The sequence below is a fragment of the Thiohalorhabdus sp. genome, assembly GCF_036628635.1.
Taxonomy (GTDB): domain Bacteria; phylum Pseudomonadota; class Gammaproteobacteria; order Thiohalorhabdales; family Thiohalorhabdaceae; genus Thiohalorhabdus.
The window spans coordinates 54,860-98,026 of record NZ_JAZKRM010000006.1 but is presented as its reverse complement, the minus strand read 5'-3'; the positions used below and the strand labels follow the sequence as shown (position 1 = coordinate 98,026).

At 65.4% G+C, this 43,167-nt stretch carries 41 protein-coding genes, 1 tRNA gene and 1 pseudogene; 11 read left to right on the top strand and 32 right to left on the bottom strand.

Going from position 1 to position 43,167, the window contains the following annotated elements:
• Positions 1-125: 125 nt before the first annotated feature.
• A pseudogene (locus V5A19_RS03815) lies at positions 126-1,406 on the bottom strand (IS3 family transposase).
• 60 nt (positions 1,407-1,466) lie between these two features.
• On the bottom strand, positions 1,467-1,913 hold the full coding sequence (locus V5A19_RS03810; RefSeq protein ID WP_332317988.1) for a hypothetical protein: 447 nt from the start codon (positions 1,911-1,913) through the stop codon (positions 1,467-1,469).
• Positions 1,914-2,025: 112 nt separating this feature from the next.
• Between V5A19_RS03810 and V5A19_RS03805 the strand changes: the two genes are divergently transcribed.
• Entirely contained in the window at positions 2,026-2,397 is a 372-nt protein-coding gene (locus V5A19_RS03805; protein ID WP_332317987.1) for a hypothetical protein, read from the top strand.
• A gap of 404 nt (positions 2,398-2,801) precedes the next feature.
• Here the strand turns inward: V5A19_RS03805 and V5A19_RS03800 are convergent, their stop codons facing one another.
• The 3 genes from V5A19_RS03800 to V5A19_RS03790 form a co-directional block, all read right to left on the bottom strand.
• Positions 2,802-3,089, bottom strand: a complete 288-nt coding sequence (locus tag V5A19_RS03800; protein WP_332317986.1) for a hypothetical protein — start codon at positions 3,087-3,089, stop codon at positions 2,802-2,804.
• Between the two features lie 35 nt (positions 3,090-3,124).
• Positions 3,125-3,502 carry a hypothetical protein gene (locus tag V5A19_RS03795; RefSeq protein ID WP_332317985.1) on the bottom strand — a complete coding sequence of 126 codons (378 nt, stop codon included), beginning with the start codon at positions 3,500-3,502 and terminating at the stop codon, positions 3,125-3,127.
• 86 nt (positions 3,503-3,588) lie between these two features.
• Entirely contained in the window at positions 3,589-4,386 is a 798-nt protein-coding gene (locus V5A19_RS03790) for a DUF3108 domain-containing protein (protein WP_332317984.1), read from the bottom strand.
• Positions 4,387-4,538: 152 nt separating this feature from the next.
• Between V5A19_RS03790 and V5A19_RS03785 the strand changes: the two genes are divergently transcribed.
• Positions 4,539-4,754, top strand: a complete 216-nt coding sequence (locus V5A19_RS03785) for a hypothetical protein (protein ID WP_332317983.1) — start codon at positions 4,539-4,541, stop codon at positions 4,752-4,754.
• Between the two features lie 101 nt (positions 4,755-4,855).
• Here V5A19_RS03785 and V5A19_RS03780 read toward each other — a convergent pair whose 3' ends face one another.
• The 3 genes from V5A19_RS03780 to V5A19_RS03770 form a co-directional block, all read right to left on the bottom strand.
• On the bottom strand, positions 4,856-5,266 hold the full coding sequence (locus V5A19_RS03780; RefSeq protein ID WP_332317982.1) for a hypothetical protein: 411 nt from the start codon (positions 5,264-5,266) through the stop codon (positions 4,856-4,858).
• 323 nt (positions 5,267-5,589) lie between these two features.
• A complete protein-coding gene (locus V5A19_RS03775; RefSeq protein WP_332317981.1) occupies positions 5,590-5,805 on the bottom strand; it encodes a hypothetical protein in 216 nt (71 codons plus the stop codon).
• Between the two features lie 54 nt (positions 5,806-5,859).
• A complete protein-coding gene (locus V5A19_RS03770) occupies positions 5,860-6,357 on the bottom strand; it encodes a TspO/MBR family protein (protein WP_332317980.1) in 498 nt (165 codons plus the stop codon).
• A gap of 89 nt (positions 6,358-6,446) precedes the next feature.
• Between V5A19_RS03770 and V5A19_RS03765 the strand changes: the two genes are divergently transcribed.
• On the top strand, positions 6,447-6,707 hold the full coding sequence (locus V5A19_RS03765) for a hypothetical protein (RefSeq protein ID WP_332317979.1): 261 nt from the start codon (positions 6,447-6,449) through the stop codon (positions 6,705-6,707).
• A gap of 435 nt (positions 6,708-7,142) precedes the next feature.
• Here the strand turns inward: V5A19_RS03765 and V5A19_RS03760 are convergent, their stop codons facing one another.
• Together V5A19_RS03760 and V5A19_RS03755 are read right to left on the bottom strand one after the other, a co-directional pair.
• The gene (locus V5A19_RS03760) at positions 7,143-8,936 is read right to left on the bottom strand and encodes an ABCB family ABC transporter ATP-binding protein/permease (protein ID WP_332327708.1); all 1,794 of its coding nucleotides are present in this window, start codon (positions 8,934-8,936) and stop codon (positions 7,143-7,145) included.
• 529 nt (positions 8,937-9,465) lie between these two features.
• The gene (locus tag V5A19_RS03755) at positions 9,466-9,714 is read right to left on the bottom strand and encodes a hypothetical protein (protein ID WP_332317977.1); all 249 of its coding nucleotides are present in this window, start codon (positions 9,712-9,714) and stop codon (positions 9,466-9,468) included.
• Positions 9,715-10,891: 1,177 nt separating this feature from the next.
• Between V5A19_RS03755 and V5A19_RS03750 the strand changes: the two genes are divergently transcribed.
• From V5A19_RS03750 to V5A19_RS03740, 3 genes are all read left to right on the top strand, one after another.
• Positions 10,892-11,611, top strand: coding sequence for a PEP-CTERM sorting domain-containing protein (locus V5A19_RS03750; RefSeq protein ID WP_332317976.1), 720 nt, complete (start codon positions 10,892-10,894; stop codon positions 11,609-11,611).
• 640 nt (positions 11,612-12,251) lie between these two features.
• A complete protein-coding gene (locus V5A19_RS03745) occupies positions 12,252-13,268 on the top strand; it encodes a sensor domain-containing diguanylate cyclase (protein WP_332317975.1) in 1,017 nt (338 codons plus the stop codon).
• A 781-nt stretch (positions 13,269-14,049) separates the two neighbouring features.
• Positions 14,050-14,286: a zinc ribbon domain-containing protein gene (locus V5A19_RS03740; protein ID WP_332317974.1), complete on the top strand. Its 237-nt coding sequence runs from the start codon at positions 14,050-14,052 to the stop codon at positions 14,284-14,286.
• A gap of 544 nt (positions 14,287-14,830) precedes the next feature.
• On the opposite strand, the gene V5A19_RS03735 is transcribed toward V5A19_RS03740, so the two are convergent.
• The 8 genes from V5A19_RS03735 to V5A19_RS03700 all read right to left on the bottom strand — a co-directional run bounded on the left by V5A19_RS03735 (position 14,831) and on the right by V5A19_RS03700 (position 20,964).
• Positions 14,831-15,538, bottom strand: a complete 708-nt coding sequence (locus tag V5A19_RS03735) for a DsbA family oxidoreductase (protein ID WP_332327707.1) — start codon at positions 15,536-15,538, stop codon at positions 14,831-14,833.
• Positions 15,539-17,302: 1,764 nt separating this feature from the next.
• Positions 17,303-17,638 carry a trypco2 family protein gene (locus V5A19_RS03730; protein WP_332317972.1) on the bottom strand — a complete coding sequence of 112 codons (336 nt, stop codon included), beginning with the start codon at positions 17,636-17,638 and terminating at the stop codon, positions 17,303-17,305.
• Between the two features lie 581 nt (positions 17,639-18,219).
• The gene (locus V5A19_RS03725; RefSeq protein WP_332317971.1) at positions 18,220-18,738 is read right to left on the bottom strand and encodes a hypothetical protein; all 519 of its coding nucleotides are present in this window, start codon (positions 18,736-18,738) and stop codon (positions 18,220-18,222) included.
• Between the two features lie 15 nt (positions 18,739-18,753).
• Positions 18,754-19,077, bottom strand: coding sequence for a hypothetical protein (locus tag V5A19_RS03720; RefSeq protein ID WP_332317970.1), 324 nt, complete (start codon positions 19,075-19,077; stop codon positions 18,754-18,756).
• A 1-nt stretch (position 19,078) separates the two neighbouring features.
• Positions 19,079-19,384 (bottom strand): hypothetical protein, encoded by a 306-nt coding sequence (locus V5A19_RS03715; RefSeq protein WP_332317969.1) that lies wholly within the window; start codon positions 19,382-19,384, stop codon positions 19,079-19,081.
• A 197-nt stretch (positions 19,385-19,581) separates the two neighbouring features.
• Positions 19,582-19,657 (bottom strand) — tRNA-Lys (locus tag V5A19_RS03710).
• Positions 19,658-20,017: 360 nt separating this feature from the next.
• Complete coding sequence (locus V5A19_RS03705; protein ID WP_332317968.1) at positions 20,018-20,443, bottom strand: hypothetical protein; 426 nt, start codon at positions 20,441-20,443, stop codon at positions 20,018-20,020.
• Positions 20,444-20,568: 125 nt separating this feature from the next.
• A complete protein-coding gene (locus tag V5A19_RS03700) occupies positions 20,569-20,964 on the bottom strand; it encodes a hypothetical protein (protein ID WP_332317967.1) in 396 nt (131 codons plus the stop codon).
• A 214-nt stretch (positions 20,965-21,178) separates the two neighbouring features.
• Between V5A19_RS03700 and V5A19_RS03695 the strand changes: the two genes are divergently transcribed.
• The 3 genes from V5A19_RS03695 (at position 21,179) to V5A19_RS03685 (ending at position 22,782) form a co-directional block, all read left to right on the top strand.
• Positions 21,179-21,820, top strand: a complete 642-nt coding sequence (locus V5A19_RS03695) for a class I SAM-dependent methyltransferase (protein ID WP_332317966.1) — start codon at positions 21,179-21,181, stop codon at positions 21,818-21,820.
• Positions 21,821-21,899: 79 nt separating this feature from the next.
• Positions 21,900-22,178, top strand: a complete 279-nt coding sequence (locus V5A19_RS03690) for a hypothetical protein (protein ID WP_332317965.1) — start codon at positions 21,900-21,902, stop codon at positions 22,176-22,178.
• A gap of 64 nt (positions 22,179-22,242) precedes the next feature.
• A complete protein-coding gene (locus tag V5A19_RS03685; RefSeq protein ID WP_332317964.1) occupies positions 22,243-22,782 on the top strand; it encodes a DUF2062 domain-containing protein in 540 nt (179 codons plus the stop codon).
• A 70-nt stretch (positions 22,783-22,852) separates the two neighbouring features.
• Here the strand turns inward: V5A19_RS03685 and V5A19_RS03680 are convergent, their stop codons facing one another.
• The 5 genes from V5A19_RS03680 to ppc all read right to left on the bottom strand — a co-directional run bounded on the left by V5A19_RS03680 (position 22,853) and on the right by ppc (position 31,954).
• The gene (locus tag V5A19_RS03680; protein ID WP_332317963.1) at positions 22,853-25,555 is read right to left on the bottom strand and encodes an AAA family ATPase; all 2,703 of its coding nucleotides are present in this window, start codon (positions 25,553-25,555) and stop codon (positions 22,853-22,855) included.
• Positions 25,555-26,793 carry a metallophosphoesterase family protein gene (locus V5A19_RS03675; RefSeq protein WP_332317962.1) on the bottom strand — a complete coding sequence of 413 codons (1,239 nt, stop codon included), beginning with the start codon at positions 26,791-26,793 and terminating at the stop codon, positions 25,555-25,557. The genes V5A19_RS03680 and V5A19_RS03675 overlap by 1 nt, the downstream gene beginning before the upstream one ends.
• Positions 26,794-26,799: 6 nt before the next feature.
• A complete protein-coding gene (locus tag V5A19_RS03670; protein ID WP_332327706.1) occupies positions 26,800-28,191 on the bottom strand; it encodes an FAD-binding oxidoreductase in 1,392 nt (463 codons plus the stop codon).
• A 346-nt stretch (positions 28,192-28,537) separates the two neighbouring features.
• A complete protein-coding gene (locus tag V5A19_RS03665) occupies positions 28,538-29,092 on the bottom strand; it encodes a cytochrome P460 family protein (protein WP_332317960.1) in 555 nt (184 codons plus the stop codon).
• Positions 29,093-29,107: 15 nt separating this feature from the next.
• Positions 29,108-31,954 (bottom strand): phosphoenolpyruvate carboxylase, encoded by a 2,847-nt coding sequence (gene ppc / locus V5A19_RS03660; protein ID WP_332317959.1) that lies wholly within the window; start codon positions 31,952-31,954, stop codon positions 29,108-29,110.
• A gap of 232 nt (positions 31,955-32,186) precedes the next feature.
• Here ppc and V5A19_RS03655 point away from each other — a divergent pair, with 232 nt between their 5' ends.
• Positions 32,187-32,537, top strand: coding sequence for a hypothetical protein (locus V5A19_RS03655; protein WP_332317958.1), 351 nt, complete (start codon positions 32,187-32,189; stop codon positions 32,535-32,537).
• Positions 32,538-32,671: 134 nt separating this feature from the next.
• Here V5A19_RS03655 and V5A19_RS03650 read toward each other — a convergent pair whose 3' ends face one another.
• The 3 genes from V5A19_RS03650 to V5A19_RS03640 are packed head-to-tail and all read right to left on the bottom strand — an operon-like array spanning position 32,672 to position 34,546.
• On the bottom strand, positions 32,672-33,067 hold the full coding sequence (locus tag V5A19_RS03650) for a hypothetical protein (RefSeq protein WP_332317957.1): 396 nt from the start codon (positions 33,065-33,067) through the stop codon (positions 32,672-32,674).
• A complete protein-coding gene (locus tag V5A19_RS03645) occupies positions 33,064-34,173 on the bottom strand; it encodes a lipoate--protein ligase family protein (protein WP_332317956.1) in 1,110 nt (369 codons plus the stop codon). The genes V5A19_RS03650 and V5A19_RS03645 overlap by 4 nt, the downstream gene beginning before the upstream one ends.
• Positions 34,130-34,546 (bottom strand): hypothetical protein, encoded by a 417-nt coding sequence (locus V5A19_RS03640; RefSeq protein ID WP_332317955.1) that lies wholly within the window; start codon positions 34,544-34,546, stop codon positions 34,130-34,132. The genes V5A19_RS03645 and V5A19_RS03640 overlap by 44 nt, the downstream gene beginning before the upstream one ends.
• Positions 34,547-34,916: 370 nt before the next feature.
• On the opposite strand from V5A19_RS03640, the gene V5A19_RS03635 reads away from it, so the two are divergent.
• Positions 34,917-35,495, top strand: coding sequence for an SRPBCC family protein (locus V5A19_RS03635; protein WP_332317954.1), 579 nt, complete (start codon positions 34,917-34,919; stop codon positions 35,493-35,495).
• Positions 35,496-35,601: 106 nt separating this feature from the next.
• On the opposite strand, the gene V5A19_RS03630 is transcribed toward V5A19_RS03635, so the two are convergent.
• The 6 genes from V5A19_RS03630 to V5A19_RS03605 all read right to left on the bottom strand — a co-directional run bounded on the left by V5A19_RS03630 (position 35,602) and on the right by V5A19_RS03605 (position 43,115).
• On the bottom strand, positions 35,602-36,534 hold the full coding sequence (locus V5A19_RS03630) for a hypothetical protein (protein ID WP_332317953.1): 933 nt from the start codon (positions 36,532-36,534) through the stop codon (positions 35,602-35,604).
• Between the two features lie 99 nt (positions 36,535-36,633).
• Positions 36,634-38,136: an OmpP1/FadL family transporter gene (locus V5A19_RS03625; protein ID WP_332317952.1), complete on the bottom strand. Its 1,503-nt coding sequence runs from the start codon at positions 38,134-38,136 to the stop codon at positions 36,634-36,636.
• Between the two features lie 355 nt (positions 38,137-38,491).
• Positions 38,492-39,652: a radical SAM protein gene (locus V5A19_RS03620; RefSeq protein WP_332317951.1), complete on the bottom strand. Its 1,161-nt coding sequence runs from the start codon at positions 39,650-39,652 to the stop codon at positions 38,492-38,494.
• A gap of 196 nt (positions 39,653-39,848) precedes the next feature.
• Entirely contained in the window at positions 39,849-40,943 is a 1,095-nt protein-coding gene (locus V5A19_RS03615; protein WP_332317950.1) for an NAD(P)/FAD-dependent oxidoreductase, read from the bottom strand.
• Between the two features lie 3 nt (positions 40,944-40,946).
• Positions 40,947-41,993 (bottom strand): lipoate--protein ligase family protein, encoded by a 1,047-nt coding sequence (locus tag V5A19_RS03610; RefSeq protein WP_443081409.1) that lies wholly within the window; start codon positions 41,991-41,993, stop codon positions 40,947-40,949.
• Positions 41,994-42,068: 75 nt separating this feature from the next.
• On the bottom strand, positions 42,069-43,115 hold the full coding sequence (locus V5A19_RS03605; RefSeq protein WP_332317947.1) for a radical SAM protein: 1,047 nt from the start codon (positions 43,113-43,115) through the stop codon (positions 42,069-42,071).
• Between the last annotated feature and the right edge of the window lie 52 nt (positions 43,116-43,167).

The following is a 43,167-nucleotide window of genomic DNA, read 5'->3' as shown; positions in this document are numbered from 1 at the left end:
TGGCCGATCGCCTTCAAACCAAGAAGCCGATTCCCGGAGTTCCGCGAAGAACCTTTTTTATGCCCGCTCTGCGGGGTCGGCCTGTACCGCCCTCGAATCCCTGGACACCAGTTCGCGCTATTGGCTCAGGCCGCTGCCGCTGGCTCAGCTAGCGCTGTCTCCCTGGCTTGCTCCGGGGTCCGGTAGTCATGACGCTGGAGGATCCAGTACCGGTTATAGCGCTGGGCGAAATCCAGCAGGGCCTGGCGCAGCTCCTCCACCGTGTCGAAGGTATGCACCCACAGCAGCTGCTCCTTCAGCGTCCGGATGAACCGCTCGGCGACGCCGTTGCCCTCGGGGGCATAGGCGAAGCTGGGGCTGGGGTTGATCCCCAGGAAGGCCAATTCCTGCTGGAACCGGTCGCTGATGTACTGCGGGCCGTTGTCATGGCGCAGGGTCAGCCCGCTCGCAATCCCCTTGTCCACGGCGCCGAAGTGGGCGCGGATCCCCTGGTAGATGGGCTCCAGGGCCTCGAAGCGGGTGCCGGGTCGGGCGGCGTGGATCCCCACACAATCCGGGGCGTAGTGATGGGCGCCTTCGGCGCCCCCGCGTGGTCTTTTGAAGCGGCGTAACTGAGCCGCGGTCCACGGGCCACGAAGATAGTGGCTTGGCCCTCCAGCCGGGTCCAGGCGCTGGTGGCGTCGGTGCCCCACATGACATTGGGCGCCGCCGGAATGATGGTCCCGTCGTGCACCCGCGGCCCTGCTCTCTACCGGCCCTGTGCGGCGCTTGAAGGCCGTATTCACGCATCAGGCGGCGGACTCGCTCCTTGCCCACGGCGTAGCCCCGCGCCCGCAAGCGGGCCCAGACCTTGCGGTAGCCCTCGCCGCGCAGCTCCTGCGCCTCCATCTCGGCCAGGATGGACCGGGTCACCGCCACCAGCTCGGCATCCGGAACCCCCGGCGGACGCCCGCGGCGCGGGCGTCCCTCCGAGGACGGAGCCTCGCCGTGGCGGGCATAGGACGTCGACCGGGCCACGCCCCACACTCGGCAGACCCGGGCCCGGCGATACGGACGCTGCGCGGAAATCGACCAGGCCCGACTCATCGCTTCGATTTCCGCGGCGGAAAAGGGACCTCGCCCTCCACCCGGGCCAGCCGGTGCTCCAGCAGCTCCTTGTCCATGAGCAGCTCGCCGACCTTGGACTGGAGCTGCTCCTTCTCCTTCTGCAGGGCCTCTACCTGCGGGTCCTTGGTGCGCCGCTTGAGCCCCTCCAGGCCGGTCTGGAGGAAGGTATCGCGCCATTCCGAGCGCATGGCCGCCGTGTGCCCCGTCTCCCGGGCCAGCTCGTCCAGGGACTCACCCTGCAAAAGCCGGAGCACCACTTCCTGCTTGCGCTTGGCCGTCCACCGCTTCACTTCCGTCATCTCTACCTCCTTGGATCGCACCTCTTCTTACCAAAGGGGTGTCCAAGGGATAAAGGGGGCTCACCAGGCCAGGCGCTGACCGGACACCTCAGACAGCAGCCGCAGCACTCGCCGGTTGGGCTGGAAATGGGCACCCCAGTTGAGCTCGGCTCCGTGGCGCTGATTAAGAAACCAAGCGATGGCCGAAGACCGCGATATCCCCGCGTGGCAGTGCGCCACTACCCGGTAGCCGGCGTCATCCTGCGCCAGGGAATCGGTCCAGAGGACCAGGCGCCGGGCCTGTTCGGCATCCATGGGCACCACCTCTTGCGGCAGGGTCCGGGGGAGGCCCCAGGCCACGGCATCGTCGTCCACATCGTGGAAGCTCAGGCGAAGCACCCCGGCGAAGCCTTCGGCCAAGGGCGCCACCACCTCCGGATCCGTAACCGACAGAACCGCCGTCGCCGGGTCTGCCGGCAAGCGCGCAGCCCCTTCCAGATCCAGCACACTCACCCGCTCAATGGCCACAATTGCCCTCCCCGATCCCGCCGGGGCAACGGCTGTTGAGGGGGCCGGTTCGCGGCATTGCCCGAGGGTGGTACATAATAAGGGTTTTTCCCTCGAAACGGAGAGAACGGCCATGACCCAACAGCGGGAGCCACTGCATATCGTCCCAGACCCCCTGGTCGGCGAGGAAAAATACCGTGTTTCCGGGGCACCTCTGCGGGGGCGGGAATGGTGGTTCGCCATCGATGCCGAAGGCAACAGCTCCATCCTCCTGCCCGAACCCGGAGCCCACGATGGCGAGGAGGACCATTTGGTGGTGGACCTTTCCCCCAATGAGGAGGCGACCCGCAACCGCATCCAGGAGGCCGACCTGCTGACCTTGGCTTACTGGTTCCGCGCCGCCGCAGTGGAATACCTCACCGGCCACGACATGGAAGAGATCCCGGAAGCGGAATGGAAAGCCATTACCGAAGGGACGCCCAACCCCGGCGGCCCCGTTCAGTGATTCGGGCCACCCCAACGGCGTCCGCGGCGAGCTGATCAGCCCGCAAGAGGGCCCTCGGCTGGGGGATAGGCCCGCACTTGGGGCGGGTCCACTCCGGGCACCGGTTGGGCCGCCAACAGGCAAAGCCGAGTCAGCCTCGGGTGTGGCGCTCTCCGCATCGGGCTCAAACCAGCGCCTCCGGGTCACGGCCCCTTATAGAGCCGAAAGGCGAGCCCCCTGTCGATCAGTAACGAAGCGGCCCCGAGACTTTCCCGCCATCGCCAGCAACCCCCCATTTGCCCTTTACGGATCGCCGCGCCTTCGTTGGCGCCTCCAGCGCTCTAACCGGCTGAACCCGGGGCTAGGACGCGGTGGGGAAGACAAGCCCTGGCGCCCTGCATGCGGCGGCGACGGGTGTCCAGCCATTAGTACCCTTGGGCGAAACGGGCGAGAAGCTGGGGGTCGTTCTCTTCCAAGTGCTGGCCGGCCGCCCTCACCAGGTCCTCGGCATGATGAGCGGCGTCCTCATGGACATGGTCAATGGTGCGCCCCTGTACCAGGCCCAAAACGGGAACCTGGGCCTGAACCCTGGCCTCGGAACCGCTGACGTCATCCCTGAACCCCATGTCCAGCCCGACCAGGACGTAATCCCCGGCAGCGTCGACAAGCTCGCTCTCATCGGCCAGATCCAGGCTCTCGAATTGGTACGCCATGCCGTTGTACTCCTGATGGTCGGAGGGGGCCGGGGCTACTGGTTGAAATCCACCTCCCGCACCTCGGCCCGGAATTGGTGATAGTTCTTGAGGGCGGTCGCCTGGATCCCCAGGCCCTGGGGCACCACAATCACGAAACGGGAGTCGTTGTAGCGGGCGTAGTGACTGAAGGCTTTCCACTGCAGCCGGGTCTCCTCCAGCTCCAGGGTATCCTCCGTCTCCACCTCGTAGATGTAATGGTGGTGGTTGGTGGCGCTTACGTCCGGCACATGGCCTTCGACGGGCTCGGGCGGATCGAAGCCTTCCAGCCCGCCGGCCCGCACCTCCCGGAATCCCTCATGGCGCAGGCCCTTGGCAATTCGTTCCACCATATGGTCGTGGCGCTCCTGGGAAGGGATCAAGCGTTGGGTCATAAAGCCTTCCCTAGCTTGCCGGTTGTGGCGATCCTTTATTGGCATTCAAGCACCGTCGGAGACGGCCGTCCACCTTCGCATTCCAGTCAGCGCGGCATGGTCACCTCCTTGTCGCAGAACATGCGCGCCGGCCGTTTAACCGAACCGTGGCCCCGGTAATCGGTCATTTCCAGGTGGAGCTTGCCAAAGGACAGGGCCAGCTTCATGCGCACCGGCACCCGCCTGTCGTCATCGGTCAAAAACAGCGCCCATTCGCCGCCTTCCTCGCGCTCGCCGTCTTCCATGGTGTAGGGTCGCACTTCCAGGACCTCGTGGCCCTTGAGCTCCCTGCGCCCTTTCACCGGCACCACCAGCGTCTCGATATCGGTGCCGTCGAGCAAAGGCAGACGGTAGGTCTCACCCACTTCCAGCGGCAGCCGGCGAACCGCGTAAATGATGGAGAGGGTATCCCGAATGCCTTCCGGGACCGTTTGGACCTTTTCCTTTTTACGCTTGCCTTCCTTGCGCTTTAGGATGCGGACCCGGTCCGGGGCGAGAAAATCGACGATGGTCTCCTTGCGCTCGCCCTGTTCGATCTGGGTCAGTCGGTGGTAGGACGGGCGCAGGCCGTAAGGGCCCCGCTCGACCTCGGTGTAAAGCTGGTCCCGCACCGAGTGAAAGACATCCACCAAGCCGGTGGAACAGATCTGGGCCCGCAAGGTGTAGCCGTCCCCGACCGCCCGCGCCCGAAACATTCCCTTGCCGGCGGGTACCACCCCCCAGCTAACCGAATATCGGGCCTCCTCGAAGTTGGGAATCTCCCCGGAAGGGGCGTTGCCGCTTGCCAGGGCAGAGGCAACGGCAAGGGTAAGAGCAGCGACGACCAGCCAGCGGGTAGGGCGCATGCGGTTTCCTGCGTGGTAGGCGACCATACCGAATCATTGAGATCGGCGGCTCGGGCAACGGTCCCGGGGTAGCTTTGAGGGCGCGAACTTTTTAAGGTAATGGGACCCCGCTGTCCCTGTATCTGTCATTCCACTCGAAGGGAGGATGTCCCATGGCGCAGACCCAGCACGGCGGTCCCTATTGCGGAAGGATCGGGCCCCTGATCGGCTTCATCGTAGTGGCGGCCCTGACCCAATACATCGGAGCCGGGCTAATCGGCCTCAATACCGGCGCAACGCTGGTCACCGCCCTGATCCTGGGCGCCATCGTGGTGCATATCATATGCACCCTCAAGCTCGACCGTATGCGCCGGACCATGGGCTCCTGACCCCGTTTGCCGCAGCCAAAGGCACCGAATCGGGCCCGGGTCGAGCACCCGGGCCTGTTTCGGGCGCGGTCCCCATGCAACAGAAGCCCTCTGCCGCCCGATCACGGCATCGGCAGACAGCCATCGGGAGCGGCACCTTCCATAAGGCAGGTGTATTCGTAGCGCGTAATGGAATTGCGGTTCTCCAGGATGCGCTCCACCTCGGCCCGGAGGTACGGGCTTTGCACCGCCTTGGCCCACAATTGCTCGTACTCGGCCTTTCGAATGGGCTGGAAGGCGGCCGGGATCATATCGTATTCCACGGCCGCTTCCAGCAAGGGCCCGACACAGGCCAAACCAGCCCATAGGGCGAGGAGCGCTCCGAGACCGTCCCCCGAGGCGGCCACCAGGGCGAATCCCCCGATGCCGGTAACCACCGCGGCACCCAGGATGACCACCTGGAAAAGGGCAAACCGGCGGCAGCGGCGGCGCTGCTCGCTGGCATCGGTCAAGGGCTTCTTGTCTCCGGCCATCAGCTCACCCCCATTAACTGGTTCATCCTCTCCCCGAAGGAAACGCTTAACGGCCAGTGTTTCAACCCGAAAGCACTTAGGGGCTCCTGTCATGAGCCCAGCGCTTCGGCCATAAGCCGGGACGGGCAGGGGCCTTGGCGTGACCAAGGGGCGCCTGACCCCTCTTCGAGTGGTCGGCCGTGGTCCCCGGGAGCTCCTTACCCCTACCCGTCCCGGGCTCTCAGTAGGTGGCTGAGGCGGTCCAGTAATCAGGTAAGGGGTTGGACACAGCCGGGCCTTACCGAGGTCCGCTCCTGCCTTGCGGGCCGCATTCCTCCCGCCTGCTAGAGCCGCCAGCTCGCCAGGTCGTGGTCCTGCTCCAGCCGCAGGCGGCGCCGCGCCCAGCCGACCGCCTCGGACAGGGATTCGCCCCGATTGATCATCTGGATCACTTCGGCAGCGACGGACAACCCCTCACGGGTGTGGCCGTCCACCTCCTCGCCCAGGCGCAACAGCTCACCGGGAACCGCCTCCAAACGCCTTTCGTAGCTCTCGCTCATCAATGCCTCCTGAACCCCTTGCGGAATCAATGCCAGCCAGTGCTCGGCGAAGGCTCAATTGAGCCACCATATGCCCCCATTGAGGCTCGCGGCGAAGGCTACCCATGCCAGGTAGGGAATCAAAGCCGCGCCCGCCCAGCGGTCCAATCCCCAGAAGCGGCGGACAGTGCCGACAATCGCGGCGAGCAGCAGCATGATCGCCACCAAGGCCCAGCCGGGCGCCCGCAGCCCGAAGAATACCACCGACCAAAGCGGATTCAGCACCAGCTGAACCCCGAACCAGTTCAGCGCTGCCAAGCGGCCGCGGGCGGGGGGTCCCCGCCAGATCCGCCAGGCCGCCACCGCCATGAGCAGGAACAGGGCCGTCCATACCGGGCCGAAGACCTCCTCGGGCGGCGTGAACCACGGCTTGGCGAGCTCCGGATACCAGGTCCCCACCGAGGTAGCGGTAACCGCGCCACCCAGCCCCGAAACCGCCAGGCAGACCGCCACAAAGCCCAACAGGCCGAGCAGGTCCCGCTTCCAAGAGCGCAGCGGCTGGCGTTGCTCCATGGAACCTCCGGAGTTCGAAAAGTCACCTAATTCCCGTTACCGTACTAGGTCAGGCGATGGCTAACGAGCCGACAGGGAGGAAGGAAACCGTGGCCGATCCGATACACAAGGCCGATCGGGAAGCCATTAGCATGGGCCTGCTTTCCGGCCTTATCACCGGATTGGGATCCGAATGGGATCGGGAAAGCGGCAGCTGGATGGTGATCGCCATTCGGGAATGGGGGGAATCGCGCTGGATGCTTTGTGACGAGATCCGCGAAGGCGAAGACACCGTCCTGCGCGCCGCCCGCTTTGACGGCGTCGCGGAGGCCCTCGAGGAGGCCGCCCGTCTGGTGCCGCCGGGGGCCTAGATTTGCCCTCTAGAGCAGCTACCTGTGAGATTTACCCAAACTACCAAAAAGGGGGAAGTTATGACGGGTGCCTCGTTCCTGTTTCTGGGTTTCGCTCTGGTTGCGGCGGTTGCCCACCTGATTCGTAACCGGGTCGGCCCCTGGTAACGCTCAGGCTTTATCCCCGACAAACTTCGGGCGTTGAGCCGCCCGTGGTTATTGCTTGCGGGCCCAATCCGATAAAAATTAGCCCTGCTTCCCTCGTCACCATTCGGGAAAAGGAGGCCATCATGGGCTACCTCGCTATGGCGTCGCCCTGGTAATCGGCCTGGCCGGCCTGATCCGCCTCCTAATGGTCGTCGGTCCCGCCGCCAGCGGCGGGACCGAACCACCCGCGGCAACCGGGCCGCGGGACTCCCGGTCCGGGGGCGATCCCTCCGCCCCGCCCGCTCCACGCTATTCCAGGGCTTCTTCCTCTTCCTGTTGAGTCCGCCACAACCGGGCGTACTCGCCGCCGGCGGCGACCAGCTCCCGATGGGTGCCGGATTCGATGATCTCGCCGTCCGCCATGACCAGGATGCGGTCGGCATCGACGATGGTGGAAAGGCGGTGGGCGATGGCCAGGGTGGTGTGGTCGGCAGCTGCCTCCCGCAACGCAGTCAGGATGCCCTGCTCGGCGTGCGTGTCGAGAGAGGACGTGGCCTCGTCGAAGACCATGATGGGGGCGTTCTTGAGCACCGCCCGGGCGATGGCCACACGCTGCTTCTCGCCGCCGGATAGCTTCAGACCGCGCTCCCCCACCAGGGTGTCGAAGCCATCCGGAAGGCTGGCGATGAACTCCTCCAGGTGGGCCACCCGTGCCGCCTCGGCGACCTCCTCGGGCGTCGCCCCCGCGCGGGCGTAGGCGATGTTGTAGTAGAGGGTATCGTTGAACAGGACGGTGTCCTGGGGAACGATGGCGATCTGTCGGCGCAGGCTGTCCTGGGTAACCTCCCGGATGGCCTGGCCGTCGACCCGGATGGTCCCGCCGCTAACATCGAAGAAGCGGAACAAAAGGCGCACCAGGGTCGACTTGCCCGCCCCGCTGGGCCCCACCACCGCCACCTTGGCTCCCGGCGGCACGGCGAAGCTGACATCCCGCAGGATGGGACGCTCCGGCTGGTAGGCGAAGTCCACGTTGTCGAAGCGCACCTCGCCCCGGTCCACCCGAAGCAGCTCGGCATCCGGGGCATCCGTAACCTCCGGGGCTTCCCGCAGCAGCCCCACCAGCCGGTCCATGTCGGCCAGGGCGTAGCGGGTCTGGCGATAGACCGTGCCCAGGAAGTTCAGGGGCATGAACAGCTGCAGCAGCAAGGCGTTCACCGCCACCAGGTCGCCCAGCGACAGCCAGCCCCCGCGCACCCCGTCAGCGGCCAGCACCAGCACCACGGTCACCCCTACCGCCACGATGGCACCTTGGCCCAGGTTGAGCAGCGACAGCGAGGTCTGCGAGCGCACCGCCATCTGCTCCCAGTCGGCCAGGGTGTCATCGGTGCGGTGGAGCTCGTGGCCCTCGTTGCCGAAGTACTTGACCGTCTCGTAGTTGACCAGGCTCTCCACCGCCTGGTTGTTGGCCTCGGATTCCAGGCGGTTGGCGGCCAGGCGCTCGCTCATCCGCCAGTTGGACAGGGCCACTGTGAAGCCGATATAGACGGCCACCGCCAACGCCACCGCAGCGGCGAAGACCCAGCTGTAGCTGCCCAGCAGGATCCCCAGCACCAGCAGGAACTCTACCGCTACCGGCAGGATGGAGAAGACCATGTAGTTGAGCAGGGTGGACAGGCTGGAAGCGCCCCGTTGCAGATCGCTGCTGATGGCGCCGGTCTTGCGCTCCAGGTGGAAGCGCAGCGACAGCTCGTGCAGGTGGGCCAGGGTGCGCACCGTGAGCCGACGCATGGCGCGGTAGCGAACGCGGGCGAAGAGGATGTCCCGGACCTGAGTGAACCCGGTACCGGCAAGGCGCAGGGCGCCGTAGGCGGCCAACAGGAACACCGGAATGCCCATGGCGGCGGTACCGTCGTCCAGGGCGTCCACCACCTCCTTGAGCACCAGGGGTACGGCAACGTTGGCCCCCTTGGCCGTAATCAGCGCCAAAAGGGCCAAAGCCACCCGCCCGCGGTAATCCCACAGGTAGTGGCGTAGGGCCCACAGGTTGCTAAGATCGCGCCGATTGCCCTGGGGCTCGTCGGAACGCTGGGAAGGCGGCGACATGAATGGCCTCGTTCGGAGCTGGCGGCAGAGGCGCAACCCTACCATGTAGCGCGGCATCCGGGCGCCCCAGCGGCACCCCCCAAAAACGCTAGAGGCCCCGCCTTTACCCGGCGGGGCCTTTCAGGGGGTAAGCGGGGGGATCACCGCTGGCCCGGAGCCCGGGCTATGGCATCCTCCAGATCGGGTCGGCGGCATCGCACGTACTTCAGGGTCACGTCCAGAATACCGCGCTGACTGGCCAGATCCACGACACTCGGGATCGGCTCGACGGTCAGGGTCCGGAAACCGCCGAAGTGCTCCTCCCACAGCGCGCTGCTCTAGGATTACCCTGTTCGGTCAGGCCGTTGCAAGCTTGCCGGAGCGGGGAAGGAACCGCCAGCACCCCGCTTTCCCGGAGCAGGCTGCAACCCCGGGCCAGGGGATTGGGGCCCACCTTGCGGACCGGGCTCCCCGGCAGGAACGGCGCGAGCGCCCACCCTCAACGAAGGGTTGGGCCCGGGCGCGGCAAGCCGGCGCCGGCCCAGAGCCCTCACCCCCCGTGCTGGACGCGGTCGGCGAGCTCGTGGATCCGGTCCTTGATGGCGTCCCGGTCGACCCCCTGGGGCACCGACCGGTCCGCCTGCTCCAGGGCTTCGGTAAACACATCCTCCATCATCCGGTGCTTGTCCGCCGCGGCCATGATCAGCTGGGTGGCCAGGCTGGCGAGCACGGCATCGTGGGCCGCCAGCTGCTGGCGCAGCTCGGCGATCTCGCTGTCCTTGTCGCTAGTTCCACTCATCCAAGGCTCCTGTGTCTCGACCATGTCGTTGCCCCTCCTACCTCCCAACCGATATCCGAGTAGGCCTATAGGGCACCGTAGGCGCCGTGGCGAGGCCCATTCAACGTTGCAACAAGTAGGGTTATACACCCTTTATCCAGTGCATGGGGTTTCTGGCCTCCGCGGCTGGGAGGGGATCAAAGTTGGCGTTCCTTGACCTTTGTGGGGACCGGCGCGGAAATGTCCAAACCCTTCGAGCGCGGCGCCAAGCCGGCTCACGGAGCCATTGGCGCCTTGCCACCGGACGCCCGAGAAACCCAAGCGTTGCCACAGGGCTCTGAGCCCTCCGGAACGCTGCGAGGCGGTGTCGCTTTTCTTAACAACACCCTTAACCCGTCTACCCGCAAGGCAAGAGCGGTTCCGGTATTACGGCCTCTTCCCCTTCGGGGGTGAGGGGATAAGCGGCCGTCGTACCCGGAGAGCGGGGCAATGAAGAGCAACCCGACCAGCTGATAAGTTATACTTGGTTTATCCCTTATAGCGTTCGCGGCAACCGGATACGCCACCCTGATCCTCGACCCGGGTAAGGGGAGCGAAGCCACCACCCATAACACTGCCCTGTCGGGCAGCGGCATCGCCGTTCGTTTCTAATCCGAGAGCCTGCTCGACCTGCGGCACAAGGCAAAGCCGTCCGAACAACCCACCGATGCGCCTATTACGCAGGTAGAGACCTTCCAGGGCCTACTCAGCGCCTTCTTCGTTGCTAGAGCTGGCGGAGCGGCTCCCGGCCATACGCTCGGCCCGGTAGTAAGGGTTCGGATCTCCTGCGCCGATGGTTCAACTCTTGAAGGGTCATTCGGTAGGGCCGGGAGCCGCCCTAATTCGCCCAGCTCGACCATCTGCTCGGGAAATTCATTGAAATACTGGGTTGGTCTATTGGCGTAGGGAATCACCTCTCCGGACCCCAGACTCGGGTGGCCAAGAACGCGGGTCAAATTAACTCCCCGGTGTCGGTATTTTTTACGTTACCTAGGGGACCTTTCTCGACCGGACCCCTTAACCCCCTGAAAAAGGGAAGGTTTATCAAAATGGCATCAGGCTTGCATAATCTGGCAAACGGGTTCAAAACCGACGCTGTTTTCAACCCATAGATTCCGGCCTCGGGGGGGCGGCCCGGTCAAGCACCGAGGAGACAATGATGAAGGGCTATTCCGCAATTGGAGCCATTGCATTGGGGCTGGCGTTTGCCCCGGCGGTGGAAGCCGTACCTTTTTACGGCGAACACGCCGACTACGAGGGCACGCGGTCAACGGATTCGAATGGCCTTGAGTTCATTGAGGGTGATCGAAATAACCCCCAATTACCCAATTGGGACTTAATCCTGGAGTGGTCCATCACGGATAACAATGACGGCACCCTGGATTACGAATACACCTTTTCCCCAGACTCTGGGCAAACCGATTCCATCTCCCATGATTCCATCTCCCATCTCACGTTGGATTTGTCCGACAATTGTGTGGATTCCGATGGCTTGTCGGACCCCGGTTGCGTCACCAACGCCCAGCTAGACGGCGACTCATTATCATCTGACGCTTTGGAATTTGGCGACATTGACGGAATCTCCAGCGCGGTCAAATTCGATGCTGGAGACGACTTGGCGGTGACCTATTCGTTTACCTCCAACCGGGCACCGGTTTGGGGCGATACCTTCATCAAGGAAGGGACCTGGGACGCCCAGAATGTCGGATTCGGTGACACCAACTTAGAAAGCGAAACCGCTTACGTGGCTCGCCCCAATGGGACGGCTCAAGTGCCCGCTCCGGGGACGCTCGCTTTGATGGCTTTCGGCCTATTGGGTCTTAGCTGGTTCAGCCGCAGAACCCGAAAGGGTAGGGCGTCTTCCTCCTCTGCTGCCTAGCAGGGGAGTGTGCTTCGAATTCACTGTAGCATGGGGCCCCTAAAGGCGGTTTGGGTGGTGCCCAGCGTGGTATTCACCTAGCGGCCTTCTGGATGTCGGGCCCCGTGGGGCCCGGGTACGGGAGTACCCGGCCCGTGGGCTTGGACAGGGGGGTTGAGCCGCTGAGCACGAGTGTCCCTTGGCCAGAGTTGCGCAGGGCAACGGCCCCAACGCCTAAGCGGGGGGCCTGCGAGGCTGCGCAGTTGGAACACCGGCTTGGCCTTCACGGCGCTCTACCCTCACTTTGAGCGCAACCTTGTTCGGCAATCCTCTGGACTGAATGCCGGTCCCGTCGGTGCTCATGCAGGCTTCGTCCGTCCCGACGATGCCATTCAGGTCCTGCCCCTAGGCCCCCCGGACCTGGGGTAAGGGTCAACCCCTATTGCCCCATCCCGCCAGATGGGCCGATCCTTCCCGTTAGGGGGGTGATCCACCAAGTCGCGAGCGAAAGGGATTGGTTCCCGGGGGAGGGCCCTCTCTGGCTGACCCCTCCACAGCCCCGGAACACCCGAAACCGGTTGGCGCTTGGTGGGGGAGACCACCAGGAACCGCCCTTGACGGGGCCCGTGGCATTCGAAAGCAGTCCAGTGGAGGAGCCTCAATGACATTGAGCGACTGCGAGCGGGGCTACCCCCGGCTACCTCCTGGTTGCCAAACCCCCGGGAACCCGCCTCCCCGGGCTAATACCCCCGAAAAACAAGGCGAGACCTATTACGGGCTGGTCAGCGCGGTATTCGAGGCCTCCGCCGAGGGCTTGATGGTTTGGGACCCGGAAGGGCGGATCGAGTTGGTTAACGAAGCCTTCATCCGGATCAGCGGTTATGGCCGGGACGAAGTGACGGGTCGGGATATCCGCATCCTCGACGCGGGCTGCCTCAGACCGGGCTACTTTCAGGAAGTGATCGGGATGGTCCAGCAAGGAGACCACTGGCGCGGCGATATCGTGGCGCAGCGCAAAAGTGGCGACACGTTCATTGCTCGCATGGCCCTGTCCGGCATTTTCGACGACCAAGGCCGATTGAGCCACTTCGTGGCGAATATCAGCGACATTACGGAGGAGAAAAAGCAGCAGGAGGTTACTCAGCACTGGGCGGATCACGACTCGGTAACCGGGCTTCCCAACCGGCGGCTGTTCTTTGACCGGCTTACCCAAGCCCTGGTCGACCGCTCCTCCAAGCCGGAGTCAGGCAATCAACTGGCCCTGTTCTTTGTTGACCTGGACGACTTCAAAAAGATCAACGATTACTTCGGCCACCAAACAGGGGACGAGGTCCTCGAGGTGATCGCGGAAAGGCTACGCAATAGCTTGCGCGAGGGAGATACCGTGGCCCGTTTCGGCGGTGACGAGTTCACCATCCTTCTCAAGCATTTGCCCAATATGCACACGGCCCAAGAGATCGCCGAAAAACTGCTGGACGTGATCCAAAAGCCGCTGGTGCTGGGGGAAAGCTTTTCCGGAATCGGTGTCGGCGCGAGCATTGGCATGGCCATGGCCCCTGACCATGGGGAAGATGCCGAGACCCTGCTGGTCCGGGCCGATTGGGCCATGTACCGCTCCAAGCGCTCCGGTAAGAGCGGTTGCAGTTTCTGGGAGCCAACCACCGCTTCATCGGCTTAGGTTCCGGCCAGCCCAGCGTTCAGAGCCGCCAAAAGGCTCGCCCCCGAACCCAGCCCGGCAAGCCCTGGAGTTACAAGCGGTTCCTCACGGGTCAGCCTTGCGGGTACTGCATACGTTCAGCTACCCCCTGTTCCTTGACCTTAAACCAGCTCCCGCCACCCTTGCCGGCTCGCTTGAAAAAGTGCCAGCCGGGCCTCTAGCCGCCCCCGGGGCTCTCCCGTGGTGTAGCCCCCATCTCCTTGCCAGGGCCTGGTCGCCACCCCTTCTACTCCCCGATCGTGATCGCGTCTGCCTAGGGCATGGCCTAGATGGGCCTGCCCAATCGGGCAGATTCCAGACAAAGGCCGGCACCAGGTGGGAGGTCCCCTCGTATTGGCGGCTGATCGAGAACGGCTCCCCCGAGCTCGCTTTCACCTGGACGCCGTGCCCGCCGGCCAGAGGGGTTCTCACCCCACCGGACTGACTGCCCATCCGGGCGATCCCAAACCCCGAAAGGCCACCGACCTCCCCGTCCCCACGTTCCTGCAGCTCAGTCAAAACCCGACCAAAGGCCGCCCCAGCCGCAGGGCCCGCCCCGCTACCCGTTCGGGGCGGGCCAGGAATGCCCGCGGACGCCGGCCCGGGGCCCGGAAAAATGGTGCTCGCTGGCAGGCGTTCAGTAGCCTTCGGGAGCACTCGGGGGAATGGCTAACTTGCCGCGCAGGCCTAAGGAGGGCTGACGAGGCCGCTTGCATTTGCTAGATTAGTTAAATCTAATATTAGGATCCGAAGGAGGTTCGCGATGCCGACCTACGACTATCGATGCCCGGCCAATGGCGAGGTCGTGGAGGTGCAGCACCCCATGAGCGAAAAGCTCACCACCTGGGGTGAGGTGTGCGAGTACAGCGGTCGGGAGTGCGGAGCTACGGCCGCCGACCAACCGGTGGAGCGGCTTATCTCCGGGGGATCGGTGGTCTCGAGCGATTCCCTGTCGAACCCCGAGCCTTCGCCCTGCGCCGGCGGAATGTGCGGCCTGTAACGGGTGGTGATGCCTTGCCAGGGTGGCCCGATGTTGGGGCGGCGCGCCTTGGGCTCACAAGAGACCGGATCTTGACAAGCCCATCGGGGGGTCTGCGAAGCCGCGACCCCTTACCAAGGTTCAGGATGCGGGGCACCCCTTTCCGGCTCCCCCGAAAGGGCGCCCCGACGGCAAGGAGGAAACTTCGGCCACCTCCACATGCCCGGGGACCTGCGCAAACGGCCAACCAAAGGCCATGACGGCGGGCAGCGGGGCTCATCCGAGCCGGTCCGTGCCGGTCCGTTGCGGATCTCTCCCCACCCCAAGCATAGCGGCGGGCGGCCCGGCCGGCGCACTGGAAATCTCCGATCTCGGAGCCTGCAGGGGCGCCCTCCCCCGCTGCGCCTCTCCCCCGACCCAGGGATTCGCAGCGCCGCCGGATGCCGGGCGGACCCCAGGCGGATCCCCACCTTGCGTCGCGGAGGCCCCAAAAGGCCTTTCGGTGCGTGTGGGGGGTTTCGGGGCCCGGCAATGGGGCACGGAGCCAGTTCTAGCCCGCCACCCGTCAGCACCAGCTCGCCTGGCCCGATCTCGGGTTCTGCAGAAGCTCCCGCACATTGGCCTCCAGGATGCGATAGCCCACATTGCCAAACAGGCGCTGTCGGCCACCGGCCATTAGCAGGGTGGGACTGCCGGGAATCTGGTAGCGGTCCCGCTCGACCAGATCCGCGTGCAGCATGGCGTGCGCCGCGCCGTTGGCGTAAATCGCGCGCAAGTCATCCAGGGGCAACCCCAGCTCCACGGCCACTTCGTCCTGGACTTCCGTCCGGGCGATGTCCTCGGCACCGGTGAAAAAGCGGTGCCTCAGCCGCCAGGCGGCCTCTTCGGGCAAGCTGCGGCCCCCCAGTTCGGGCTGTGGCCCGGAGGCGATCTCTCCCCTTTCGGACAGCAGCTGGACAGCCTTCAGAAAAAGGTGGCCCGGGGTGCTCGAGGCCGGGGCGGTATCCCGCCAAACACCCCCGTGAACGTCCACGTGCTCCCAGCCTGCGGCGATCTCCTGAACATGGTCGGCATAGCCCGCAAAACCGCCCCGGTCCTGCCAGCCTTCGCCGATGCGGACGGCGGTATCTCCAAAAAGCGGGATGAACCGGTAAGTGACGGACACTTCATCGGGGAATTGCTGACGCAGTTCGTCCATGCGCACCTGACCGACGTAGGCCCAGATGCAGAGGATATCGCTGAAATGCTCGATGGTAACCCTGCTTTCGGGCATGGCTTGGGTCCTAGCTTCGGGGATTTGAATGCTTTGTCCGCGGTTTCCATCCCGGCAACGCGATGGCGGGGCCAACCGGCGCCCTGGGAGGAACACCGTGTACCACCACCAAAATGTGGCGCCTCGACAGGGTAAATCGAATTTTCCGTTGCGCCCGCGGCCGTGGCGAGCAGACAGATCATGGTGATCAAGGTCCACTGGTCACCATGCCTGCGGCCCCGCTCACCATGCCTGCGGCCCCGCGACCGGGCTGCCTGGAAGATGCTTTCGGACCCTTCCAGGCGGGCATGGGGCCAGGTTGAGCGCCACCGGCGGATAAGGCCTTCGAACTGGCCTTCGATGGCCGCCAGTGCCCTGGGAATGGGCCCGGGAGATCCCTTTCACCGAGCGACGGCCTAAGGGAGAAGCTGGGATGGGCCCGATTCCCTACCGGGCTTCATGGGGCAACTCATCTGTGGCGTCGAGGAGGCACTTTTTCAAGTAAGCCGAGCCTACCAGCTCCGCCCCTACCCAAGTGTCCAAATGGGCTCTCAACGGCCTTCTCGGGCCGTGCTCGGCTGGCCTTTGACGGTAATTCTCCCCCCGTATAACAAGCCACCACAATGGGGCAAAGCGCCGAGTGATCGATCGGGGCCTTCCCCTTGCTGGCAACAACCGGAGGTGCCCATGAGCCAGCGAAATGGCCAGGGGAAGAAGGGCAATGGCCGTTGCTCCAGCCAGCACAAGACCTAGGCGGATCTACCGCCGTTCCAGGGGCGAGGATCCGAACAGCGCCCTCTGGCTGCACAACACCATGCCTCGCAGAGGCCTGGGGCCCTCACCCCTTTGAAGGCTTTAAGCAACCCCCTCGGTGTTACCCTGGGAGATTGAATTCGCTGCCCATCCCGGGGAACGCGCAGGTCCAAACCCAAGGGATAGGCAAAAAGAACACAGCCCCCCTTCCGAGTTAATCAGCCACCGGGAGGCCACTCGGAACCGCCCGCGGAGCATTGCGCCGGGAACCGGCGGAATGCAGGTCGGTCAAGGCATGCAGGAAGACCGCGACCAAGTCCCAGCCCGGAAGGTAGGTCGTGGTAGCCTCCTTGCTCGACAAGGTTAGACTGCGAAGGGCGGCATCCTCCCACAGGGGTTACCAGGCGGGCACGGATAACAGGGCTAACGGCCCGGCCAGTGCTGGCGGTCTCGGGGTGGGCCGCCGACGTTTTGAAGAACTACTGCCACAGCGGGCAGACGCATCAGCCCTGGGAGGATCGGGCCGAGGAGAGCCACGGTCCGTACGCCATTCACCGCCTCAATGCCCTAGGAACTGGGATTTACACCCAGGTGGAGGGGGCGGGCTGACCGGGCCTCGGACGCCTACCATCTTCGAGCGGCAGCGGGAGAAGGTAATGCGGCGGCTGAAGGAACCAGGCGGAACAGGGCCAAAGGGAGCCTGACCATGATGGATGTGCTACTCACCGCACTAGTGATTACCTTGATCGGCCTTTTAATCCGCATGAGACGGGACCGTAAGAAGGAACGGGTCAAGCCACCTCGCCAAGGTTTGTAGTCCATCTATACCGCCCTCGAATCCCTGGACACCAACTCGCACTATTGCCCCAGGGCGGAACCGCTGAGTTTACCGCCGCCCCCGCACCTGCTTCGGGACATTAGGCAGTCCCACGGGGCCTGCCAAGTAGAGGTCGGTATCACGCACGGTCCGCTATACTGAAGTGGGAAGGGGGCTGGCAGGTTAACCCACACGAAATCGTGAAGCGCCATAATTTATCGGTTGGGAAACCTTGTTCCCGGCATAGATACGGGAATCGAAAACTGGATGCGGCTTACTGAAGTATTCTCAATGCCTTTTTCACCACCCCCTCCCAATTCCAACCCAACCACAGAAATTCCGGCTTTCCCTCCACCAGAAGCCTTCTCCGAAGCAGTAACTGCAATATCGAAGGATACCCGTTCAGGTTCGTTGAAGGGGGAGTATTGTTCTGGCCGAGGGTTAATATAAACCGCAGGCTCCCTGCCATCTTCATTAATCTGCTGTATTGCGTCCTGCACACCTCGGGCAATTTCCGAAAGGGAATTGGCCACAAATTCCTGAAGTTCCATTACCGACCTCCTTGAGTAAGGGGTGCACCGACTGTGCGCCACCTGTTTTCATGCGAGCATCCCCTACCATTTAGATGGTGGCCCGGGGCGGAACTCGAAACAACATGGGGGCTTAGCCCCGAGCAGATTATAAGCCCTTTGGCTCCCTTCCCTTTGCGTGACCTTGCTACCAAGAACCCACTGAAAAGCCCCCCCTTTCACCAATAGCATTACCCAAAAAAAGGCCTTACACCGATACGGTGTGAGGCCTTGATTTACATAGTGGGCCGTGCAGGAGCCGAACCTGCAACCCACTGATTAAAGGACGCCTTCACCAATCTAGTGAAGAAGGTCTGGGATGCCATCAAAGGCATGTTCGCCATGGGTGGGCTGAACCCCTTCAGAGGGGGGGCCAGTTCACAATTCCAGTACCGCCCTCCTTCAGGGACAAGCTAATTAATCCTGGGGAAACCTCAAAAAAACCCCGCGAGGTAGGCGGGGTTTTCCATAAACGAACTCATGGCAAGGCATAGAAAAGGTTAAATCAACCTTCAGATGCCAAAGGCATCAAGAAGGTATTTTTTAGAGAACCTTTAGACCTTTTACCCCAAATGCTGGTAAGCACTTCGAAGGGTACTAATAGGCAAAATTAGAGTATAGCTTTCTTCGCCAAGAGGAACAAACCCCAGTTCATTTTGGTATTTACTCTTCAGCTCATCGTCCTTTGCATCAACTATCACGAAGGCAGTTCCTGCCTTGTCGGCAACTTCTAACATCTGAAGAAAAGCGTAGCGGAGAAGTCCCTTCCCAACTTTGTACCCCTGCCAATTTTGATCCACGGCCCACCTCGCCAACCTTTGGGCAGATAGAGGATACCTTGTAGGCAAGTCCCCTTGGAGGGTTTCAGGAATTTGGGAAGTCAGAATTTGGGCTAATGTTATTGTGATATAGCCAATAACCCGATTGTCGGGCAAAGCCGCCACATAAGTTTTACTGACGGAAAGGTCCTGATCTGTAAGAGCTTTTCTCTTTATAAATTTATTGAGTTCCCTAGTGCCACAGGCAAAACCTTCCACTTCATCATGGTGGCCAAGAGCTTGAATGGAATAACCATTACCCAATTTGCACAAATGAAATTAATCGGTTCCCGCTAACAACCTAACCAAACCATTAGTAGGTTCGGGGGGAGAATCGTGGACTTCCTTAAGAACCTGGCTTTGGGACTCACTTAAATAAACGTGTTCGGACACCGCAAGAGCCTTTTTGGGCCTAGCAAAGGCAATCAAGTCAGCTTCTTGATAATAAGCGACCTTCGCAGGCCTCTCTTCAAAAACAAAATTCTCATAACCCTGAGCAGGAGTGCTCACACCGTTTACATGAGGGGTTTCATCTTTTAAATGAGGCCCGACTCTAGCTTGGAGAGGAGCATGAACGCTTTCGTTGAATTCCTTCGCTTCCATGTTAGCCCTTCCCCTCTTCCTTATCGGATGCCAAATCAGCTTTGATCTTCTCGGCATGCTTTGAAAAATAGTCAGCAATATTAAAGAAAGTTTCCAAAGACATCGTGGTTTGGCATACTAAATCTCGTTTCTCAACTTCCTCACTTGAATCAAACCGCCTAGTAAACCAATTTAGTTTGATTACCCCGCTAGCGACCATGCTCCCGTGCATACCATCTACGAAGACTTCTAGATTCTGGTCTGTGCTTTGGTAAAGCTCCAGGGTCTTACCACCTTCCTCCCTGGTAAGAAGCAAGCGTTCACCCATTTTTGGCTCCGGGAGCGGTTGGTTAATAACCCTCATTGAGGGGCGCAGTAGCGCCTCTGTCAATACTGGGAAGACTTAGATTTCTAAACGGGTCTAGGGTTCTAGCCGACCGCTATTAAGAGAAAGGACTGTTACCCATGCGGTTACCCAGACCCAAGAGGAAGGCCTAGGTAGCAAACCTAGACCCTTGAATTATCTGGTGGGCCGTCCAGGAGTCGAACCTGGGACTCGCTGATTAAAAGTCAGCTGCTCTACCACCTGAGCTAACGGCCCGTTTGGTTTCGGAAAGCGAAGTAGTCTGCCAAGGGGTCGCCCAACCGTCAATTTTCCCTCACCCCTCCGGGTGCTTTCGTCGAAGCTAACTCCGGAAGGTGATGCCGGTAAAGGCGGGCCTTGGGAATGGGGGACCCGGCCGGATTCGAACCTCCAGCCAGCGCAGTAGAAATCCGCAGCGCTTTCAGTTGGGCCACGGGCCCGGCTAGAAGCCTGCCCTTTCCCATGCCCGAAATGGCGAATGCAACGCCCTCCATTCAGCCCGGCCCAGTCACGCCGATCAAGAAAGATCCTGGGCGGCGCTTAAGCGGCGATCCTGGGCCTCTCCGACGGGCGGATAGGGAACCAGGTCCTGACTTCTTAGTCGGTCAGGCTCGCCTTCTCCAGCTCGCCGGTCTCCTCGGCGCGGGTACGGAGGTAGACGTAGACGTGTCGGGCGGTGCGGATGGCCTGTCTGTGGGCGTTCTGGGGGAGGGCGTCGCGGCGGTCCATATCCACGCAGTTGTGGTAGTAGACCAGCTCGCGGCAGTTGTCGCGGATGGTGTTGAGGCTGGGGTTCTTCTTTACCGAGACCTTCCACAGGGCCAGGATATCGTCGTCGGCACCCTCCCAGTCGCGCCCGAGGATCTGCAGGTAGGCCGTGATCAGGTCCTTGACCACTTCGATGGCGACTTCGGTGGTCTCAGCGACGTCGGGCTCCTCGGCCTGGTTCAGACGCCGCTCCCAGTCGCGCAGGGTATCGTCGCTGCGCTCGAAACGCTCGGCAACGGTGGCTTCGTGGCTCATGGGGGTATCCGGTTTGGTGGTCAGTTGGGGTTTGGTTTCCGTCCATTTGGACCGGGTAATCCGGTCGGGATTCCAGGCACAGGGCCCGGCCTCGCTATTCATGCAGGGCCCGAGGGGACGCCGGCTCAGAAGCGGGCCCGCACCAGGTCCAAGCGAACCCCCACGGTGGCCTCATCGCCTCGGCCCGAGACAAAGGGCCGCGGCTTGGGCACGGCATAGTGGGTGGTGCCGGCGGAATCGAGGTTGACCAAGCCGTAGCGGTTACTGGCCGAGTAGGAGTAGATGCCGTAAGCCAGCCCGGCAAGGATACCCACGCCTACCCCGGTTACGATGTAATCGCCGTTATCCAGGGGGTCCTCGGTAAGCAGCATGAAGCCCGCCCCCCCGAGGCCCCCGATGGCTCCGCCGTACAAAGTCGAGTACCAGACGTCCTGTGCCACATAACTAGCTGACCGGGCGGTGCCGGGAACCGCCAGGAGAAGGGCGGCAGCCAGGGCCAGGGAAACGGCGATGCTACGCATGGGAATGCCTTTCCTGCTCGGGTAAGCGGCTGAAACTCGGCGGCTATTGTAAGGGATCCGACAGCCCGGGGCCACACGCAAGGCAGGGCTTTAGCTTGCCGGTGAAGTGGGCTTTCTGGCAGTGTATAAACGGGAACGACGCCGGCCCTCTTGCGCCGGCGCGACTCCCCCTATGCATTCGCGATCCGTCTCCGATAGGGATATCAAAACGGTCATGGACCTGACATCCGTCGAAAAAGCCTACGAGCGCCTGGCCAATACTTACGATACCTTCTTCGGCGCCATCTTCCACCCCGGTCGCAAGGCGGTGGTTGCCAACCTGGACCTCAACCCGGGGGACCAGCTCCTGGAGATGGGAGTGGGCACGGGCCTGTCCTTGCCACTTTACCCACGCGACGTCCAGATCCACGGCATCGACGTCTCCGAGCCCATGCTGGAGAAGGCGCGCGAGAAGAAGGTCAGCCACCATCTGGACAATGTCAAAGAGCTCCAGGTGATGGACGCGGAGACCACTTCCTACCCGGATGACTCCTTCGATGTCACGGTGGCGGCCTACGTGGTTACGGTGGTTCCCAACCCGGCCAAGGCCATCGACGAGATGCGCCGGGTGACCAAGCCCGACGGCTGGCTGGTGATCGTCAACCACTTCCACTCCGAGAACCCGGTCCTCGGCGCCTTGGAGAAGGCCCTGGCACCCCTTTCCAAGACCGTTGGCTTTCGCCCCCACATGCGCGAGCGTGACCTGATCGCCGAGACCGACCTGGATGTGGTCGAGCGACGCCGGGTGAATCTGTTCGGTTACTGGACCATGCTCAAGTGCCGAAACAATAAGGAAGCCCTGGCGTCCAAGAATTAACGTCCCCTCCGCGAATCCCAGCGCACTTCGGGGACAAGACACCAGCAATCCCGATTTACCCGCAAACGGAGCTTTACAAGTGGCAGGCCAGACCGCCGAAAGCGAAAACCGGTTGGGCGGGACCTATCACGGTCGCGAGGTCACCCTGACGGATAAGACGGGCACCTGCCCCCAGGCCGAGTTGCAGGAGATCCTCGACGCCCTGATCGCCGAGGGCAAGTTCGGTATCGCGGGCATGTCCAACAGCGGCAGTAATACCATCCAGCTCGGCACGCCCGACGGTGCCCACGTTCAGATCGGCGACGAGCTCTACCGGCTGGTCATTACCGGCTACGAGGCCTATATCGACAAGTTCTAGCGCCCCGGGCGACAACCCTGGGCCATGCCCCCATGCCGTCACCCTGTGACGAACGGATCGGGTCTTGCAGCGAACAGTCCGGAAGTGGCTGCCCACCGAGGCCCGTCTGCGCGACTGGCTCGGCGGTGGCCGCGTCACAAACTGGCTGTGTGCCCGCAAGGGCGTTTGGAGCCTCCACCGCCGAGCCCTTGCCGGGGGCGTCGCCGTGGGCCTGTTCATCGGCCTGACGCCAACTGTGGGCCTCCAGACCCCACTGATCCTGGCGGCGGCGCTGCTGTTGCAGGTGAACTTTCCCGCGGCCTTCCTGGCCCTGTGGATCTCCAACCCCATCACCACGCCCATGCTCTACCTGGGCTTCAACCGCCTGGGGGAATGGGTTTTCGCCGATCGCCTGCCCTGGGGCTGGCTCGCTGGACTGGCCCCCCACGCCCAGACCTTTGTCCAGCAGTCGGCGTTCTTGTGGCTGGGCAGCCTGCTGCTGGCGCTGCCGGTGGGGGCGGCATCGTACCTGGGCTTCATCTGGCTTTGGCGGTACACTACGGTGCGCCGCTGGCGCCGCCGCACCGCCAGACGCCGGTCCCCCTACCCCGGCACTCCGGCCTGAGGCATCCTGCCGGTGCGTGACCCCCCGCCCTTCCGGCGGGGTTTTTTTCGCGGGCGGCAACGGACCGGCCTCAGTCGGCAGGTGCGGCGAGGTCGATGGCGTCGGTGCCCAGCAGGCGGGCCATGCGCTGGCCGATCTCGGGATGGCAGGTGAACAGAAGCACCTGGCGGTCGCCGGCCATGTCCCGCAGGCCCGCCACCCCCGCCTCCTGACGGGCCGGATCCCAGTTCACGAAGACCTCGTCCAACAGCAGGGGCAGGCGCTCGTGGCCGGCGTCCAGATGGTCGGCCACGGCCAGGCGTAGGGCCAGGAACACCTGGTCCCGGGTGCCGCGGGAGAGCTGCGCGGAGTTGTCGCTAACTTCACGCAGCGTCGCCGCGTGGTCGCGCACGCGCAGGACGTCCTCATCGAGGTCGAGCTGGGAATAGCGCCCGCCCGTGACCCGGTCCAGGTAGCCACTGGCCCGGCGCAGGACGTCGGGCTGATGCGCTTCGCGGAAGCGCCGGTCGGCCTCCCGGATGAGGCACTCGGCCATACGCAGGCGGTCGTGCGCGCGCTCGGCGGCGGCCATGGCGGCCTCGGTCTCCTCGATCCGCCCCTGGATCAGGCCTACGTCCTGGACGCCACGGCCCTGCTCCAGAGCCTCGTCCAGGCGACCCTGCTTATTCCCCAGATCCTCGCTCTCGTTGTCCAGGGCCTCCAGCTCCTCCTTGGCACGGTCCAGGGCCGCCCCCTCCAGCAGGTCGTCGCCGGCCTCGGCCACGGCGGCGCGCGGGTCGCTTAGCTCCGGGTAGCGCTCGCGCAGGCTGCGCCAGTCCGCCTGCCACTGGTGCAGATTGGCGGCGGCCCGGTCGGCCCGCTCCAGCTGCTCGGCCCAGGACAGCTCCCCAGGCACCGCCGTCCGGATGCGGCCGGCCAGGTCGCCGCGGCGCGCGGCCAGGTCCCCCAGGCGCTCCGTCAGGTCCCGGCAGCGCTGGGTCAGCCGTTCCAGCTCGTCGGCAGCCTCCTCGGCCTCCCGGACGCGGTTGCGGGCGGCCTGAAGGCGCTGCTCCAGGGCCTCCGCCGCTCCGGCGAGGTCTTCGCCGGCCTCCATGGCGTGGCGGGCCAGAACCGAGCGCACCGCCGCCGCCCGGTCCCGGGCACCGCGGGCCTGCTCCTCCCGCTCCCCGCGGGCATCGCGGTAGCGCTGCCACGCGCTGCGCAGGGCCTCGATACGGCCGGCTACATCAGCACCGGGGGCGGCCAATGCCCCCTCGGGAAGCGGCAGCCCGTCCAGGAGCTCGGCCACCGCCGAACGGGCGGCTTCGCGGTGGGATCGCGCCTCGGCCAGCTCCTGCTCCAGGGGGGTGCGGCGGGTCTCGTAGCGGCGCCGGTCACGGACCGCCAAGTGGCCCACGTAAAGGTTATAGACCCCGGTACCCGCGGCCACCAGCAGGGCCAGCACCGACAGCGGCCACAGGGGCTGCCACCAGAAGGCGCTCACGGCGGCCAGGGCCAACCCCACCGCCAGCGGCAGGACCAGGTAAATCCCGGAGAAGGTGGGCCAGTCGGCCGGCGGGGTCAGGCTCTCCAGGCGACGCTCGGCGTCGCGTTCGGCCTCCCGGGCGACCTCCGCGGCGGCGGCGCGGTCCCGCAGCTCGGCGGGAGCCAGGGCCTCCAGAATGGGACCGTAGCCGTCGTCCCAGTCGTCGGCGAGCACCGTATCGGCTCGCTCGCGCAGCTCGGCCCGGGCACGGTCCTCGGCCGCGGCGGCGCGCTCGCGGGCGGCCGCGGCCTCCTCCGCTTTGGCCGCGGCGGCGCGGATGCCGGCGGCCTCGTCATCGGCCACCAGCCGGCGGTCGGCCTCGCTGACCCGGCCCCTTCGATCCCGTTGGCGGCCCACTTCCTCGGCCAGCTCCGGGGCCTGCTTCGCCAGGGCCTCGCCCTGCTCCGTCAGCTCCCGCCAGTCGCGGCCGGGATCGTCCCCCAGGCGGCGCACCGCCTCGATGTCGCCGATGGCCTCGGCCAGACGGTCCAGCCGCGCCAAGTCGGCGCGCAGGGTGCCCACCTGCTCGCTACGGCGGATGCGGTCGCGCAGCTCGGCGCGGCGCTCGGCCAGCTCCGCCAGGCGCTCCGCCAGGCGGGCCCGCTCGGCCTCCTGCTCGCGCAGGGCCTCCTGGCGCTGCTGGGCCTCGCGCAGCTGCTCGCGCTGTTCCTTGAGGGTCTTCTTCAGCTCGGCGTGGCGGGGCTTGCCCTTGCGGTCGGGGCGCCACAAGCCCTTGGCCTCGGCGTCGAGCTCGTCGGCGCCCGTTCGCGCCGGGCGCTGCCAGGGGTTGCCCAGCTCGCCCAGCAGGCGCTGCTCCACCTCGACGAAGGCATCCCCCTCCAGGGCGGCCATGTCCTCGAGGGTCAGGGCGTAGACGGCGTTGTACAGGTCCCGTTCGACGTGGGCCGCCGCCGGCAGAGGGTGGTTGCCCAGGTCATCCTTGCTGTCGCCGGTCTGCCACTCGCCCACCGGGCTCGACAGCAGGCGTCGGGTCGCGGTGGCGGCGGTGCCCTCGTCGAGGGCCACCGCCGCCGTCAGCTCGGCGCGGCGACCGCCAGCACGGGGGACATAGGGGAAGTCCCGCTCGTTGGCGGGGCGAAAGCCGTACAGCAGGGTGGTGACCGCGGTGAACAGGGTGGTCTTGCCGGCCTCGTTGGGGCCGACGATCACACCGGGTCCGGCGGGCAGCTCCAGGCTGCGGTCGAGGAAGGCGCCGAAGGCGGCCAGGTCCAGGCGGGCGATGCGCATCAGCCGCCCCCGCCGGTCACCAGCCGCGCCACCAGCTCCGGCTCCAGCTCGGCCAGCAGCTCGCGCAGGTAGGCGCGGCGCGCGGCGGCGTCGGAGGGGGCGGCGGGGCTCAGGGCCACGGGCACCAGCCGGTCGAGCAGGTCGTCGTCGGTCATCGCACGTTCCCGCATATCCAGGGCGGTGGCCAGGGGCGAGGGGGTCTCGCGCAGCTCGGACACATCCACCGGCCAGTGCAGTTGGCCGGGGCGGACCTCCACGTCCAGGGCCCCCAGGCGGGCGGCTAGCTGGTCCTCCAGCTCGGCCCGATTGTCCGCGCGCTCCAGCTCGTCGGCGAGGGGGCTGGCCCCGGCCAGCTCCAGGCGCACCAGGCGCTGCTCCGCCGAGGTCGCCGGCACACGCCCGGCCAGCTCCGCCACCAGGGCGTCCAGGTGGTCCCCGGTGGGATCGCGCACGGTGGCCGACTGCCACTCCAGCGGCGCCAGGGACACGAACTCGGTCCGGGCCAAGCCCATGGGCGGGATCTCCACCCAGTTGCCCCCCTTGGGACCGGGCTCGCGGGGGTGGCGGCCCTGGAGGTTGCCGGGATAGTGCACCGGCAGGTCGGGGAACACCTGCTGGCGCTTGTGGATGTGGCCCAGGGCCCAGTAGTGGTACCCGGGCTGGTCGAAGTCGGTGCGCGTGGACGGCGCGTAGGGGGTATGGGCCTCACCCGCCTCGGCGCCGGCCACCTGGGTGTGGAGCAGGCCCACCGTGGGCAGGCTGCCGTCCATGGCGGGGAACTTGGCGGCCAGGTTGTCGTACTGCTCCTTCTTGGTGAAGCCGGCGCTCACTACCTGACCCACCGCCTCCCCGTGGCCGCCCCGGATGGTGAGGATGGTGGGCTCGGCGCTGTAAACCAGGTCCACGTTGGCGGGCCAGTCCAGGGCGCGCACCCGGTGGGAGGCGCCGCCGGGGTCGTGGTTGCCGGTGCAGTACACCACCCGGATGCCGGCGTCCTCCAGGCGGCGGCAGCCGTCGAGCAGGAAGGCCTCGGTGGCAAAGGTGAGCACCTCGCTGTCGAACAGGTCGCCGGCGAGCAGCAACGCATGGGCGCCGCGCTCAATGGCGGTGGCCACCCCGGCGTCGAAGGCGTCGCGGGTGGCCCGCCGCAGGGCCTCTTGCACGGCCTCGGAACGGCCCCGGAAGGCGGTGTCCAGGTGGAGGTCGGCGAGGTGGAGGAAGCGGAAGGGCTCGGCCATGCGCCGCTAGAACCCCTTGCCGGGGTTGAGGATGCTTTTGGGGTCGAGGGCGTCCTTGATGCGCCGGTGCAGCTCGCGGCTGACTGGGTCCAGCTCGCGGGCGACGAAGGGGGCCTTCTCCGAGCCCACGCCGTGCTCGCCGGACAGTGTGCCGCCCAGCTCGAGGACGGTGTCGAAGACGCGGTCGAGGCAGGCATGGGCCCGGGCCATCTCGTCGGCGTCCTCGGGGTGGACCATGAGGTTGACGTGGAGGTTGCCGTTGCCGGCGTGGCCGAAGTTGACGATGGGCAGGTCATACGTCTCGGCGAAGCCCTCCAGGCGGGTGATGAGCTCGGTCAGGCGGGTCACCGGGACCACCACGTCCTCGTTGATCTTCAGCGGCGCGATGCGCTTGACCGCCCGTGACAGGGACTTGCGCGCCCGCCACAGGTCGCGGATCTCGGTATCGGAGGCGCCGGTAGCTACCTCGAGCAGGCCCTCGCCCTCCAGGCGCTCGGTCAATGCCGTGAACTCGGCGACTACGGCCTCGGTACTGCCGTCCGCCTCCACCATGAGCACGGCGCCGGTGTCGGGCGCCAGGTCGTGGTCGAAACCGCCCCGGCGAAGGGCCTCGATGGCCAACCCGTCCATGAGCTCCAGGGCCGAGGGCACCACGTCCCCGGCCATGATGCGCTCCACCGCCGCCCCGGCGCTGGCGACGTCGGCGAAGCAGGCGCGGGCGGTGCGCTTGGTGGCCGGCCGCGGGGTGAGCTGGAGGGTGGCCTCGGTGACCAGGCCCAACCCGCCCTCGGAGCCGATCATCAGGGCCGTCAGGTCGTAGCCCACCACCCCCTTGGTGGTGCGGGTGCCGGCGCCGAAGACCTCGCCGGTGCCGGTGACCGCCTCCAGACCCAGGACCCAGTCGCCGGTGACGCCGCGCTTCACGGCCATGGGGCCGGCGCTGTTCATGGCCAGGTTACCGCCCACCTGGCAGTAGGCGGCGGAGCCGGGGTCGGGCGGCCAGAACAGGCCGTGCTCGCCGGCGGCGTCCTGCACCTGCTGGTTGGTGACCCCCGGCTGGACCCGGATCAGGCGGTTGACCGGATCCAGCTCCAGGACCGCGTCCATGCACTCGAAGGCCACCACCAGTGCCCCGGGCACCGGCAGGGCGCCGCCGACGTTGCCCGATCCGGCGCCGCGCGGCACCACCGGGATTTGGTGGCGGTAGGCGATGCGCACCAGCTCGGCCACCTCCTCGGCAGTGGCGGGGAATACCACCGCCCCCGGGGTCACCCTGCGCGGGGTGTCGTCGGTGGCGTAGAAGGCCAGGGTGTCGGTGTCGGTGTGGCGCCGCTCGGGCGGCAGCAGCAGCTCCAGCTCGTGCACGGCGCCGGGTGGCAGGCCAGGCGCGACGGCCATGGGCGGTCCTCCCTGGGAATGGTGGCAAACCCGAGTCGGAACCCGGCCCGCCATTGTAATAGCCGGCGCCGGCGGAGGCGACGGCCCCGCAGGGCCCGCCAGGCCAAATTGATTCTAACCGCTTGGGCACACTGGGGAGCATGGGTGCGGCAACAGGGCCCGTGCTGGAGCCCCATTCATTGGACGGGCCGTGGGAGCTGGCGCCTCGATCCGGCAACGTCTCGCCCGGCGAATCCGGGCTTCTCCCATCCCTGCGGTCCCAGGGAGGAGAGCGGTCCGGATTCGGCCCGGCCCTGGCCGCTATACAGGGCGCTTCGGCTAGAACCAATTTGCCCTGGGGGCCGGGTTAGTCCGCCAGGCGAGGCTGGAACAGGTAGTCCGTTTCTTCGGCGGTGCGGGCGTGGCAGTGGATGCAGCCGCGGTTTTCGGTCTTGGCTTGAAGGCGGATCTGGTGGTCGGTCTGGCGCACGGTTCCGGAGGGCCCGTAGCGGAAGAAGGCCCAGTCGTTGGTAGCCGGGCGATGGCCGGGAATCTTGGCCATGACGTCGATGGTATGGAGCGTGGGCTCGCTGGTGTAGCTCTCGAGAACCACAACGGTGCCGGGTGGCAGTGGCTCCTGCCCCAGGGGCCGGCTGTTATGGCCCTGGCGGTTGAGGTAGACCCGGATCAAGGGACCGTGGGGCTCGCGGGAGCGGTGCAGGCCCGGACTGGCCAGGCTCTCCGGATGCCAGTACCGCTGGTAATCCTTCTCCTGGAGGTACTGCCACACCACCGCCGGATCCGCTTCCTCCGGCGGCTCGGGTCCGAGGGGGTTGGGCTCGGGGCCGGGCTCGCCACCACAACCGGCGAGCCCTACGAGGGCGGTTCCCAGGGCGGCGACGGTCTGCTTTAACGAGCCCATTCCGGCCTCTCCCGGTTATCCGGTGTTGCGCTGGCCGGCGGCAACGCCGTTGATGGTGCGCAGCATCAGGCCCAGCCAGCGCTGGCTCTCCTCCTCGGAGAGGCTCTCGTCCTTGTAGCGGCGCATCAGCATCAGCTGGATGTGGTTGAGGGGATCGATGTAGGGGTCCCGGCGCTGGATGGAGCGCGCCAGCATGGGCGATTCCTCCAGCAGGCCCTCGATCTGGGCCACCTGCAGGATGCACCGGCGGGTGCGGTCGAACTCGCCGCGGATCTTGGCGAAGGTGGCGCGCCCGCGCTCGTTGTCCTCGACCAGCTCGGCGTATTCAGCGGCGATGTCCATATTGGCCTTAGCCAGCGACATCTGGATGTTGGACAGGAAGGTCTTGAAGAAGGGCCACTCCTGGTACATCCGCTGCAGCAGCTCGAGCCGCTCGTCGCTGTCGCCGATAAAGGCCTCCAGGGCCGTGCCCACGCCGTACCACGCCGGCAGGGTGTGGCGGCTCTGGCTCCAGCTGAAGACCCAGCCGATGGCGCGGATGGAGTCCAGCGAGCGATCGGCCTTCTGGCGATGGCTGGGGCGGGAGCCGATGTTGAGGCGGCTGATGCCGTCGATGGGCGTGGCCTCGTAGAAATAGTCCAAAAAGCCCTCGGTCTCCCGGGTCAGCTCGCGGTAGGCGCGCTCGCCGCTGTCAGCGAGCTCGGCGAAGGCGTCCAAAAATTCCTGGCGGTCGCCGCGGATCTCCTGGACGGTGCAGCGGCTGGCCTCGATGACGCCGGAGGTCATCACCGTCAGCTCGTAGACGGCCGTCTCCAGGTTGGCGTACTTGCTGGACAGCACCTCGCCCTGCTCGGTGATCTTGATGCCGCCGCGGACGGTGCCCGGCGGCTGGGCCAGGATGGCCTTGTGGGTGGGCGCACCGCCGCGGGCCACGGTACCGCCGCGGCCGTGGAAGATGCGCACGGAAACGCCGTACTTCTGGCCGAGGTCGGTAACCTGGCGCTGGGCCTGGTACAGGGCCCAGGAGCTGGCGACGATGCCGCCGTCCTTGCAGGAGTCGGAGTAGCCGATCATGACCTCCTGGGCCGAGTCCTTGGCCTCGAGCAGGCTCCGGTAGACCGGATGCTCCAGCAGGCCGGTCATGACCGCCTCGATGTGCTCCAGGTCCTCGATGGTCTCGAACAGAGGCGCAACCGACAGCCAGTTGAACCACGAGCCGTCCGCCCGCTTGCCCAGCAGCCCGGCGGTCTTGGCCAGCCACAGCACCTCCAGCACGTGGCTGGCGCTGCGGGTCATGGAGATGATGTAGCTGCCGAAGGCGTCGGGGCTGATCTCGCCCTGCATGTCGGCCATGGCCCGGAAGACGTCGAGGACGCCGCGGGTCTCGGGGGTCAGCTCCACCCCCGTGGGCAGCAGCTCGTCGCGGCTGGCGATCTCCCCGGTGAGCAGCTCCATGCGCTCCATCTCGGTCAGCTGCTCGTAGGGTCTGGGCAGATCGCCGCGGGCGGCGAGGACCTCGCTCACCGCCTGGGTGTGGCGGGAGGACTCCTCGCGCACATCCAGCCGAGCCAGGAAGAAGCCGAAGGTCTCCACGATCCGCCGCAGGTCCTTGAGCTCGCGGTCGGCCACCACAGCGTCGCCGTGGCTGGCCAGGGACTGGCCGATGGAATCGATGTCGGCGAGCAGCTCGTCCTCGTGGCCGTAGGCGTAGTCGCACTCGGCGCCGGGGATCTGGCCGGCCAGGCGGGCCTCGTTGGCCTGGTGGGCGCGCCGCAGTCGCTCCCGTATGAAGCGCAGCTTCTGCCGGTAGGGCTCGTGGAAGTAACGCTGCTGCAGCCCGCGCGCCAGCTCGGGGAAGCAGCGCCGATCGTGCTCCAGGCGCTCGTAGAAGGCCTCCGAGGGCTTACCGAAGCGGTCCGAATGGGACAGGATGTGGTGGAGCTGATTGATGCGGTCGATGTAAGCGGACAGGGTCTCGCGCTTGTGGGTGCGCAGGGCCCAGGCGGTGGTCTCGGCGGTAACGTAGGGGTTGCCGTCGCGGTCGCCGCCGATCCAGGAGCCGAAGCGCATGATGTTGGGCACCGCCGGGGCCGCCTGGCCGTAGACGCCGTAGAGGGCCTGCTCCAGCTTGCGGTAGATGCGCGGCACTGCCAGGAACAGGCTCTCCCGGAAGTAGAACAGCCCGTTCTCGATCTCGTCCTCCACCTGCGGCCGGCGCACCCGGACCTCGTCGGTCTTCCACATGATCTGGACGTCCACCGCCAGGTTCTGCTCCAGCGCCTCGCGCTCAAACGGCGGCAGACGGTTGTCGTCCAGGCTCTTGACCTTGAGGAACATGCGCCGCTGGTTCTCGAGCAGGGTGCGGCGGGTGGCCTCGGTGGGATGGGCGGTGATCACCGGGGATATGTCCAGGTGGCCCAGCAGCTCGCCGGCCTGCTCGGGGGTCAGGCCCTTGTCCTTGAGGCGGGTGAGGACGTCCTCGAAGCTGTTCTCCCAGGCCTCGCCCTCCTGCTCGGCGCGGTAGAGCAGGCGGTGGGCGTGGGCCTCCTCGGCCACGTTGACCAGCCGGAAGTAGCCCGAGAAGGCGCGGATGACGTAGGTCAGGACATCCGGGTCGAGCTCCTTGATGAAGCGCTCGAGCTCGGCCCGCAGCTGCGGATCGTCTTCCTTGCGCAGCTGGATGTAGCCCTTGCGCAGGTACTCGACGGCCTCGTACACCTGGCTGCCGGCCTGGTTCTGGAGCACGTCGCCGAGCGTGCGGCCGAGGGTCTTGACCCGGCCGCGCAGCTCGGAGTCCAGCTGCGAGAAGTTGGCTTCGGTTCGAATCGGAGCACTCCGTATGCGGTGTCGCGGTGCCGTCAAGGAACCCTATTATCCACATTCAGATCGGGCGAGGCGATACCCGTTTGCCACCGACGGCGGATAAGGCCCCTAGGCCCGGCCATTACCAAACCTTATTCGCATCAGGCCGTGTGAGCGGTATAATGGCCGCTTTTCCGCTAATGCCGACATCAAGCAGCTTCGGGCCGACTGCGACCCAATACCGAAAACCGTTCCCCAACGCTGCCGTTGGACGCATTCCACGGAGGGCGGCATGAACCAGAACCTGATCCATCAGATCAACATCAACGGGCTGGAGTGGAACAAGTTCCGCGATCCGGACAACTACCGGCGCGCACCGGGCGAGGATTTCCGCTTCAAGATCCGCCTGCGCGGCTCCGGCAGCGCCACCGCCCGTCTGGAGATCAACAACCAGGTGGTATGCGAGGAAAAGGTGGAGCTCGACGGCGTCTTCACTTGCACCACCCAGTTCGATTCCCCGGGCACCCGCGTCGCCGTTTTCACGGTGGAAAGCGGCGACCAGGTAGAGACCCGCTACCTGACCGTGGATGTCTGGGAGCGGGAGCGCCGGGACCACAAGGAAGAGGTGCCGCCGGAGCACTGAGCCCATCGGTCGCCATTCCGAAAAAGGCCCCGGAGTGCCTCCGGGGCCTTTTTTAGGGCGCCTCGATGTGAGGTGGGGATTCCCGAGAGCGGCTATCCGCTAGATTCAGGCAGACAGCCCCACGGCATCCCTGCCTATCCCCCTTTCCCCCACCCCAGCGCCGCCAGGAAATCGGGTAGTGTGTCGGCGATCTCGTCGCGGGCGAAGAAGCGGTCGGCCCCTTGGGGCCGCACCCGGTTCGCCTCCTCCTTGGTGCCACCGACGCCGATAACCGGGGTGTTGACCATGGATTCCTGGCGCAGGCTGCGCACCTGCTCGGCGGGATCCCCGGCGCAGCTGTCCAGATCCAGCAGGATGAAACGGTAGAGCAGGATCTCGTTCCACTCGCCGGCATCCTCTATGGCCGCCACCGCCAGCACCTCCCAGTCGTCGCCGGCCACGCCTTGCAGTTCGCGCACCAGGGACTCGTCGGTGGTGACGATGATGAAGCCGGGCTGCAGCCGGCGGTTGATCGTGGGCCCGTCGCTCATGGGTTTCCGTCCTCTTGACTAGGGGCTCCCCCTCCGCCGCGGGCACCCTCGCCCTCGCTGGTCACGGCCACGGCGGCCACCGCGGCGGCCGCCTCCGCGCCCAGGCAGCCGGCTAGGGCTTCCCTCGCCACCGGCAGGCCGATGCAGGACGCTGGGCGGTTGGGTGTCACACCCGCCACCTCCAGCCGGCGGATGCGGCCTGCCTCCGTCTGCACGGTCACCCGGCCCACCCCGGAAACCGTGCGCTCGGTCAGGAAGCTATCGGCCTTGAGCTTGATGCCTTCGGCCACCGCCCGGCGCCCCTGGCGCTCCCAGCGCCAGTCCGGATCCAGCAGATCCGCCCGGGCCTCGGCGATGGCCGCCCGTTCCCGTTCGCCGGGCCGATCCGGGGTAACCACCCAGCCCAGGTCCCGCGCCGCTCCCAGGCGCAGGGCGCAGCGCAGGAGGTTGCGCCCCGGCGGGGGCGCGCAGGCCGTCCACGGCGCCACCGCCTCGGCCAGGCCTGCCGCCAGGAACCGGCGAAATACCGGAGACGGGCAGTCAACGGCGGCGGCGAAGCGTTCGGCGTCGAACCCCATCAGAAAGCTGCCCACCAGCACCAGGGCCTCGCCCATAGTAGCCATGCCCGTGCCGGCGATCTTGCGATCATCGCACCACAGGTCGTTGGGCCCCCGGCGGGTGACGGTCAGGCCGAAGCGAGCGTAGGCCGTCTCCACGGCGGGCAGCAGTTGGCCATAGAGGTCCTGTGGCCGGCCCGGGCAAGACCGTCGGGGAACGACGAAGGCGTAGACCCACTGATCGGGGGCCACCAGGACGCTGCCACCGCCCGTTTCCCGGCGCACCACCTCCATGCCGGCGGCCCGGCCGTCACCGTCGAGGGCCAGCTCGGTCGCGGCGTCCTGATGGGGGCCTAGGGAGATGTGGGCCCGGTCCGCCCGCCCCCAGATCAGGACCGGGTCGTCCCCGGGATTCAGGGCGTAGGCGATTCCGTGGTAGAAGGCATGCAGATCGAAAGGCGCCAGCCGGCCGGCATCCAGCCAACGCGCCCGCAGGGCCGGCGGCCTACTGTTGGGAGCCGTCGTCGCCCCCGCCCTGCTCCTCGGCATCGTCGTAGAAATACTGGAAGTAGAAGTCGGTCTGGACCACCTGCTGGATATGGTCCAGGCGGTCACGCACGCCCTGGCGAATGACATCGGCGATGGCGTCGCCCTGCTCGCCGTCAAGGATACGGATGGAGTCGGGCATATCCTCGTCTATAGCCAGCTGGGTGGCGGGCAGGCCCTCCGGCGGCTGGATGTACATCAGGTAGGAGGTGACATTGTCATCCTCCGGATCCAGCGGGGTCAGCACGATGAAGCCGTAGTACCCAAGCCGGGCGATCTTGTTGAAGTCCTGGATGGTGAGCTTGCCGCCCTTCTGGAACTTGCGCAGCTCGTTCTTGAGGGCGCCGGTGTCCTGAAGCGGTATCGTCTTGGCCATTGGGATCGTCCTGGATTTTCTTAAATTGGCTAGCCGGTTCGGTCAAAAAGGGTGCCGGAAAATCGGGCTCGAATCCTGTGGGAGCGGCCATTGGCCGCGACAGGGAAGCCTTCCGATCCGGGTCGGGGCTGGTAGCCCCTCCCACAAGCACCATCCCTGAATGAGGCGGATAGCCGCTTTTCTTGATTAGCAAGCTCGGGCATTGAAGTTTCCCGCAGCGAGCCAGGAGGTGTCAAAGGCGGGCCGCGAGACGTGCGCCCGACCCGGGCCGGACCGATGCGGGAACCTTTTCTAATTAGAATTTTCTTATATAATAGTCTAATTGAACCCCGAATGGTCCCCCTCAGGGTTCCTCCCGGAGTACGCGCCAATGTTGAAAAAGATCGTGGCAATAATCGCGCTGTTGGCACCGCTGGCCGCGGCAGGGGCGTCGGTCGAGGAGCTCAACGTTGCCTTCCGGGACGGCGCCTATCGCGCCCAGATGGTCGCGCAACTGGAGGCGTCGCCGCGCCAAGTGCGCCGGATGCTCACCGATTTCGACAACCTGGAGCGGATTAACGCCAGCGTCAAGGAATCGGAGGTGGTCGCACCCAACAGCCGAGAGACCAGTGTCCGGGTTCGTACCCGGGTGCGCAACTGCCTGGCGATATTCTGTCAGGAATTGACCCGGGTGGAGGCGGTGAAGGTTTCCCGCTACACCATCCGCAGCCGGATCATTCCCGAAAAGAGCGATTTCGAGGAAGGCAAAAGCCTGTGGCTCATCACCCCGAGCGCCGGCGGTACCCGCCTGGAAGTGCGCCTGCACATGGTGCCCGAGTCCGAGCTTCCGACCTTTGCCGCCAACCTGATGGCCAGGGATCTCGAAGACAAGCTGCGCCAGACGCTGGCACGCATCGAGCAGCAGGGCTCGCCCGCCGACCCGGAAAGGAGCGGCAGCCGGGCCTTCTAGGTGCCTGACATCATCGGGCTGCACCGGCCAGTGCACGGCCGGCCCGCCTCAAAAAACCCCCGCCGAAGCGGCGGCCGGGGCATCCAACCTGAGGCCGTTGGAAATGCTACTGGGGCGAGGCCACCTCACCCAGGACGGTTTCGGTATCCGACGGCGCATCCATGATGTTGGAGAAGGTGGCCATGGTCAGCTTGGGCCAGGCCAGGGCGATGCGGTAGCGGCCGTGGAGCATGTAGACATCGTTGCCCATCACCGCTATCTCGTAAGGCAGGGCCGCCACGTGGCGCTGGATCAGCTTCGGGAACCAGAACGGAGTGCCCTTTTCCTTGTCCAGCATGCCCACCCCGAACACCGCCATAGCCTTTTCGGGCAGCACGACTTGGTAGACCCGCTCGGTATTGGCGACCCCCCGGTTGAGGTTGGCCCGGACGGTACGAACGGCTTTCTGGAAGCTGTCGTAGGAGGCCAGTTCGATGTGGTCCTCGAAATACGGCATGAAGACCATATAGTGGTAGCCGGCTAAGTCGTCCACCTCGCCCCCGAAGGGCTCGCCGGTCTTCTCCCCGAGGCCGCCCAGGGTCTCCATGAGGGTGCCTTCAACCCGCTCGGCCTCGGACGCCACCTGCTGGTAAGCGTCCTGGAAGTAGGCCTGGTACCAGTAGGTGGGGTTGGCGAAGCTGACCTCCACCTGGTCGCCGTCGGCCTCGGTGTCCTGGTAAACCCCCACCCGGATGCCGGCGCCGAAGATGGGATAGCCCCCCTTGGTGGTCTCCCGCAGCTGGGCGATGGCCTTAAGCAGCCGGCTGTCGGTGACCACCACCGACACCATGTTGGCCTGGCCGGCGGGGTGATAGCTGCCCTGGACCTCCAGACCGACGTCCTCCAGAGCCGTCTTGACGTCCGAGGCCACCTCGTCGACCCCGGCGCCGCTGACCTTGCTGGCCGAGGTGTAGGGCTGGCTGGCCGCCAGCACCGGCGCCGCCAGCAGGACGCCTGCCAGCAGGGCCGCGCCCTTGCCGATTATCGCGTTCGTCCGCATTTGACGCCCTTCCCTTTGATCATGAATTGAGGCCGTAAGAACCAAACAGACGGGGGCGGCTGGCGCCGCCCCCATTAGCTGCTCTACAAGGGAGGAGTCCTAGAAGCGGTAGCCGAGATTGACGGTGTAGGTGGTCTCCGACAGGTCGATGTTGGCGCGGGAGTCCTCACCGAATCCCCTCGCAGTCAGCGAGTCCGGTATGTCGCCGGAACCGGTCTCGTCGTTCTCGAAGGCCTTCATGTAGGCGAAGGAGACGTCCCAGCTGTCGTTGATCACGTAGGTGGCGCCCAGGCTGAGGTGCTGCTCCACCATGGCCGGGAGCACGATGTTGGAGAACACGTCGTCCTTCTCGATGGGCGTCTCGGCGTAGTTGTAGCCGGCCCGCAGGTTCAGCTTGTCGGGGATGACGGCGTAATCGACGCCGATGGCGTAGACGATCTGGTCGTCCCAGCCCGGATCGAGGGCCGCGTTCCCGCTAGTATCATTACCAGCATTTTGGTTGGGGGTTGGAGTCCCATCGGGTGAAGCCCTCCCCACCTGGAAATCCCCGGTGACCTCCAGATCGTCCAGAGTGTCGGACCAGTTGATCCACTTGATGTCCGCCGAGACATTGAGCCGATCGGTAGGGGTGAACTTAACGCCCAGGGCCGCCTGCTGCGGATAGTCGAGGTCCATCTCGTAGGTCCCCGCCTTCGAGGTAACCAGACCGCCGTTGCCGTCCGGGAAGTTCTGGATGTCCCCTTCACGCAGGTTGTACTCGGATTCGGCGAACTCCTGTGGGCTCTTGTAGCTCACGCCCACGGTCCACATCTCGTTGATCTCGTAGAGGGCACCCAGGGAGAGGCCGAAGCCGAAGGTCGGGGCCGTATTGCCGAGATCAAAATTTAGGAAAGTGTTCTGCCCCGTTTGGGGGTTAGAAAACCCAATTGGGCCAGCATTACCGCCAGGATTAAGATTCCCATTCGGCCCAGTGGGGTTAATACCGGCATTCAATTGCTGCCGAAAGCTCACCAGCTGATAATCCATGTTGGCGGCGACGCCCAGCTTCAGCCGTTCCGTGGCATTCCAGGCCAGCGTGGGGGCCATCTGGAAGAAGCTGATACTGCTAAAGCCGGTAAAATCCATCCCCCCAAAGCTTCCCGGGTTCTGTGTGTCGGCGCCAAACCGGGTCTGGCCGTAATCCGCACCCAGACCGGCGGTGCCGAACGCACCGCCGCCGAAGTAGAAGTCGGAGCCCTCCGACACGGGGGCGGTCCAGCCTACCGCGGGCACCCCGTAGTTTTCCGTATCGCTGTCTACGGAATCCCCGCCTTGGTCGACAACGTCGCGGGATTCCGCGTCGGTATCGCTGAAATCCGCCGTGCGCTCGGTATGGAAAAACTCCGTGGAGAAGTCCCCCCGATTGCCGATAGCGGCCATGCCGGCGGGGTTGGTGACGGCGGTCATGGCGCTGCCCGGGTTGGCGGTCACCGCGCCGCCCATGCCCTTCTGGTAGGCGCCGATGCCGATGAGCTGGTAGCCGTTGGTGGCGTAGGCGGACGTCGAGAGGCCGATGGCTCCGCAGGCGACGAGCGCCGCGGAGAGAATCCGGTTGCTCCGCATAGGTTTCACCCTCCCATTTGCGGAATTTTCGGGTTGCTCATGCAGTCACAATTGGTACTACAGCATACAAACCCGCTAAAATCACAATATTTTATTTGGCACAAAGCCATTTAATCCTTTTTATTAGCATATTCTTTCTAAAGAATTCCCATGTCCGTTGTTTGGGGCCTTTTACAAAATCAACAGGCGGCCCCAAATATGCGCCGATTTCAACCGGGTTTTTGGTTAACTCTCCTTCGGCAAACCCGTCCGCTTGAGCCGCCACCCTCCCCGGCTGGGAACGGCGATGGTCGCGGGCGCGCCCAAAAAAGCGGCGGCCCGGAGGCCGCCGCTTTTTGGCCGGGAGCGGACGGATTTATTCCTCGTCCTCTTCCTCCATCTCTTCCAGCTCGAAGGTGTTGCGCACGTCCTCGCCGCGCATCTGCGCCCGCACCAGGTCCACGTCCTGGTCGTTGAGGGCGAAGGGGAAGGAGCGGATGTCGGACGGCGGCGAGTCGCCGTAGGGGCGGTTGCAGGCGGAGACCTCTTCGTCGTCCTTGCCGGGGCAGCCGCTGGTCTGGAAGGGCTTGCCGGAGCTGAGGATGCGCTCCAGGTCCTCTTCCGGATAGCCGAAGTCGACGATGCGACCCGCTTCGTCGAAGGCCATGTCGGCGTAGTGGCCGCCGCCGTAGTCGATGAGGAAACGCCCGAGCTGGACGCGCCGCCACTGATCCTGGGGCACCGCCTCCCAATCCTCCATCATGGAGCCCTGCTCCGGGAAGAAGGCGAACATGTGGTTGTGGCCGCCCAGATCCTTGATGCGCTGGGCCACCTCCATGGTCTCCTGCTCGCTCTCGCCCATACCGGAGATCAGATGGGCGCCGAACTTCTCGGGGCCGAAGATCTCGGCGGCCCACTCCATGGCGCGCCAGTACTTCTCCCAGCGGTGGGGCGACTTCACGGTCTTGCCGCGGGTCCGTTCGAATATCTCCGGGGTCACCGCATCCAGGGCCACGGTGAAGATGTCAGCGCCATGGTCCTTCAGCGCCTGGATGTCGCTCTTACGCAGCGTCGTCGGGTTGGACAGGATGGACACCGGTATGTGGGGCACCTCGGCCACCCACTTGTCGAGGATGGTGAAGGTATCTTCGTCCGAATTGGGGTGGGTGATCATGGAGATGCACATGCGCTGGAAGCCGCCGGCGTCGTCGCCGTTCTTCACCCGGGCGATGACGTCATCCAGAGGGGCGGTGGGCCAGTCAACGCGGATGAAGTTGCGGTCGGCGTAGTCGGTCTCCTCCTCGCGGTGGCGGGCCAGGCCGCAATAGGAGCAGTTGGCGCGGCACCCCTCCGGATAGGTCACCAGCAGGTTGAGACAGTGGGTGCAGCCGGTGCGATACATCTGGCCGTCCATCAGCCCCAGGGTGATGGCGGCCGCCGTGGACATCTGGACATACTCCGGCGAGCGCATCTCGGGCGTCTTGGTGAAGTAGTCCGGCTTGTAGAACTGAATGGGCGCAGCCGTCGCGTCGCTCATCGGTGCCTCCTCGTGGATCTATCCGGAGCGGGGATCCGTCCTCGGGCGAGGACCGCCCCCGCCGGGCAACCGGTCTCGGGCAATCGTCAGTGCTTGTTCGGTTCCGTTCCCTCGGGACGGGGCCCTGCAGGAGCGGCTTGAAGCGCGCGCCCGGGCTGCCGACGTCGGGCCGTCGGGGCCGCGCCTCAAGCGGCTGCTAAAGGGCCGTCTCGGCCTCGTTTTCCTCCGTAAAGTACGCCGAAAAGGCGATCCAACCGCGGCGATGAGGCCGGTCGGCTCGGGCCTCGGGTGTGCCCCAGACCCGCTCGAGCTCCTCCCGCCGGGCCACGCCCCGGTTCACCGAGGTCTCGAACTGATCCCGCACATCCTCCTCGAAATCGGCGAGGGCCTCGAAATCCCCATCGGCGAGGTACTCGGCGGCAGCCTCGCCGGCGCGTTCGCCTGAGACCAGGGCCGCGGGTATGCCCGCCCCGGTGATGGGGTGGGTCAGCCCGGCGGCGTCACCCACCAGCAGGATGAGACCATCGTGAACCATGGGGCGCAGCCCGCCAACCGGGATGGAGCCGCCGGTGCGGGCGATCACGCGATCCGCCACCAGCCCGCGCTCGGTAAGCTCCGCCACCAGCCCCTCCAGCGGCTTGGCCAGATCCTCGCCGAAGTGGCGATCCATGCCGATGCCGACATTGGCCACCTCGCCCTTGGGGAAGACCCAGCCGTAGCCGCCGGGGAAGTCATCGGACAAATAGATGTCGGTATCCGCGTAGCGGTCCCGCAGTGGCAGCGTATGCTGGCGGGTGTGCACCGTCTTCTGGGGCACCAGGCCGGCGGCCTGGGCCACCTGGGAGTGGGGGCCGTCGGCGCCGATGACCAGGCGGCCGGCGACCGTGTATTCGCCCTTCGGGCCCTTGAGGCGGGCCTCGCCCTTGACCGGGTCCAGGGCCAGCAGGCGCGTGGCCAGGCGCAGGTCGGCCCCGGCGGCCTCCGCCTCCCCGGCCACGGCCTTGTCCAGGTTGGCGCGGTCGATCATGAGGCCGGGGAACTCGGAATCCTCCCGTTGCCCGGATGGCAGGAAGGTCTTCATGCCGACGATCTTCTGCACCAGCACCCCGGGCAGGTTGCCGTGGCGCAGCATGGGGTTGGGCAGGAACTCGGCGCACTGCACCGGCTCGCCCACCGCCTTGCGCCGATCCACCCCCAGGACCCGCCAGCCGGCACTGGCCGCCCGGGCGGCGGCCGAGCCGCCGCCCGGGCCCAAACCCACCACCAGGATGTCGAATTCGGCGTCCGCCACGGTTTAACCCTCGCTCCCGGCACGCTCGGCATCATTCTCGCCGAGCTGGCCCAGGGCCGCCTTGACCGGAGTCAGGAAGTCCTCCCGGCCGAGCATGAGCATCTCCACCTCGGAACCGTCGAAGAAACCGTTGACGGCTTCCTCCACCCGCCCCATGGGCAGGTTGCGCAGGGCGGCCTCCAGGTCGAACACCATGCGCTTGGGATTGACGAAGAAGTCGCCGCTGAAGTGGACGTGCTTGACCATGGCGCGGTCCGCCTCCACCGCCACCTGGGCCGTGATCAGGCCGCCGCTGCTGCGGTGGGTGGCCTCCAGCACGGTGGCGTCCTCGGCTGCCCGGGGGGTGTGGAGGTGAATCCACTCGTCTGCAGCCATCTCCGAATGGGCCTCCGGAAGCTTAGCGGCCTCTGCCTCGTTGAGCTCGCCGGGGCTGAGCTGGATGCCCAGCTCCTCGGCGAAGCCCTCCGCCAGGGCGTCTTTGACCGGCTCCCAACCCACCTCGGCACCGCCCAGGGCCTCCTTGACCGTGGTCAGGCGCTCGCCGATATCTTTGATCTGCCGCTTGGACAGCTTCTCCGGGGCGACACGCAGGGCGCCGAGCATCTTCTCCAGATCAGCGTCCACCAGCACGGTGCCCTGGAAGATCACCGAGGAGCCATCAAACGCCCCGCCGGTACCGGAGATCTTGCGACCCCCCACCTCGATGTCGTTGCGCGGTCGGAAGCGGGCATCCACCCCCAGCCGCTGCAAACCGGCGGCAGCGGCGTGGCAGATGCGCTGCGACAGGGCCGCCATGTCGCCGGTGCCGAACACCGAGCGGTCGAAATACAGCTCCCAGCCCAGGTGCAGGGGATCGAAATAGATAGTGCCGCCGCCGGTAATGCGCCGGTTCACGGCGATGCCGTGGTCGGCGCAGAAGTCCTGCCACACCTCGTGGGCCACCTTCTGGTGGTAGCCCACCAGCACGCACGGCTCGAACCGGAGAAACCGCAGCGTGTTGGGCGAGTGGCCCTCCTGGTGGCTTTCCAGCACCACCTGGTCCAGGGCCATGTTCTCGGCCGCCGGCCGCAGGCCGGTATCGAGCAGGCGCCAGGCGCGGGGGTCGCTCAAGGCCGTCTCCCCGTTCTAGGCCGTCTCGGCCACGGGCAGGATCTCCTCCCCGACGATGACCGAACAGCAGGAGGGCGTGGTCTTGTGGTCCAGGCCCAGAGTGTCCGCCAGCTCCACCATGCCGTCGGAGGGAAAGGCGATGCCGTCGAGGCCGGCCATCACCGCGTAGGTATCGGTGACCACCCGCTGCGGTCCGCCCGGACGGGCGCAACCCAGCAGCACCGGGGTCTCGCCGCCCATGCGCAGACGGGCGTCCTTGAAGAACCGGCCCACCTGGTTGGGATCCGGGGTCTTGAAAGGCCGGCTGGAGGGGGCGAAGTAGGGCTCGGTGACCACCAGGATGAGGGCGTCCGGGCTGTGCCGGGCGATCATCTCCAGGGCGTTGTACTCGCCCAGGAATTCGCCGTAATGCAGCCCCAGCACGATGTGGGGTACCACCTTCATGTTGGTCTTGACCAGGGCGGCCACGGATTTCTCGAAGTCGGCCACCGGCCGCTTGAGGTGGTAGACCTTCTGCACCGTCTCCTGGGCGCCGATGACGTCGAGCATGGCGACGTCGATACCGGCGGCGTCCATCTCCGCGGCGTAGTCGTCGTCCACCAGGGCGGTGTGCATGGCGATCTGGAAGTCCGGGTACTTGTCTTTGATCCGGCGGATAGTGGGGAAGTAGCGCGGATAATCGATGACGTTCTGGTGGTTGGAGCCGCCGGAAAGAAGCATGCCGCGGGCGCCGTCGGGGATGAACTCCTCCTCCACCAGTCGCTCCAGCTCCTCGGGAGTCTCGGCGGGCTGCATGCCCTCGAGGACCTTGGCCTTGCAGTGGTCGCACTGGAGCTTGCACTTGCCGCCGGTGACCGATACCGCCGGGAAACGGTTCTTGCCGCAGCCAGCGATCTCGTCGGTTTCGAAGTGCTTGAACGAGGGCACGTAGAAGTTGATGAAGGGCTCCCTGCCGGCGGGCATGCCGGAGACGGCCTCCTGCATCTCGCGGATGAGCCCGTGATCGAGATCCATATCGTCGAGCGTATCTATCTGACCGATGGCGGTTTGCCAATCGAGCATGGCGAGCTTGCCTCCCACATCATGGGGAATTCGGGGAGGGGGCAACGGCCCC

What these genes read in the sequence shown, in the direction of transcription:
- V5A19_RS03805 (WP_332317987.1), top strand. Translation starts at nt 2,026, where the DNA reads ATGACCCAACAGCGGGAGCCACTGCATATCGTCCCAGACCCCCTGGTC.
- V5A19_RS03800 (WP_332317986.1), bottom strand. Translation starts at nt 3,089, where the DNA reads ATGGCGTACCAATTCGAGAGCCTGGATCTGGCCGATGAGAGCGAGCTT.
- V5A19_RS03795 (WP_332317985.1), bottom strand. Translation starts at nt 3,502, where the DNA reads ATGACCCAACGCTTGATCCCTTCCCAGGAGCGCCACGACCATATGGTG.
- V5A19_RS03790 (WP_332317984.1), bottom strand. Translation starts at nt 4,386, where the DNA reads ATGCGCCCTACCCGCTGGCTGGTCGTCGCTGCTCTTACCCTTGCCGTT.
- V5A19_RS03785 (WP_332317983.1), top strand. Translation starts at nt 4,539, where the DNA reads ATGGCGCAGACCCAGCACGGCGGTCCCTATTGCGGAAGGATCGGGCCC.
- V5A19_RS03780 (WP_332317982.1), bottom strand. Translation starts at nt 5,266, where the DNA reads ATGGCCGGAGACAAGAAGCCCTTGACCGATGCCAGCGAGCAGCGCCGC.
- V5A19_RS03775 (WP_332317981.1), bottom strand. Translation starts at nt 5,805, where the DNA reads ATGAGCGAGAGCTACGAAAGGCGTTTGGAGGCGGTTCCCGGTGAGCTG.
- V5A19_RS03770 (WP_332317980.1), bottom strand. Translation starts at nt 6,357, where the DNA reads ATGGAGCAACGCCAGCCGCTGCGCTCTTGGAAGCGGGACCTGCTCGGC.
- V5A19_RS03760 (WP_332327708.1), bottom strand. Translation starts at nt 8,936, where the DNA reads ATGTCGCCGCCTTCCCAGCGTTCCGACGAGCCCCAGGGCAATCGGCGC.
- V5A19_RS03755 (WP_332317977.1), bottom strand. Translation starts at nt 9,714, where the DNA reads ATGAGTGGAACTAGCGACAAGGACAGCGAGATCGCCGAGCTGCGCCAG.
- V5A19_RS03750 (WP_332317976.1), top strand. Translation starts at nt 10,892, where the DNA reads ATGAAGGGCTATTCCGCAATTGGAGCCATTGCATTGGGGCTGGCGTTT.
- V5A19_RS03745 (WP_332317975.1), top strand. Translation starts at nt 12,252, where the DNA reads ATGACATTGAGCGACTGCGAGCGGGGCTACCCCCGGCTACCTCCTGGT.
- V5A19_RS03740 (WP_332317974.1), top strand. Translation starts at nt 14,050, where the DNA reads ATGCCGACCTACGACTATCGATGCCCGGCCAATGGCGAGGTCGTGGAG.
- V5A19_RS03735 (WP_332327707.1), bottom strand. Translation starts at nt 15,538, where the DNA reads ATGCCCGAAAGCAGGGTTACCATCGAGCATTTCAGCGATATCCTCTGC.
- V5A19_RS03730 (WP_332317972.1), bottom strand. Translation starts at nt 17,638, where the DNA reads ATGGAACTTCAGGAATTTGTGGCCAATTCCCTTTCGGAAATTGCCCGA.
- V5A19_RS03720 (WP_332317970.1), bottom strand. Translation starts at nt 19,077, where the DNA reads ATGGAAGCGAAGGAATTCAACGAAAGCGTTCATGCTCCTCTCCAAGCT.
- V5A19_RS03715 (WP_332317969.1), bottom strand. Translation starts at nt 19,384, where the DNA reads ATGGGTGAACGCTTGCTTCTTACCAGGGAGGAAGGTGGTAAGACCCTG.
- V5A19_RS03705 (WP_332317968.1), bottom strand. Translation starts at nt 20,443, where the DNA reads ATGAGCCACGAAGCCACCGTTGCCGAGCGTTTCGAGCGCAGCGACGAT.
- V5A19_RS03700 (WP_332317967.1), bottom strand. Translation starts at nt 20,964, where the DNA reads ATGCGTAGCATCGCCGTTTCCCTGGCCCTGGCTGCCGCCCTTCTCCTG.
- V5A19_RS03695 (WP_332317966.1), top strand. Translation starts at nt 21,179, where the DNA reads ATGGACCTGACATCCGTCGAAAAAGCCTACGAGCGCCTGGCCAATACT.
- V5A19_RS03680 (WP_332317963.1), bottom strand. Translation starts at nt 25,555, where the DNA reads ATGCGCATCGCCCGCCTGGACCTGGCCGCCTTCGGCGCCTTCCTCGAC.
- V5A19_RS03675 (WP_332317962.1), bottom strand. Translation starts at nt 26,793, where the DNA reads ATGGCCGAGCCCTTCCGCTTCCTCCACCTCGCCGACCTCCACCTGGAC.
- V5A19_RS03670 (WP_332327706.1), bottom strand. Translation starts at nt 28,191, where the DNA reads ATGGCCGTCGCGCCTGGCCTGCCACCCGGCGCCGTGCACGAGCTGGAG.
- V5A19_RS03665 (WP_332317960.1), bottom strand. Translation starts at nt 29,092, where the DNA reads ATGGGCTCGTTAAAGCAGACCGTCGCCGCCCTGGGAACCGCCCTCGTA.
- V5A19_RS03655 (WP_332317958.1), top strand. Translation starts at nt 32,187, where the DNA reads ATGAACCAGAACCTGATCCATCAGATCAACATCAACGGGCTGGAGTGG.
- V5A19_RS03650 (WP_332317957.1), bottom strand. Translation starts at nt 33,067, where the DNA reads ATGAGCGACGGGCCCACGATCAACCGCCGGCTGCAGCCCGGCTTCATC.
- V5A19_RS03645 (WP_332317956.1), bottom strand. Translation starts at nt 34,173, where the DNA reads ATGCCGAGGAGCAGGGCGGGGGCGACGACGGCTCCCAACAGTAGGCCG.
- V5A19_RS03640 (WP_332317955.1), bottom strand. Translation starts at nt 34,546, where the DNA reads ATGGCCAAGACGATACCGCTTCAGGACACCGGCGCCCTCAAGAACGAG.
- V5A19_RS03635 (WP_332317954.1), top strand. Translation starts at nt 34,917, where the DNA reads ATGTTGAAAAAGATCGTGGCAATAATCGCGCTGTTGGCACCGCTGGCC.
- V5A19_RS03630 (WP_332317953.1), bottom strand. Translation starts at nt 36,534, where the DNA reads ATGCGGACGAACGCGATAATCGGCAAGGGCGCGGCCCTGCTGGCAGGC.
- V5A19_RS03625 (WP_332317952.1), bottom strand. Translation starts at nt 38,136, where the DNA reads ATGCGGAGCAACCGGATTCTCTCCGCGGCGCTCGTCGCCTGCGGAGCC.
- V5A19_RS03620 (WP_332317951.1), bottom strand. Translation starts at nt 39,652, where the DNA reads ATGAGCGACGCGACGGCTGCGCCCATTCAGTTCTACAAGCCGGACTAC.
- V5A19_RS03610 (WP_443081409.1), bottom strand. Translation starts at nt 41,993, where the DNA reads ATGGCCCTGGACCAGGTGGTGCTGGAAAGCCACCAGGAGGGCCACTCG.
- V5A19_RS03605 (WP_332317947.1), bottom strand. Translation starts at nt 43,115, where the DNA reads ATGCTCGATTGGCAAACCGCCATCGGTCAGATAGATACGCTCGACGAT.